This window comes from Streptomyces sp. NPDC006235, assembly GCF_040613735.1.
Classification (GTDB): Bacteria; Actinomycetota; Actinomycetes; order Streptomycetales; family Streptomycetaceae; genus Streptomyces.
On record NZ_JBEXSR010000035.1, the window covers coordinates 1 to 57516 of the forward strand.

47 protein-coding genes and 1 riboswitch (1 of these 48 only partly in view) are annotated in these 57516 nt (G+C 70.7%); of the genes, 25 read left to right on the forward strand and 22 right to left on the reverse strand.

The window, feature by feature from the left end; genetic code table 11:
- Positions 1 to 215 precede the first annotated feature (215 nt).
- Positions 216 to 302: riboswitch (ZMP/ZTP riboswitch) on the forward strand.
- The 3 genes from ABZ192_RS31390 to ABZ192_RS31400 all read left to right on the forward strand — a co-directional run bounded on the left by ABZ192_RS31390 (position 302) and on the right by ABZ192_RS31400 (position 3619).
- Positions 302 to 1783, forward strand: a complete 1482-nt coding sequence (locus ABZ192_RS31390; RefSeq protein ID WP_356927862.1) for a glycine hydroxymethyltransferase — start codon at positions 302 to 304, stop codon at positions 1781 to 1783. Its footprint overlaps the riboswitch before it by 1 nt.
- A 102-nt stretch (positions 1784 to 1885) precedes the next feature.
- Positions 1886 to 2899, forward strand: a complete 1014-nt coding sequence (trpS, locus tag ABZ192_RS31395) for a tryptophan--tRNA ligase (RefSeq protein ID WP_356927863.1) — start codon at positions 1886 to 1888, stop codon at positions 2897 to 2899.
- 141 nt (positions 2900 to 3040) lie between these two features.
- Positions 3041 to 3619, forward strand: a complete 579-nt coding sequence (locus tag ABZ192_RS31400) for a 2'-5' RNA ligase family protein (protein ID WP_356927864.1) — start codon at positions 3041 to 3043, stop codon at positions 3617 to 3619.
- A gap of 12 nt (positions 3620 to 3631) precedes the next feature.
- Here ABZ192_RS31400 and ABZ192_RS31405 read toward each other — a convergent pair whose 3' ends face one another.
- Positions 3632 to 4387: a decaprenylphospho-beta-D-erythro-pentofuranosid-2-ulose 2-reductase gene (locus ABZ192_RS31405; RefSeq protein WP_356927865.1), complete on the reverse strand. Its 756-nt coding sequence runs from the start codon at positions 4385 to 4387 to the stop codon at positions 3632 to 3634.
- 19 nt (positions 4388 to 4406) lie between these two features.
- On the reverse strand, positions 4407 to 5789 hold the full coding sequence (locus tag ABZ192_RS31410) for an FAD-binding oxidoreductase (protein ID WP_356927866.1): 1383 nt from the start codon (positions 5787 to 5789) through the stop codon (positions 4407 to 4409).
- A gap of 133 nt (positions 5790 to 5922) precedes the next feature.
- On the opposite strand from ABZ192_RS31410, the gene ABZ192_RS31415 reads away from it, so the two are divergent.
- Genes ABZ192_RS31415 through ABZ192_RS31430 form a run of 4 tightly spaced genes read left to right on the forward strand, consistent with a single transcriptional unit; the run spans position 5923 to position 8762 of the window.
- Entirely contained in the window at positions 5923 to 6444 is a 522-nt protein-coding gene (locus ABZ192_RS31415) for a phosphatase PAP2 family protein (RefSeq protein ID WP_356927867.1), read from the forward strand.
- Positions 6437 to 7381: a decaprenyl-phosphate phosphoribosyltransferase gene (locus tag ABZ192_RS31420; RefSeq protein ID WP_356927868.1), complete on the forward strand. Its 945-nt coding sequence runs from the start codon at positions 6437 to 6439 to the stop codon at positions 7379 to 7381. Before ABZ192_RS31415 ends, ABZ192_RS31420 begins: the two co-directional genes overlap by 8 nt.
- Entirely contained in the window at positions 7378 to 7830 is a 453-nt protein-coding gene (locus ABZ192_RS31425; RefSeq protein ID WP_356927869.1) for a GtrA family protein, read from the forward strand. Before ABZ192_RS31420 ends, ABZ192_RS31425 begins: the two co-directional genes overlap by 4 nt.
- A complete protein-coding gene (locus ABZ192_RS31430) occupies positions 7818 to 8762 on the forward strand; it encodes a YihY/virulence factor BrkB family protein (protein ID WP_356927870.1) in 945 nt (314 codons plus the stop codon). The genes ABZ192_RS31425 and ABZ192_RS31430 overlap by 13 nt, the downstream gene beginning before the upstream one ends.
- Here the strand turns inward: ABZ192_RS31430 and ABZ192_RS31435 are convergent.
- The gene (locus ABZ192_RS31435; protein WP_356927871.1) at positions 8710 to 10008 is read right to left on the reverse strand and encodes a D-alanyl-D-alanine carboxypeptidase; all 1299 of its coding nucleotides are present in this window, start codon (positions 10006 to 10008) and stop codon (positions 8710 to 8712) included. The two genes, ABZ192_RS31430 and ABZ192_RS31435, sit on opposite strands and share 53 nt — an antisense overlap.
- A gap of 91 nt (positions 10009 to 10099) precedes the next feature.
- Here ABZ192_RS31435 and ABZ192_RS31440 point away from each other — a divergent pair, with 91 nt between their 5' ends.
- The 3 genes from ABZ192_RS31440 (at position 10100) to ABZ192_RS31450 (ending at position 13600) form a co-directional block, all read left to right on the forward strand.
- On the forward strand, positions 10100 to 10339 hold the full coding sequence (locus tag ABZ192_RS31440) for an SCO4848 family membrane protein (protein ID WP_010047056.1): 240 nt from the start codon (positions 10100 to 10102) through the stop codon (positions 10337 to 10339).
- A gap of 23 nt (positions 10340 to 10362) precedes the next feature.
- Positions 10363 to 11865, forward strand: coding sequence for a metallophosphoesterase (locus tag ABZ192_RS31445; protein WP_356927872.1), 1503 nt, complete (start codon positions 10363 to 10365; stop codon positions 11863 to 11865).
- Between the two features lie 178 nt (positions 11866 to 12043).
- Entirely contained in the window at positions 12044 to 13600 is a 1557-nt protein-coding gene (locus tag ABZ192_RS31450) for an ABC transporter substrate-binding protein (RefSeq protein WP_356927873.1), read from the forward strand.
- 66 nt (positions 13601 to 13666) lie between these two features.
- Here ABZ192_RS31450 and ABZ192_RS31455 read toward each other — a convergent pair whose 3' ends face one another.
- From ABZ192_RS31455 to ABZ192_RS31465, 3 genes are read right to left on the reverse strand one after another with little or no spacing between them, the layout of a single operon-like run.
- A complete protein-coding gene (locus ABZ192_RS31455) occupies positions 13667 to 14410 on the reverse strand; it encodes a TetR family transcriptional regulator (protein WP_356927874.1) in 744 nt (247 codons plus the stop codon).
- Between the two features lie 17 nt (positions 14411 to 14427).
- Positions 14428 to 14937, reverse strand: a complete 510-nt coding sequence (locus ABZ192_RS31460) for a DCC1-like thiol-disulfide oxidoreductase family protein (RefSeq protein ID WP_356927875.1) — start codon at positions 14935 to 14937, stop codon at positions 14428 to 14430.
- A gap of 12 nt (positions 14938 to 14949) precedes the next feature.
- Positions 14950 to 15357 (reverse strand): hypothetical protein, encoded by a 408-nt coding sequence (locus ABZ192_RS31465; RefSeq protein ID WP_356927876.1) that lies wholly within the window; start codon positions 15355 to 15357, stop codon positions 14950 to 14952.
- 119 nt (positions 15358 to 15476) lie between these two features.
- On the opposite strand from ABZ192_RS31465, the gene ABZ192_RS31470 reads away from it, so the two are divergent.
- On the forward strand, positions 15477 to 15869 hold the full coding sequence (locus ABZ192_RS31470; RefSeq protein WP_356927877.1) for a hypothetical protein: 393 nt from the start codon (positions 15477 to 15479) through the stop codon (positions 15867 to 15869).
- The gene (locus ABZ192_RS31475; RefSeq protein WP_356927878.1) at positions 15869 to 18340 is read left to right on the forward strand and encodes a DUF4132 domain-containing protein; all 2472 of its coding nucleotides are present in this window, start codon (positions 15869 to 15871) and stop codon (positions 18338 to 18340) included. Before ABZ192_RS31470 ends, ABZ192_RS31475 begins: the two co-directional genes overlap by 1 nt.
- A gap of 52 nt (positions 18341 to 18392) precedes the next feature.
- Here the strand turns inward: ABZ192_RS31475 and ABZ192_RS31480 are convergent, their stop codons facing one another.
- Positions 18393 to 21881: a DNRLRE domain-containing protein gene (locus ABZ192_RS31480; RefSeq protein ID WP_356927879.1), complete on the reverse strand. Its 3489-nt coding sequence runs from the start codon at positions 21879 to 21881 to the stop codon at positions 18393 to 18395.
- Between the two features lie 570 nt (positions 21882 to 22451).
- On the opposite strand from ABZ192_RS31480, the gene ABZ192_RS31485 reads away from it, so the two are divergent.
- Both ABZ192_RS31485 and ABZ192_RS31490 read left to right on the forward strand, forming a co-directional pair.
- Positions 22452 to 29654 (forward strand): polymorphic toxin-type HINT domain-containing protein, encoded by a 7203-nt coding sequence (locus ABZ192_RS31485; protein ID WP_356927939.1) that lies wholly within the window; start codon positions 22452 to 22454, stop codon positions 29652 to 29654.
- A gap of 95 nt (positions 29655 to 29749) precedes the next feature.
- Positions 29750 to 30211 (forward strand): hypothetical protein, encoded by a 462-nt coding sequence (locus tag ABZ192_RS31490; RefSeq protein WP_356927880.1) that lies wholly within the window; start codon positions 29750 to 29752, stop codon positions 30209 to 30211.
- A gap of 351 nt (positions 30212 to 30562) precedes the next feature.
- On the opposite strand, the gene ABZ192_RS31495 is transcribed toward ABZ192_RS31490, so the two are convergent.
- The 7 genes from ABZ192_RS31495 to ABZ192_RS31525 form a co-directional block, all read right to left on the reverse strand.
- Positions 30563 to 31336: a hypothetical protein gene (locus tag ABZ192_RS31495; protein WP_356927881.1), complete on the reverse strand. Its 774-nt coding sequence runs from the start codon at positions 31334 to 31336 to the stop codon at positions 30563 to 30565.
- Positions 31337 to 31422: 86 nt separating this feature from the next.
- Positions 31423 to 32043, reverse strand: a complete 621-nt coding sequence (locus ABZ192_RS31500; RefSeq protein ID WP_356927882.1) for a Uma2 family endonuclease — start codon at positions 32041 to 32043, stop codon at positions 31423 to 31425.
- A gap of 151 nt (positions 32044 to 32194) precedes the next feature.
- Positions 32195 to 32974, reverse strand: a complete 780-nt coding sequence (locus ABZ192_RS31505) for a succinate dehydrogenase iron-sulfur subunit (protein WP_020273766.1) — start codon at positions 32972 to 32974, stop codon at positions 32195 to 32197.
- Entirely contained in the window at positions 32974 to 34728 is a 1755-nt protein-coding gene (gene sdhA, locus ABZ192_RS31510; RefSeq protein ID WP_356927883.1) for a succinate dehydrogenase flavoprotein subunit, read from the reverse strand. Before sdhA ends, ABZ192_RS31505 begins: the two co-directional genes overlap by 1 nt.
- Before the next feature lie 19 nt (positions 34729 to 34747).
- The gene (locus ABZ192_RS31515) at positions 34748 to 35230 is read right to left on the reverse strand and encodes a succinate dehydrogenase hydrophobic membrane anchor subunit (protein WP_020273764.1); all 483 of its coding nucleotides are present in this window, start codon (positions 35228 to 35230) and stop codon (positions 34748 to 34750) included.
- A 5-nt stretch (positions 35231 to 35235) separates the two neighbouring features.
- On the reverse strand, positions 35236 to 35616 hold the full coding sequence (sdhC, locus tag ABZ192_RS31520; RefSeq protein ID WP_010047075.1) for a succinate dehydrogenase, cytochrome b556 subunit: 381 nt from the start codon (positions 35614 to 35616) through the stop codon (positions 35236 to 35238).
- A 193-nt stretch (positions 35617 to 35809) separates the two neighbouring features.
- Positions 35810 to 36304 (reverse strand): 2-oxo-4-hydroxy-4-carboxy-5-ureidoimidazoline decarboxylase, encoded by a 495-nt coding sequence (locus ABZ192_RS31525; RefSeq protein ID WP_356927884.1) that lies wholly within the window; start codon positions 36302 to 36304, stop codon positions 35810 to 35812.
- A 299-nt stretch (positions 36305 to 36603) separates the two neighbouring features.
- Here ABZ192_RS31525 and ABZ192_RS31530 point away from each other — a divergent pair, with 299 nt between their 5' ends.
- The 4 genes from ABZ192_RS31530 to ABZ192_RS31545 all read left to right on the forward strand — a co-directional run bounded on the left by ABZ192_RS31530 (position 36604) and on the right by ABZ192_RS31545 (position 40009).
- Positions 36604 to 38199 (forward strand): glycoside hydrolase family 20 protein, encoded by a 1596-nt coding sequence (locus tag ABZ192_RS31530; RefSeq protein ID WP_356927940.1) that lies wholly within the window; start codon positions 36604 to 36606, stop codon positions 38197 to 38199.
- A gap of 96 nt (positions 38200 to 38295) precedes the next feature.
- The gene (locus ABZ192_RS31535) at positions 38296 to 38802 is read left to right on the forward strand and encodes a hypothetical protein (RefSeq protein ID WP_356927885.1); all 507 of its coding nucleotides are present in this window, start codon (positions 38296 to 38298) and stop codon (positions 38800 to 38802) included.
- A gap of 106 nt (positions 38803 to 38908) precedes the next feature.
- Positions 38909 to 39460: a hypothetical protein gene (locus ABZ192_RS31540; protein WP_356927886.1), complete on the forward strand. Its 552-nt coding sequence runs from the start codon at positions 38909 to 38911 to the stop codon at positions 39458 to 39460.
- A gap of 153 nt (positions 39461 to 39613) precedes the next feature.
- On the forward strand, positions 39614 to 40009 hold the full coding sequence (locus ABZ192_RS31545) for a hypothetical protein (RefSeq protein ID WP_356927887.1): 396 nt from the start codon (positions 39614 to 39616) through the stop codon (positions 40007 to 40009).
- A 2-nt stretch (positions 40010 to 40011) separates the two neighbouring features.
- Here ABZ192_RS31545 and ABZ192_RS31550 read toward each other — a convergent pair whose 3' ends face one another.
- A complete protein-coding gene (locus tag ABZ192_RS31550; protein WP_356927888.1) occupies positions 40012 to 41205 on the reverse strand; it encodes an N-acetylmuramoyl-L-alanine amidase in 1194 nt (397 codons plus the stop codon).
- A gap of 115 nt (positions 41206 to 41320) precedes the next feature.
- Positions 41321 to 44020: an FG-GAP-like repeat-containing protein gene (locus tag ABZ192_RS31555; protein WP_356927889.1), complete on the reverse strand. Its 2700-nt coding sequence runs from the start codon at positions 44018 to 44020 to the stop codon at positions 41321 to 41323.
- Between the two features lie 204 nt (positions 44021 to 44224).
- On the opposite strand from ABZ192_RS31555, the gene ABZ192_RS31560 reads away from it, so the two are divergent.
- The 4 genes from ABZ192_RS31560 (at position 44225) to ABZ192_RS31575 (ending at position 48166) form a co-directional block, all read left to right on the forward strand.
- Complete coding sequence (locus tag ABZ192_RS31560; protein WP_356927890.1) at positions 44225 to 44842, forward strand: RNA polymerase sigma factor; 618 nt, start codon at positions 44225 to 44227, stop codon at positions 44840 to 44842.
- Between the two features lie 171 nt (positions 44843 to 45013).
- Complete coding sequence (locus ABZ192_RS31565) at positions 45014 to 45940, forward strand: hypothetical protein (protein ID WP_356927891.1); 927 nt, start codon at positions 45014 to 45016, stop codon at positions 45938 to 45940.
- Positions 45941 to 46379: 439 nt separating this feature from the next.
- The gene (locus ABZ192_RS31570; RefSeq protein WP_356927892.1) at positions 46380 to 47054 is read left to right on the forward strand and encodes an RNA polymerase sigma factor; all 675 of its coding nucleotides are present in this window, start codon (positions 46380 to 46382) and stop codon (positions 47052 to 47054) included.
- Entirely contained in the window at positions 47054 to 48166 is a 1113-nt protein-coding gene (locus ABZ192_RS31575) for a hypothetical protein (protein WP_356927893.1), read from the forward strand. The genes ABZ192_RS31570 and ABZ192_RS31575 overlap by 1 nt, the downstream gene beginning before the upstream one ends.
- Positions 48167 to 48323: 157 nt before the next feature.
- Here the strand turns inward: ABZ192_RS31575 and ABZ192_RS31580 are convergent, their stop codons facing one another.
- The gene (locus ABZ192_RS31580; protein WP_356927941.1) at positions 48324 to 49205 is read right to left on the reverse strand and encodes a L,D-transpeptidase family protein; all 882 of its coding nucleotides are present in this window, start codon (positions 49203 to 49205) and stop codon (positions 48324 to 48326) included.
- A gap of 146 nt (positions 49206 to 49351) precedes the next feature.
- On the opposite strand from ABZ192_RS31580, the gene ABZ192_RS31585 reads away from it, so the two are divergent.
- Together ABZ192_RS31585 and leuE are read left to right on the forward strand one after the other, a co-directional pair.
- Positions 49352 to 50932, forward strand: a complete 1581-nt coding sequence (locus ABZ192_RS31585) for a methylmalonyl-CoA mutase family protein (protein WP_356927894.1) — start codon at positions 49352 to 49354, stop codon at positions 50930 to 50932.
- Positions 50933 to 50965: 33 nt separating this feature from the next.
- A complete protein-coding gene (gene leuE, locus ABZ192_RS31590) occupies positions 50966 to 51613 on the forward strand; it encodes a leucine efflux protein LeuE (RefSeq protein WP_356927895.1) in 648 nt (215 codons plus the stop codon).
- Here the strand turns inward: leuE and ABZ192_RS31595 are convergent, their stop codons facing one another.
- Positions 51614 to 53011, reverse strand: a complete 1398-nt coding sequence (locus ABZ192_RS31595; RefSeq protein ID WP_356927896.1) for an FAD-dependent oxidoreductase — start codon at positions 53009 to 53011, stop codon at positions 51614 to 51616.
- A gap of 74 nt (positions 53012 to 53085) precedes the next feature.
- On the opposite strand from ABZ192_RS31595, the gene ABZ192_RS31600 reads away from it, so the two are divergent.
- Positions 53086 to 53736 carry a TetR/AcrR family transcriptional regulator C-terminal domain-containing protein gene (locus ABZ192_RS31600; RefSeq protein ID WP_356927897.1) on the forward strand — a complete coding sequence of 217 codons (651 nt, stop codon included), beginning with the start codon at positions 53086 to 53088 and terminating at the stop codon, positions 53734 to 53736.
- Positions 53737 to 53745: 9 nt separating this feature from the next.
- On the opposite strand, the gene ABZ192_RS31605 is transcribed toward ABZ192_RS31600, so the two are convergent.
- The 4 genes from ABZ192_RS31605 to ABZ192_RS31620 all read right to left on the reverse strand — a co-directional run.
- Entirely contained in the window at positions 53746 to 54672 is a 927-nt protein-coding gene (locus tag ABZ192_RS31605) for a class I SAM-dependent methyltransferase (protein WP_356927898.1), read from the reverse strand.
- Positions 54673 to 54735: 63 nt separating this feature from the next.
- The gene (locus ABZ192_RS31610; RefSeq protein WP_356927942.1) at positions 54736 to 55842 is read right to left on the reverse strand and encodes an acyltransferase; all 1107 of its coding nucleotides are present in this window, start codon (positions 55840 to 55842) and stop codon (positions 54736 to 54738) included.
- A 228-nt stretch (positions 55843 to 56070) separates the two neighbouring features.
- Positions 56071 to 57402, reverse strand: a complete 1332-nt coding sequence (locus ABZ192_RS31615; protein ID WP_356927899.1) for an alpha-2,8-polysialyltransferase family protein — start codon at positions 57400 to 57402, stop codon at positions 56071 to 56073.
- Positions 57402 to 57516, reverse strand: partial view of a glycosyltransferase family 2 protein gene (locus ABZ192_RS31620; protein WP_356927900.1) — the end only. It continues 872 nt past the right edge of the window; only the last 115 of its 987 coding nucleotides appear in the window; the start codon falls outside the window, past its right edge; it ends in the stop codon at positions 57402 to 57404. The genes ABZ192_RS31615 and ABZ192_RS31620 overlap by 1 nt, the downstream gene beginning before the upstream one ends.

A 57516-nucleotide genomic window follows, 5' to 3' on the forward strand; every position in this document is an offset into this window, starting at 1 on the left:
GCTACGACAAACAGCCCGACCGCTACCTCGCCGCCATAACCCTGGCCAGCACACTCATCTGGCTCGATGCGTGATCGATAAGACGCTACCTAGGGGCGCGGGGCCGCATCGATGTGCGGCTCCGCCGCGGGGCGCGACAAGCCACAGCGGCACCCGCACCAGGCAACGACGCCCACCCGGCAGATGCTCCCCCACCCCCTCACCCGGTACCCTGATCCACGGGCCGTGACTGGCGCGCTGGGATGGGACGAACCATCGGGGAGCGGCCCGAGCAGAGAGAGCCGTGCGCCTGGGCCGTACCGTGAACGCTGAACGCAACGTCCGGAGGTCCCACATGCCAGCCGAGCCCCTCTCCACCGCTTCCACCGCCTACCGCGCCGCCCTCGACGTCATCCGCGCCGTCGAGCCGCGCGTGGCCGACGCGATCGGCCAGGAGGTCGCCGACCAGCGCGAGATGCTCAAGCTGATCGCCTCGGAGAACTACGCCTCCCCGGCCACCCTGCTGGCGATGGGCAACTGGTTCAGCGACAAGTACGCCGAGGGCACCATCGGCCGCCGCTTCTACGCCGGCTGCCGCAACGTCGACACCGTCGAGTCCCTCGCCGCCGAGCACGCCAAGGAACTCTTCGGCGCCCGCCACGCCTACGTCCAGCCGCACTCCGGCATCGACGCCAACCTCGTCGCCTTCTGGTCGGTCCTCGCCCAGCGCGTCGAGGTCCCGGCCCTGGAGAAGGCCGGCGCCCGCCAGGTCAACGACCTCTCCGAGGCCGACTGGGCGGAGCTGCGCCGCGCCTTCGGCAACCAGCGCATGCTCGGCATGTCACTGGACGCCGGCGGCCACCTCACCCACGGCTTCCGCCCGAACATCTCGGGCAAGATGTTCGACCAGCGCTCCTACGGCACGGACCCGGCCACCGGCCTCATCGACTACGAGGCCCTGCGTACCTCGGCCCGCGAGTTCAAGCCGCTGATCATCGTCGCGGGCTACTCGGCCTACCCCCGCCTGGTGAACTTCCGGATCATGCGCGAGATCGCCGACGAGGTCGGCGCGACCCTCATGGTCGACATGGCGCACTTCGCCGGCCTGGTCGCGGGCAAGGTCCTCACCGGCGACTTCGACCCGGTCCCGCACGCCCAGATCGTGACGACGACCACCCACAAGTCGCTGCGCGGCCCCCGCGGCGGCATGGTCCTGTGCGACGACTCGCTCAAGGACCAGGTCGACCGCGGCTGCCCGATGGTCCTCGGCGGCCCGCTCCCGCACGTCATGGCCGCCAAGGCCGTCGCCCTCGCGGAGGCCCGCCAGGAGTCCTTCCGCGACTACGCCCAGCGCATCGTCGACAACTCCCGCGCCCTGGCCGAGGGCCTGATGCGGCGCGGCGCGACCCTGGTGACCGGCGGCACGGACAACCACCTGAACCTGATCGACGTCGCCTCCTCCTACGGCCTCACCGGCCGCCAGGCGGAGGCCGCGCTGCTCGACTCGGGCATCGTCACCAACCGCAACGCGATCCCCGCCGACCCGAACGGCGCCTGGTACACCTCCGGCATCCGCATCGGTACCCCGGCCCTGACCACCCGCGGCCTCGGCACGGCGGAGATGGACGAGGTCGCGGCCCTGATCGACCGCGTCCTCACCACCACCGAGCCGGGCACCACCAAGTCGGGCGCCCCCTCCAAGGCGGCCCACGTCCTCGACGCGAAGATCGCCGACGAGATCAGCCACCGCGCGACGGACCTCGTGGCGGCCTTCCCGCTGTACCCCGAGATCGACCTCGGCTGAAGCGCCCCGTAAGGGGCGCGGGGAACTGCGCGATCAACCACGAACGGTCCGCAGTTCCCCACCCGCCGAAACCACCCACGGCCCTCTGAGACAATAAGCAACATGGCCTCTGACCGACCCCGCGTGCTCTCCGGAATCCAGCCCACCGCAGGCTCGTTCCACCTCGGCAACTACCTCGGCGCCGTCCGCCAGTGGGTGGCCCTCCAGGAGACCCACGACGCGTTCTACATGGTCGTCGACCTGCACGCGATCACCATCCCGCAGGACCCGAAGGACCTGCGTGCGAACACGCGCCTGGCCGCCGCCCAGCTGCTCGCCGCGGGCCTTGACCCGGACCGCTGCACGCTCTTCGTCCAGAGCCACGTCCCCGAGCACGCCCAGCTCGCCTGGGTCATGAACTGCCTCACCGGCTTCGGCGAGGCGAGCCGGATGACCCAGTTCAAGGACAAGGCCGCCAAGCAGGGCGCCGAGCGCGCCTCCGTCGGCCTGTTCACGTACCCGATCCTCCAGGTCGCGGACATCCTGCTCTACCAGGCGCACGAGGTCCCGGTCGGCGAGGACCAGCGCCAGCACGTCGAGCTCACCCGCGACCTCGCGGAGCGCTTCAACGGCCGTTTCGGCCAGATCTTCACCGTCCCGAAGCCGTACATCCTCCGGGAGACGGCGAAGATCTACGACCTTCAGGACCCGTCGATCAAGATGAGCAAGTCGGCGTCCACGCCGAAGGGCCTCATCAACCTCCTCGACGAGCCGAAGGCCACCGCGAAGAAGGTCAAGAGCGCCGTCACCGACACCGACACGGTGATCCGCTACGACGCCGAGAACAAGCCGGGCATCAGCAACCTCCTCACGATCTACTCGACCCTCACCGGCGAGACCATCGGCGAGCTGGAGGAGAAGTACACCGGCAAGATGTACGGCGCGCTCAAGACGGACCTCGCCGAGATCATGGTCGACTTCGTCACGCCGTTCCGGGAGCGCACCCAGCAGTACCTGGACGACCCGGAGACGCTCGACTCGATCCTGGCCAAGGGCGCCGAGAAGGCCCGCGCCGTCGCCGCCGAGACCCTCGCGCAGGCGTACGACAAGGTCGGCTTCCTGCCCGCCAAGCACTGAACCCGCTCCCGCGCACAGGCGCACCACCGCACAGCGCTGTACATCACTTCCGTTGCGCCTGCCTGGAACCGGGTCGTGGCCGTACAGTCGATAACCGGGTGGTCGTATCAGCGACCCGCAAACTTGACGACAGGAGACGACGTGGGGACCGTAACGATCGGTGTCTCGATCGCGGTCCCGGAGCCTCACGGCAGCGAGCTCCAGCAGCTGCGCGCGGGCTTCGGCGACGCCGCGGCTCACGGCATCCCCACGCATGTCACCCTGCTGCCGCCGACGGAGATCGACGAGTCCGCCCTGTCGGCCGTCGAGGCTCATCTGGCCGAGGTCGCCGCGGCCGGCCGGCCGTTCCCGATGCGGCTGTCGGGGACCGGCACGTTCCGGCCCCTGTCCCCGGTCGTCTTCGTCCGGGTCGTCTCGGGCGCGGAGGCCTGCACCCGGCTCCAGGAGCAGGTCCGCGACCCCGCCGGGCCGGCCGCACGGGAACTGCAGTTCCCGTACCACCCCCACGTCACCGTGGCGCACGGCATCGAGGAAGCGGCGATGGACCGCGCCTTCGAGGAACTCGCCGGCTACGAGGCCGAGTGGCCGTGCACCGGCTTCGCCCTCTACGAGCAGGGCGCCGACGGCGTCTGGCGCAAGCTGCGCGAGTTCCCCTTCGGCGGCTCGGTGGTCCCCCCGCAGACCGGCCGCGTGGAGCGCGGCTCGGTCCCCACCGTCTGATCCGCTCGCGGATCAGACGGGCAGCCGCCGGAACACCCCGCGCGGCAGGTGCCGCAGCGCCGCCATCACCACGCGCAGCGCCCCCGGCACCCACACCGTCTCCGAGCGGCGCCGCAGCCCCACCTCGACGGCCGTCGCCACCGCCTCGGGCGTGGTCGCCAGCGGCGCCTCGGGCAGCCCGGCGGTCATCCGCGTCCGCACGAAGCCGGGGCGGACGACCATGACGTGCACGCCCGTGCCGTGCAGCGCGTCGCCCAGGCCCTGCGCGAAGGCGTCGAGGCCGGCCTTGCTGGAGCCGTAGATGAAGTTGGCGCGGCGGGCCCGCTCGCCCGCGACGGAGGACATCACGACCAGCGAGCCGTGCCCCTGCGACTGGAGCGAGCGGGCGCACACCAGGCCCGCCGAGACCGCGCCGGTGTAGTTGGTCTGCGCGACCCGCACCGCCGCCTCCGGGTCGCGTTCGTCGCGGGCCTGGTCGCCGAGGAGGCCGAAGGCGAGCAGCACCATGTCGATGTCGCCCTCGGCGAAGACCTTGCCGAGCACGGCCTCGTGGGAGGTGGGGTCGAGCGCGTCGAAGGCGACGGTGTGCACGTCCGCCCCCAGCCCGCGCAACTGCCCGGCGGCCTCCTCCAGGGCGGGTGACGGGCGGCCGGCCAGCCAGACCGTGCGGGTGCGGCGGGCGATCAGCCGGCGGGCGGTGGCCAGCGCGATCTCGGACGTACCGCCGAGGACGAGCAGGGACTGGGGGAGACCGAAGGCGTCCTTCATGACAGCTCCTAGGGATCGCTCAGAGATGGAGGCGGCGGGCCAGGTCGGACACGAACACCCCGTGCGGGTCCAGCTCGGCGCGCAGGGCGCGGAAGTCGTCCAGGCGCGGGTACATGGCCGCGAGCAGGTCCGGGCGCAGCCGGGCGTCCTTGGCGAGGTAGACGCGTCCGCCGGCGGCGGCCACCTCCTCGTCGAGTTCGTCGAGGAACGCGCCGAGGCCGGGCAGTCCCGCCGGGATGTCCAGCGCCAGCGTCCAGCCGGGCACCGGGAAGGACAGCCAGCCCGGGTCGGACTCACCGAAGCGCTTGAGGACGGCCAGGAAGGACGGGCAGCGGCGTTCGGAGATCCGGCGCACGATGCGGCGCAGGGCGTCCTCCTGGCCGTAGCCGACGACGAACTGGTACTGCACGAAACCGCCCCGCCCGTAGACGCGGTTCCAGTGCGGCACGCCGTCCAGGGGGTGGAAGAAGGCGGAGATCCGCTGGAGTCGGCCGGTGCGCGCGCGGGGGGCCTTGCGGTACCAGAGCTCGTTGAACAGGCCCACGGTCGTCCGGGTGAGCAGGCCCTCGGGCAGGACGCCGGGGGCGGAGGGGAGGCGCGAGGTGCGAAAGGCGAGCGGATCGCGGCGCAGCCGTGCCGGGAGCGCGTCCAGGGGCGCGTGGTCGCCGCGGGTGAGGACCGCGCGGCCGGTGGCGGCGCCCCGGGCCAGCAGGTCGATCCAGGCGACCGAGTAGCGGTAGCGGTGGTCGGTGGCCGCCAGCCGGGCCATCAGGTCGTCCAAGTCCGCCGCCCGTTCGGTGTCGACCGACATCAGCGAGGACTCGACCGGCTGGAGCCGGATCGTCGCGGTGAGGATGACCCCGGTCAGGCCCATGCCGCCGGCGGTCGCGTCGAAGAGCGACGTGCCGGGGATCACCGTGTGGATCTCGCCGTCCGCGGTGAGCAGTTCGAGGGCGAGCACGTGCCGCGCGAAGGAGCCCGAGACGTGGTGGTTCTTGCCGTGGATGTCGGCGCCGATCGCCCCGCCGACGGTGACGTAGCGGGTGCCGGGGGTGACCGGCACGAACCAGCCGAGCGGCAGCAGCACCTCCATCAGCCGGTGCAGGGAGACGCCCGCGTCGCACAGCACGGTGCCGCCGTCGGCGTCGATCGCGTGCACGCGGTCCAGGCCCGTCATGTCGAGCACGGACCCGCCCGCGTTCTGCGCCGCGTCCCCGTACGCCCGTCCCAGGCCCCGGGGGATCCCGCCGCGGGCCCCGCAGTCGCGGACGGCGGCCGCGGCCTCCTCGTACGTCCGCGGACGGATCAGCCGGGCGGCGGTGGGAGCGGTGCGGCCCCAGCCGGTGACGGTGGTGTGGTCCAGGCCCATGACGTCCGGGTCGGAATCGGTGTCGGCAGACATGTCCGTGACCGTATCGCCCCTGTGTGAGCTATCAGTTCGAGAACATGGCATCCCTCCCCGAAACGGGTGATTAATGGGATGTCGCTCAATATTGCCGGAGTTCAGGCCAGGTGGGCGTGAACAGTGAGTCCACATGGACGACCTCGACGACCTGCACGACATGGATCACCGGATCGTTTCGGCGCTCAGGGCGTGCGGCACCGACCCGCGCGTGGCGGGCGCCGCACGCGCCCTGTCCTGGGCGGGGGAACACGCGGCGCTGTGGCTGGCGGCGGGCCTCGCCGGAGCCGCCGGCGACGGCCCAAGACGCGGCGCCTGGCTGCGCGGCACGGCGCTCACCGCGGGGGCGCACCTCGTCAGCATCGGGGTGAAACGGGTCGTGCGCCGCCCGCGCCCCGCGCACGTCGAGCCCCTGGTGCGCACCGCCGGCCGGCACTCCTTCCCCAGCTCGCACGCCACCTCCGCCGCTGCCGCCGCCGTCGCCTTCGGCGCCCTGGGAGCGCACACCGTCCCGCCGCTCGCCGCCGCCGTGTGCCTCTCACGGCTGGTGGCCGGCGTCCACTACCCCTCGGACGTCGCCGCGGGCGCGGCCCTCGGTGCGCTCACGGCTCGGCTCGGCGCCCGCTGGATGAGGGGAGGGGCCCACCATGGCTGAGACGGCCGTCCTGCGGCAGCGCACCCACGAAGCACCGTCCGCGCCACCGGACAAGGGCGGTGTCCTGGCCGGTCTCCTGCGGACCGCCCGGCCCCGGCAGTGGGTGAAGAACGTCCTCGTGGTCGCCGCCCCGGCGGCCGCCGGCGAGCTCTTCTCCCGGCACGCTCTGCTGCAACTCGCCCTTGTCTTCGTCCTCTTCACCGCCTGCGCCGCCGCCGTCTACCTCGTCAACGACGCCCGCGACGCCGAGGCTGACCGCGCCCACCCCACCAAACGGCACCGCCCGGTCGCCGCCGGACAGGTCCCCGTACCGCTCGCCTACGCCGTCGGCGGCTGCCTCGGCCTGCTCGCCCCCGCCGCCGCGGCCTGGCTCTGCTCCCCGGCCGTCGCCGCCCTGCTGACCGCCTACCTCGCCATGCAACTGGCCTACTGCGTCAGCCTCAAGCACGTCCTCGTCGTCGACCTCGCCGTCGTCACGACCGGCTTCCTCATGCGGGCGATGATCGGCGGGCTCGCGCTCGGCATCCCGCTGTCGCGCTGGTTCCTGATCACGACCGGCTTCGGCGCGCTGTTCATGGTGGCGGCCAAGCGCTACTCCGAAGCCGTGCAGATGGCCGGAAAGGCGGGCGCCACACGCGCGTTGCTCACCGAGTACACCACCGGCTATCTCCGCTTCGTCTGGCAGCTCGCGGCCGGTGCCGCCGTCCTCGGCTACTGCTTGTGGGCCATGGAGGAGGGCGGCGTCCCGCACACCAGCGTGCTGCCCTGGCGGCAGCTGTCCATGGTCGCCTTCATCCTGGCGATCCTCCGGTACGCCGTCTTCGCCGACCGGGGCACGGCCGGCGAACCCGAGGACGTCGTCCTGCGCGACCGGGCGCTCGCCCTGATCGGCCTGGTGTGGGTGGCGATGTACGGCCTGGCGGTGGCCAATTGGTGACCACGCGCGCGTGGTCGGGCCCCCCAGCCCCCGGCCGCCGGGAGCTCCTGGGTTTCGCCGTCGTCGGTCTCCTCGCCTACGCCGTCGACCTGGCCCTGTTCACCTGCCTGCGCGGCCCCGCCGGACTCGGCCCGCTCACCGCCAAGGCCCTGTCCTTCGTCGCGGCCTGCTCGGTCGCCTACGCCGGCAACGCCCTCGGCACCTACCGGGACAGGCGGATCAGCGGCCTGCGCCCGTACGCAGCCTTCTTCCTGGTGAACCTCGCCGGCGCCGCCGTCCAACTGCTCTGCCTCGCCGTCAGCCACTACGGCCTCGGACTCACCTCCCAGCGCGCCGACACCCTCTCCGGCGCGGTCATCGGCATGGTGCTGGCCACGATTCTGCGGTTCTGGGGTACCCGTACATGGGTCTTCCGGGCGGAGGGCAGAGTCGGATCATGGACTGGCTGAAAAGGCTCCCGGTCGTCGGGCCGTGGGCGGAGCGGCTGATGATCACCCACGCGTGGCGGTCGTACGAGCGGCTGGACCGCGTGAAGTGGACGCGGCTGGCCGCCGCGATGACCTTCACGAGTTTCGTGGCGCTGTTCCCGCTGCTGACGGTGTCCGCCACGATCGCCGCCGGCACGCTCAGCACGGAGCAGCAGAACAAGCTCCAGGACAAGCTCGCCGAGCAGGTGCCCGGCATCTCCGACCAGCTGGACATCGCCGGCCTGGTGGACAACGCCGGCGCGATCGGCCTCATCGCGGGCGCGCTGCTGTTCTTCACCGGTGTCAGCTGGGCCGGCTCGATGCGCGAGTGCCTGCGCGCGGTGTGGGAGCTGCCCGACGAGGAGGAGAACCCGGTCCTGCGCTACGTCAAGGACGCGGGCGTCCTGCTCGGCCTCGGCGGCGCGCTCCTCGTCACCATCGCCGCCTCCGCCGTCGCCTCCGCGATGATCGGCTGGATCACCCGGCACCTGGGCATCGACGAGGGCGGCTGGAGCGGCGTCCTGCTGCACATCGCCGCGTTCCTGATCGCCGTGCTCGCCGACTTCCTGCTGCTGCTCTACGTCCTGACGCTGCTGCCCGGCGTCGAGCCCACGCGCCACCGCCTGTTCGTGGCGGCGCTGACCGGCGCGGTCGGCTTCGAACTGCTGAAACTGCTGCTCAGCGGCTACTTGCAGGGCGTGGCCGCGAAGAGCATGTACGGCGCGTTCGGCGTGCCCGTCGCGCTGCTGCTGTGGATCAACTTCACCTCGAAGCTGGTGCTGTTCTGCGCCTCCTGGACGGCGACGCAGAGCAAGCAGGACGAAGTCCAGGACGTGCCGGACGTGCCGGACGTGCCGGACGTCAGGGGCGGGTCCGGCGGCGCACCAGATCCGGCAGCGGCCAACGGCGGTTGACCAGGAACGCGCCGCCCGCGAGCAGCACCAGCACACCGCCGGTGATGCCGAGCGCGATCCCGATGCCGCCGGAGCCGTCCGCGCCCGGGGCGCCGGCCACCGGCTTCCCGGCCGTGCTGCCCGCGCCGCTCCCGGAGCCGCCGGCCTCCCCGGAGGGGTTCGCGCCGGGCTGGGAACCGGCCTGCTCGGCGCTCTTCGGCGGCACCAGCTCACCCACCGGCTGGACCTTCCCGGCCGCCTTGAAGCCCCAGTCGAACAGCCGTGCGGTTTCCTTGTAGACCTCGTTGTGATCCTGCTTCTCCGGATTCATCACGGTCACCAGCAGAACCTTGCCGTCCCGCTCGGCGACACCGGTGAAGGTGGCACCGGCGTTGGTGGTGTTGCCGTTCTTGACACCGGCGATGCCTTGGTAGACGGGCAGGCCCGCGTCACCGCTCAGCAGCCGGTTGGTGTTCTGGATCTCGAAGGACTCGCGGACCGGCTTGCCCTTCTTGTTCTTCTTCGTCTGGCCCGGGAACTTCGCGCGGACCGTCGAGCAGTACTCCCGGAAGTCCTTCTTCTGCAGCCCCGAGCGGGCGATCAGCGTCAGGTCGTAGGCGGACGAGACCTGCTTCTCGGCGTCGTAGCCGTCCGGGCTGACGACGTTCGTGTCGAGGGCCTGGAGCTCCTCGGCGTGCTCGTTCATCTCCTTGACGGTGTTGTCGACGCCCTTGTTCATGGCCGACAGCACGTGCACGGCATCGTTTCCGGAGCGCAGGAAGACGCCGAGCCACAGGTCGTGGACCGTGTAGGTCTCGTCCTCCTTTATCCCGACCAGGCTGGAACCCGAGCCGATGCCCGCCAGGTCGGAGGAGACGACCTTGTGCTTGGCCGTCCTCGGGAACTTCGGCAGCAGCGTGTCCGCGAACAGCATCTTCAGCGTGCTCGCCGGGGCCAGCCGCCAGTGCGCGTTGTGCGCGGCCAGCACGTCACCGGACTCGGCGTCGGCGACGATCCAGGAGCGGGCGCTCACGTCCTTCGGCAGCACCGGCACGCCGCTCGCCAGGTTCACCTGGGTGCCCGGCTTACCGAGCCGGGCGCCGCCCACGGTCGACATCGACGCCGGGGGAGTGGCCGACGGGCTCGCCGACGGACTGCCCGAGGGGCTCGGGGCCGCGACGGCGGCGGGCGCGGCCAGGGCGAGGGACGACAGGACGGCGGAGGTGACCAGCAGGGATCGCCTGGCGGTCTTCTTCGGAGCGGGCACGACCGGAAACGTACATGCAGTACGCAGGGAAGTCCCGCCTCCGCCCCCACCCCGGGAACGGAACCGGACAGGCCTTGGCGATACTGGAGCCATGAAGCTCAGCCGCCCCGTCTCCTGGTTCCTGCTCGCCTTCGGGGTGTGGAGCTGGGTCATCTGGATCACTTTCGTCAAGAACCTTGTCAAGGACAGCAGCGGGCTCGCCTTCGACGACGGTCATCCCACGGCGTACTTCTGGGTGCACCTGCTGCTCGCCGTCGTTTCCTTCGTATTGGGGACGGCCATCGGGGCCATCGGGTTGCGTGGTCTGCGCGCACTGCGCCGGACGTCATAACGGCAATCGGGAGACACGACACCGTGGCCATCGTCTTCGTACTCGTCGCACTGCTCGTCCTGGCCGTCATCGTGACGGCCAACTGGTACGTGTGGCGCCGCCTGTTCCGCGACACCACCCGCGGCCCGGGCCTCACCCGCCGCACGGGCGCGATCCTGATCGCCGGCGGCTGGGTCCTCGCGATCACGGCCCTGGTGGCCGAGCGCGCCGGCGCACCCTTCTGGCTCCAACAGGTCCTCGCCTGGCCCGGCTTCCTGTGGCTGGCCCTGTCGATATACCTGCTGCTGGCGGTCGTCGCGGGCGAGGCCGTACGGCCCGGGCTGCGGTGGTTCCTCGAGCGGCGGGCGAGGGCGAGGGCGACGGGCACGGGCTCCGAGCCCGGTGCCGGGGCGCCCGGCGGGGCGGGTGCGCCCGGCGGCGCCGGTGAGCCCACTGCCGCACCCCAGGCGGACGGGACCGGCGGAGCACCCCTGTCCGCGACGGCGGTCGGCCCGCAGACGGACGACGGGGCCGGTGCGCCCGGCGGTGCCCCCACGTGCGTGGCGGCGACCGCCACGCACGCCGACCCCGGCGGCACGGTGACCGCTCCCCCCACCGCCCCTCACCCCGAAGCCGGCCCCACACCCGCCACCCCCGACAGCTCCCCGCAGCTGCTCACCACCCCGGGCGCCCCCGGCAGCACCGCCTCCGCCCCCGCCGGCCCCTCCCGCCGTCTCTTCGTCTCCCGGGTCGTCGCCGGGGCCGCCGCTGCCGCTGCCGTCGGGACTGTGGGGTACGGGACGTACGGCGTGCTGCGCGGGCCGAAGGTGAAGCGGGTCACCGTGCCCCTGGCCAGACTGCCGCGCGCCGCGCACGGGTACCGGATCGCCGTGGTCAGCGATGTGCACCTCGGCCCGGTCCTGGGCCGCGGCTTCGCGCAGAAGGTCGTCGACACGATCAACGCGACCCAGCCCGACCTGATCGCGGTCGTCGGCGACCTGGTCGACGGCAGCGTCAAGGACCTGGGCCCCGCGGCGGCCCCGCTGGCGCAGCTGAAGGCCCGTCACGGGTCCTACTTCGTCACCGGGAACCACGAGTACTTCTCCGGCGCCGAGCAGTGGGTCGAGGAGGTCCGCCGCCTCGGACTCGTCCCCCTGGAGAACGCCCGCAGGGAGATGCCGTACTTCGACCTGGCCGGAGTCAACGACATCGCCGGCGAGGACGAGGGCCAGGGCCCCGACTACGCCCGGGCCCTCGGTGACCGAGACACGGCACGCGCGTGCGTGCTGCTCGCCCACCAGCCCGTGCAGATCCACGACGCCGTCGAGCACGGCGTCGACCTCCAGCTGTCCGGCCACACCCACGGCGGCCAGCTCTGGCCCGGCAACCTCGTCGCCGCCGCCGCGAACCCGACCCTCGCGGGCCTGGAGCGCTACGGCGACACCCAGCTCTACGTCTCACGCGGCGCGGGCGCCTGGGGCCCGCCCACCCGGGTGGGGGCACCGTCGGACATCACCCTGATCGAGCTGGCGTCACGGCAGGCCTGACCCTGTGAGCACGCTGTGAAACCGGACCGAAACGCCCATCGGTAAGTTCTTTCCCAACTCGGCAGATCTCCCTTCCGCCGGCTCAAACTCCTGTGATTGGGTGAGGCCGCCCCAAAGGGGTGCCCCAATGGGGTGTGGCACTGGCACAAGGGCCCACGGGCCTGGGAGGACAACGCCGATGCGATCGGTTCGCATGCGGATACTCGCGGTACTGCTGGTCCTGGCGGCCGTGGGTGTGGGCGCCTGGCAGCTCGTGCCGTCGAAGAAGGACGGCACGGCCATCACGGTCGGCACGACGGACGCCGTCACGTCCCTCGACCCGGCCGGTGCCTACGACGCCGGGTCCTGGGCGCTGTTCAGCAACGTCTTCCAGTCGCTGCTCACCTTCGCCCCCGGCGGCACCGCACCCGTACCGGACGCGGCCAAAAGCTGCGCGTTCACCGACGGCGACCTGACCACGTACCGCTGCCAACTGCGTTCCGGCCTCACCTTCCCGAGCGGCCGGAAGATGACCGGCGAGGACGTGAAGTACTCCTTCGACCGGATCATGAAGATCAAGTCCCCGGTCGGCCCGGCGTCCCTGCTCGACACCCTCCGTTCCGTGGACGCCGACGGGCTGACCGTCACCTTCCACCTGTCCTCGCCCGACGCCACGTTCCCGTTCAAGGTCGCCACCGGCGCCGGCTCGATCGTCGACCACACCGCGTACCCGGCCGGCAAGCTGCGCACCGGCAGCCGTGTCGACGGCACCGGCCCGTACACCCTCACCAGCTACACGAAGGACACCAGGGCGGTCCTCGCGCCCAGCAGCCACTACCTGGGCGCGGTCAAAGGCGGTGCGAAGAGACCCGTCGAACTGCGCTACTACGCCACCCCCGCCGCCCTGGACACCGCGTGGAAGGACAAGCGCGTCGAGGTCACGACCGACCAGCTGCCGCCCGCGGTCCTCGCCGACCTGAACCCGAGCGATCCTTCGCAGCGCGTCTTCGAGGCGGACGGCTCCGAGACCCGCAACCTGTACTTCAACACCCGCGCGGGCAAACCCCTGCACAATCCGAAGGTCCGGCAGGCCATGGCCTGGCTGATCGACCGCGAGCGGCTGGCCGCCACCGTCTACGACGGCACCGTCGACCCGCTGTACTCGCTGATCCCGGCGGGCCTCACCGGGCACACCGCCTCGTTCTTCGACGACTATCCCGAGCCGGACCGGAAGAAGGCACGGAAACTGCTCACCCAGGCCGGCGTGACCCTGCCCGTCCGCTTCACCTACGGCTACGCCAAGGGTCGCGGCGCCGGTGAGCAGGAGGCCACCGAGATCAAACGGGAGCTGGAGGCGAGCGGCCTGTTCAAGGTCACCCTCAAGGGCTACGAGTGGACCGACTTCCAGAAGCGCTGGGCGAGCGGCGAGCTCGACGCGTACGCCGTCGGCTGGGTCGCCGACTTCCCCGACCCGGACACCTTCCAGGCCGCGCTCGTCGGCACCGGCAGCGCCATGAACACCGGCTACAGCAGCAAGACCGTCGACCGGCTCATCAAGGACAGCCGGCGCTACGCCGACCGCGGCGAGGCCGACCGGGACTTCCAGTCGGTGCAGCAGACCGTCGCCCAGGACGTGCCGGTGCTGCCGCTGTGGCAGGCGAAGGAGTACGTCGTCACCACCGAGGACATCGGCGGCGGCCAGTACCTGTCGGACGGCACGGGCGTGTTCCGGCTCTGGAGCCTCACGCAGCTCTGACGTGCTCCGGGAGTCGGTGCTCTGGGAGCCGTCGCTCTGGGAGACGGCGCTCTGGGAGTGGTCGCTCTAGGAGCCGGTCCGCCGCGTGGCGGGGTCCGGGATCGCCCGGGTCATGCCCGGCAGGAAGTCCGTGAACAGCTCGTGCACCTCGCGCACGAGCGGCCGCAGCACCCGGAAGCGGGCCAGCGCGACGCCCCGCGCGGTGAGCCGGGCCCCGCGCTCGGCGAGCCGGTAGCTGCGCTCCCGGCCCTCGGTCCGGTCGAAGATCCAGTACAGGACGAGCCCCATCTGGGACAGCCACATCAACTCGGGCAGGATGTCCCGCAGTTCCTCGGCCACCTTGGTCTTCGTCGCCCCGGCCAGCACCTCCCGGTGGACGCTGATGGCCTGCTCGCGCGCGTGCTCCGACTCCGGGGAGAAGGGGCTGAGCGGGCTGTCCGGGTCGGCGGCGTTCTTGAAGAACTGCACCGCGAACTCGTGGTAGGGGGCGGCGATGTCCAGCCACGCCCGCAGCACGCCCGCGAGCCGGGCCTCCAGATCGCTCTCCCGGTCCAGGATCTCCCGGACCGCCACCTGGTGCTCGGCGGCGATCCGGTCGTAGAAGCCCTGGATCAGGTGTTCCTTGCCCTCGAAGTAGTAGTACGCGTTGCCGACGGAGACCCCGGCCTCCTTGGCGATGGCCCGCATCGTCGTCTTGTCGTAGCCGCGCTCCTGGAACAGCCGCATGGCCGTCTCCAGGATCAGGGCGCGGGTCTGCTCGGACTTGCTGGGGGTGGCGCCGTCGTCGGGGCCGTCGTTCTTCGCGGACACGGGAAGAGAGCCTAACGTCAGAGCCCCGGTGCCCGGCGAGGGGCGCAGGTGCCGTCGGCGCAGCCCGGCGCGGTGTAGGTCCAGCCGATGTCCGGGTCGTAGGCCCACCCGTCCGCCCGCCGGTACACCCGCCCGCCCCACCGCGCCCCGCTTCCCTGGCCCCGGTTCCCCTGGGCACCGCGCCACTTGGCGGCGGCCAGCACCGCGCCCTTGGCGAGCCGGGCGCCGGACGGGGTGCTGAGCCGGTGGGCGAGCGGCCGGTGCTCGCGCAGCGCCCACAGGGTGACGATCCAGGCGGCAGGGCCCCGGTAGACCTGCCCTGCGTCGCCGACGACGGTGATCTCGTCGAGGGTGGCGCCGTGGTCGAGGCCGGGAAACCGCCGCCGGGCCTCCTCGGAACCGGCCGGGACCAGCTCCAGCGGCACCAGCTGAGGCTGCCGCCGGAGCCAGTCGCGCAGGAACGCGCACAGGGAGCACTCGGCGTCGTAGAGGACGGTGAGCCGGCGGACCGGGGTGGTGGCGTTCACGAAGCGCTCCGCTCAGGCCTGGGTCTGCGGTGCGGCCCAGCCCTGCGGCGGCACCGGCGGCACCTGCTCGCGCTCCATGGCACCGCGCCGCCGGATCCGGTTGAGCACGTAGACGTTGGCCAGGTGCATCACGCCGAGCACCAGCAGCACCACGCCGAGCTTGGTCGACAGGGCCTCGAAGACGCCGCGCGTGTCGGTGATGGTCCCGTCGCCGCTCAGGTACAGCGCGACGAACCCGAGGTTGACGAGGTAGAAGCCGACCACCAGGAGGTGGTTGACGGCGTCGGCGAGCTTCTCGTTGCCGTGCAGCACGTCGGCGAGGAAGATCCTCCCGTTCCGGCTGAGCGTGCGGGCCACCCAGATGGTCAGACCGACGCTGACCAGCAGGTAGATGACGTAGGCGACGACCGTGCGGTCCATTGCCCCACCCTTCTTGAACATGTTCAAAACGCTGTCGAGGATGACCTTAGACCCCTTTTTGAACATGTTCAACATGTGCTCCCGGGTGATTGTCAGTGGTGCCTCGTACTGTCGTCGGCATGGCAATCGTGACGTTCGTCGACGAGACGACAGCGGGGGAGCGGCGGGCGGCCTGGGGGCTGGAGATCGCCGAGGAGCGGCTGACCGCACGGGAGTTGATCCGGCGCCGGGTGTTCCAGGAGGTCGCCGAGTTCAACGCCCGGACACCGGAGGTGTTCCAGGGCCTGGTGCAGCCCGAGGACACCGAGCGCGTGCTGAACGGATACGCGCTGCGCACGCCCCGCCGGATCGACCCCGAGACGCAGACGGCCCTGGCCCTGCGGGCGTTCGCGGGGAACGGGTTCCTGGTGCTGGTGGGGGACCGTCAGGTCACCGACCCGGACGAGGAGATCGAGTTGACGCTCGGCACCGAGGTCACGTTCCTCAAGCTCGTGCCCCTGGTGGGTGGCTGATGAGCGCCTTCCGCACGCCCCGGTCCCACCTGGACCGGCTGCGCAACAGGATCGCCGACGGCGACATGGGCCGGGTCGCCGACGAGGCGCTGCGGGCCCTGGACTCCAGCCGGGGCACCTGGGGCGGCAGTTGGGAGCCGGTGCTGGACCAGCTCCGCGACCTGCCCGCTGAGCGCCGCCGCGAGCTGCTGCACGCCCTGGCCGACCGCTTCGGGCAGGCCGGTGACGACACGGAGGACCGCTGCCGCCATCTCGCCCTGTGCGGCCTGGTCTCCGAGGGTCTCGACGACGACCCGCTGAGCGCCGAACGCCACCGGGCCCTGGCCGACCTGGCCCGGCGTCAGACCTTCTGGCACGCGGCCCGCTTCGACGTCCTGGCCCGCGCCGAACTGGCCGCGGGCCGCCAGCTCCCCGCGCCCGTGGTGGCCGTCGTCCGCCGCGCCGTCCTGGACGCCTACCGCGCGGACGACCTCACGAGCCTGGCCCGGCAGCTCACCGACCCTGTCCTCAACGTCGGTGAGGCATGGTCCGAACAGGCCATGCGCGACGCCGCGGCCCCCGACTGGCAGGCACTCCTCAGGCATGTGCTGACAGCCACCGCCTCCAAGCCCACCGCCAAGTGGGACAAGGGGGCGCGTGCCCTGCTGGAGACGCTGGGCGCGGACGCCGTCCGCGAGAGGCTCCTGTCCTGGCTCGCCCTCGTCGGCCGCCCCCGCACGCTCCCGCTGGAGCGCCGGGCATGGGAGCCCGACATCAACAACGCCTACGACCCGTACAACGCCACGGCCCTGCGCGGACTGGCCTGGCTCCTCTCCCTCCTGCCACCCGACCCCGGCACGGCGCGGGCCCTCGGCGCCCTGGTCGAGACCTCACTCAGGAAGGTCGCGGGCATCGGCCCCCGCAACCCCAAGGTGGCCAACGCGGGCGTCGTCGCGCTCGCCCGCGTCGACTCCGAAGCCGCCCTCGCCGAACTCGCCCGGCTGGCCACGCGGGTGACCTACAAGAACACCGCCAAGCTCCTCGACGCGGCCCTGGAGGCCCGGGCCACCGCGCTCGGCCTCAGCCGCGAGGAGATCGAGGAACTGGCGGTCCCGGCGTACGGCCTGACGGAGGCCGGCCGGGCGACGCACCACTTGGGCGAGGCGACAGCCCTGCTGGAGATCCAGGGCACCCGGGCCGTGCTCGGCTGGCGCAACGCGGCCGGCAAACCGGTCAAGAGTGTCCCGGCCGCGGTGAAGCGCGACCACCCGGACGAACTGAAAGACCTGAAGACCGCGGTCAAGGACATCGACAAGATGCTCTCGGCGCAGAGCGAGCGCCTGGACCGCCAGTTCCTGGCCCGCCGCAGCTGGCCGTACGCCGTCTGGCGCGAGCGCTACCTCGACCACCCGCTCGTCGGCACGCTGGCCCGCCGCCTGCTGTGGACGATCGACGGCACAACGGTCGGCTTCGCGGACGGAGAACTGCGCACCCTGGCCGACGAACCGCTGCGCCAGGGCGCGCTGGTCGAACTCTGGCACCCGGTCGGCCACGAGCCCGCCGAGATCGTCGCGTGGCGCGACTGGCTGGAACGGCACGGCGTCACCCAGCCCTTCAAACAGGCCCACCGCGAGGTCTACCTGCTCACGGACGCCGAGTGCGCGACCCGCACCTACTCCAACCGCTTCGCGGCCCACGTCCTGCGCCAGCACCAGTTCCACTCCCTGGCCGCGCTCCGCGGGTGGCGCAACAAGCTCCGCCTGTGCGTCGACGACTCGGCCCCTCCCGCCACCCGCGAACTGCCCCAGTGGGGCCTGCGCGCCGAGTACTGGATCGAGGGCGACGGCGAGGAGTACGGCGTCGACACCACCGACTCCGGCAGCTACCTGCGCCTGCGCACCGACCAGGTCCGCTTCTACCCGATCGACGCCCCGGAGAACTCGGCCCACTGCTCCGGCGGCGAGTACGCCATGTGGCTCCGCGACGGCCAGGACCCCGTCGCCCCGATCCCCCTGGAGGACATCCCGCCCCTGGTCCTCTCCGAAGTCCTGCGCGACGTCGACCTGTTCGTCGGCGTCGCCAGCATCGGCAACGACCCCACCTGGCAGGACGGCGGCCCCGGCGGCCGCTTCCGGGAGTACTGGACGTCGTACGGCTTCGGAGAACTCAACCAGAGCGCCGAGACACGGCGGCTCCTGCTCGAACGCCTGGTCCCCCGCCTGGCGATAGCGGACCGCTGCACCCTGGAGGGCCGCTTCCTCCACGTCAAGGGCGACCGCCACACGTACAAGATCCACCTGGGCTCGGGCAACATCCTCAGAACCCCGAACGACCAGTACCTCTGCATCGTCCCGAAGTCCGACCCGTCGGCCCCGCGGGCGGGCTACCTCCCCTATGAGGGCGACCGCATGCTGGCGGTGATCCTGAGCAAGGCGATGCTGCTGGCGAACGACACGAAGATCACGGACCCGACGATCCTGAGCCAGTTGTGAGCGGGGCCGGGGCTCGCCTTCCGCGGGACCCCGGCCACACACCCCAGAGACATCACCCGATGGTGATACGGGTCTTCCAGTAGTCGGCCCGACCGATGATCTCCGTACCCGAGCCGCTCAGAACGGTCTTGCCGCCCGGGTGAAAGCGCACGGACCCGTCGGCGAGGACGGCCCAGATATCGGGGACGGTGTCCCCGTCGGCGCTCGGCGTGCCCATCAGATGAGGCTTGCCGCTGCTCGACCAGCCGGAGGCACCGTACTCGTTGTCCTCTCCACCCGACGAGTTAGCCGCCGTCGCCAGCGAGCCGAGAGCGACCCCGCCGCCGGAAGCGGCGATGCCCTTGCGAAGCCACAGCTTCCCCGAGACGTCGGACCGGTAGACGAGGTCGGTCACCCCGTCACCCGAGACGTCCTGGGCGACGACGAGGTCGCGCACCTTCCAGGCGGAGGCGTTGAGGAGCACGGCCTGGTCCACCGTCGCGCCGTGATAGCCGGTCAAGGCCCAGAGTTCGTCGTCGGTTCCGGCGGAGTTCCGCGCCGTGACGAAGAAGTCGGCGCGGCCGTCGCCGGTGGCATCTCCCGCACTGAGGATCTGGGTGAAGTCCGCCGGATCGGGAGACCCTTCCGGCAGCAGGATCTCCTGCCGTTTGTCGATGTTGACGGAGCCGTAGCCGTCTCCGGGGTACACCCAGAGCCTACCTCCGAGACGGACGACGAGGTCCTGAAGGCCGTCACCACCGTAGATGTCACCGTTGTGGGTGATCAGGGCTCCCTTGAAGTGCCCTGACGGCGCGGCGACGTACGGAGGCAGGTCGTCGCCGTTGGGATCCTTGTCGGGGTTGGACCGATAGGCGCCGGCCATCGAGTAGTCCAGGTCGCCGGTGCCCTTGGTGAGATCGTCCTTGTCGGCCTGGGAGGGGTACATGGCCAGGTTGCCGCCCTCGGTGACGACCATGAGGTCGGGCAGCTTGTCGCCGGTGAAGTCACCGGGGCTGTCGGCCTGGTCCCGTGGCGTGACGTAGAAGAAGTACTTCGTGGGATCCGAGGGGTTGCCCGCGCCGTCCACGGTACGGACGTAGAGCACGTTGGGCCCTGCGGTCGGTGGCTTGGCCCCGGTGAGGGAGGCGCTCACGCTCGTGGCCGTGCCGCTCGTGCGGCTGATGCCGCCGATGTAGGTGGCCGAGTTGAAGCCGTACTCGTAGCGCACGACGTCGCTGTTCAGGGCGCGCACGGTGAACGACCCCGGCGTGCCGAACTTCTTGGCCGACCAGTTGGCGTCCTCGGCGTCGTTGCCGAAGCCGTTCTGGTTGCCGTCGGCGTTGGGGAAGTCGGTGGAACTGACCACGGGCGGCCGGGGAGCAGAGGTGTCCAGGACGAACCGGCAGGGTGTCTTGACCGGGTAGTACGACGATGTCGTCCCGGCATCGTCGATCGCCCGAACCCGCCAGGAGTACGTGGTGCCGTTCTTGAGCTTGCTCGTGGAAAAGCCCTTCGTCGTCCTCAGCGCGGTGCCGGTGTCGCCGCCGACGGAGACCTTGCCGGTCGAGTCGAGCAGGTCGCCGGCGGAGTCCCACTGCCCGGTCGGCCAGAGGTCGAAGTCGAGATGGTCCAGGTTCTTGTCCTTGTCCGTGCCCTTGGCGGTGAAGGTCAGGTCACCGGAGCCCATGCGCACGTACGGCTTGGTGGTGGTGCACTTGCCGTCCGGGCCGAGGTCCAGCGAGTTGGACACGATCGAAGGCCGGCGGTTGTAGACCAGTTCGAGGACGGGGGCGTGATCACCGTTGGCCCGGAACTTCTTCCACGCGTACTGGGAGTTCTCGTCGCGGGCACGCAGACCGAAGGTGATGGTGTCGCTCCCCTTGTCGGCTGCCTTCTGCGCGCCCTTCTTCACGTCGAACGTCTCATAGGCGTCCCGGCAGCCGGACTTGTAGCCGTGCGCGAAGCTCTTGCTGGCCAGCTTGTTGCCGTCGTGGAGTTTGGGAGCGTTCTTCCAGTTGGTGTGGGAGTCGACCTCGCCGGTGAGATGCACGCTCATCGAACGCGCGTTGCAGGACCAGGAGTAGGTCTCCAGCAGGCGAAGCTTGGCGCGGGTGATCTTCGTACCCTTCAGATCCTTGTCGAAGGAGATGTTGAAGAAGGACCGCGAAGTGCCCCAGGTGTCGGACTCGAAGCCGACGCGGGCCTCATGGGTGCCGCCCTTGTTGAAGCCCTTGCCGTTGTAGAACGTGGCGTTGGGGTGGCGGTTGTAGGCGGTCGTCCAGTTCTGGGTGTGCTTCTTCACGGACGGGTCGATGAACACCGGGTATGTGGTGGCCGGGTCGTCGAGGAAGTCCTTGTCCGGTGTGAGCATCCACTGCCCTGCGGACAGGTCGGCTTCGACGAGTTCACCCCGTGAGTCGGGAGAAGGACCCTCCAGGGAGGGCAGACCGAGCGTCGCGGCGGCACCGGACTGCGACGACGCCGGAGTCGGCTCCGCCGGCGCCGAGGGCAGCGGTGACTCCGATGGTTCGGGGGCGGATCCGTCGCTCGCCGAGGGCAGCACCTCGACGTCCGTGTCGCTCTGCTCATCGGACTCGACAGCTTCTTCTTCGACGGTCGGGGTCGGGCTGTCGTCGGGAAGGGCTCCGGAGTCCGTCGGGTCGGGGGATTCGGGCTCGGTCGGCTGGGCTGTCGCACCGACGCCGCCGTCGGTGACTGCCGGCTGCCCACTGCTGTCCCACATCAGAGGGGTGGGCGACATCGCGACCTCTTCGTCATCGGCGTTCTCGGCGCTGATGATCCCCGTGACCGGGTCGAGGCGGAAGGTGAGCTCGGCGGAGTGAAGGCCGTACACCAACTGCTGGACGTGCGGGTCGGAGGACGCCTGACGGTTCTTCAGGACCACGAGCTGGCCGAAGCCGTCGTCGTCGGCGGTGAGCACGAGGTCGCCGCCGGGGAAGATCTCCGGGTACAGCGCGCGGTTGCCGTCGATGATCGGTGCCGGGACCGGGCCGGGCCAGGTGAGCTGGATCTTGTACTCGCTGTTGGCGCCGACATAGAGCGTGACCAGTGGATTCTCGGTGGCGTCCGCAGCAGCCTGCCGCACCAGGGACACGCGTCGCACCGTGGAGCGGGAGGCGCGTCGCTCCCCTTGCTCCCCGGATCCGGGCGAGAACACCATGCGGGTGTTGGTGGCCTTCGGCTCCCACCCGGTTCCCGTGCGGCGCAGGCCGGCATCGATCTTCTTCCACTCGCCGCCCACCTTGGCGCGGACGGGCGAGGAGTGAAGCTGCTTGGCCATCCGGCCGTCCGGGCGGGCCCACGTCGTGGAACGGGCGGTGCGCGCGGCCGTCACCTCGACGGGCTCCCCGGTCCGCGCCGCCTGCTTGAAGGCGGCGCCTTCGGTCACGGTGCTTGTACCCGTCTCCTGGTCGCGGCTGCCCTGCGTGGGGCCGCCGTCGAGCCGCAGTCCGGCGTACACGATGCCGGTGGTGGCCACTGCGGTGGCGAGCAGCGCCGCACCGCCTCGACGGCCGGGCCTGCGGCGCCAGTTGCGCGTCATCGGGCGGGTTCCCCTTCCCCCTAGTCCCCCTCGGAACCGGCGCGTGGCAGGGCGCGGCCGGGCCAGCCGATGATGACCTATGAGGGATCTGTCGTCACCCTGTGGAGATTTCGGGGGTGCGGGATGAGAGGCGCGGCGCTCTCGTCCGTACACAGGGGATGAGCGGCCTCCGGTGCGGTGAACGCACAGCGGTGGGCTGTCGGCGATGAGAGTGAAGCATTGCAAATCGGCTGTTTTCTCAGGGTTCTTGATGGCTATTGAGCCTGCTCATGTCGAAGATGCGCAAAGCGCGGGTTGTCTGCCGTGAAGCGCTTTCCGGACTTCCTCCCTCTTCGTCGCACAACAGTCCATTACGTTCCGTGATTATGATCACGGCGGCAGGTTACCCCTGGCTTTCCTTCACGGAGTAATCACAGAATCTCCGCCGTCTGATACGTCATCACGCGTGGTCCGTAGCCGGTCCCGCTTCCAGTGGTTCGGGGGGACCTCGCCGTGTTCGGCCGACTCTCGCATGCCCGCAAGCCTCGTCTGGCGCGTACCGCCGTGCCGGTAACGGCTGCCGCACTGCTGATGGGGCTGTTGCCCGCGCCCGCGCTGGCCCTGCCGCCGGATCCGGCGAAGGAGGAAGTCGGACGCGAATCGCTGACCCTGGAGGAACTCGAGCGTGACGAGCCGGTTCCCGGCCAGGTGTTCAGCCGACACCTCAGCACGCTGAAGGCAGACATTCCCAAGGATCTGCTCGCCGCCCCGACCGGCACGATCAATCCACCCTCCAACCAGACGGGCTCCGTCACCTTCGGCTCGAGCACGACGCCCGCCTCGGCCCGTACCGCCGCCACCACAGCCGAACCAGCGGCATTGAGCCCGGTGGGAACTCTGCCCGTCAGCCTCGGCCAGGCCCCCGATCAGCCGACGCCGACCGGTACATGGCAGGTCACCATCCCGGACCGCTCCTCCTCGGTCGCCCAGGGAGTCGAGGGCGGCCTGCTGCTGGTTCAGGGGCCCGACAGCGGCTCGGTACCCGTATCCGTCAAGCTCGACTACGCCGCGTTCAAGAATCTCTACGGCGCGGACTGGGCCTCCCGACTGCGCTTCGTCGTCTTCCCCGACTGCTACTGGACGACGCCGGACGACGAGGCATGCCAGACGTACGAGGAACTGGAGACGGCCAACGACACGGCGGCCAAGTCCCTGACGGCCACCGTGGATCCGGCGGCCGACGGCACGGTCACACCTGCTGTCGCCTCCTCGTCCACGGCCGGCTCGTCCGGCGTGATGCAGGCGTCCTATCGACGGTCCTCCGCGGCGACTCCCGCGGCCGCCACGGCAAGCACGGCGGTCGTCGGCGTGGTCGACTCCGGCAACAGCGGCGGCGGCACCTTCAAGGCGACGCCGCTCGCCTCTGACGGAAAGTGGGAGGCCGGCGGCTCCTCCGGAGCCTTCACGTGGTCCTACCCATTGACCGTCCCGAAGTCGCCGGCCGGCCCCGCGCCCGAGATCTCCTTCAACTACAGCTCCCAGACCGTGGACGGGCGCACGGCCGTCTCCTCACCGCAGGCATCCTGGATCGGTGAGGGCTGGTCCTATAACCCCGGCCACATCGAGCGTCGCTACCGCTCCTGCCAGGACGACCGAAAGACGCTGAAGGCCGGCTCCCCGAACAACGCCGCCAAGAAGGACAAGACGCCCGACCTGTGCTGGGTGTCGTACAACGCGGTGATGTCGCTCGGCGGCCGGACCACCGAACTGGTGCGGGACGCGGGCTCCGGCAGCGACCCGGAGCAGAGCACGGAGATCTACCGCCCCCAACAGGACGACGGCACCAGGGTCGAACACCGCGTCGGCGGCGGCAACGACGACAACAACGGCGAGTACTGGGTCGTCACCACGGCCGACGGCACCAAGTACTACTACGGACTGAACAGCGTCGGCGGAGGCCACACCGACACCAACTCGGTCTCCGCCGTGCCGGTCTTCGGCAACCACCCCGGAGAGCCGTGCCACGCCGACACCTTCGCTGACTCGCGCTGCGGCTCCGGCAAGCAGCAGGCCTGGCGCTGGGGCCTGGACAAGGTCGTCGACGTCAACGGCAACACCATGATCGTCAACTGGAAGCAGGAGACGAACCACTACGCCGTCCGCAAGAAGTTCAAGTCGCCCGAACAGTACGATCGTTACGCCTACCCCGCATCGATCGAGTACGGCCTGCGCCCGGACACCCTGACCACGCCGGCCGCCGCCGTCACCTTCGGCGTGAAGCAGCGGTGCCTGAGGTCCGAATCGGCCTGTGACCCGGCCAACTTCGCCAAGACCGACGATCCCGGCGCCTACCGGCCCTGGTGGGACACGCCCGGCAACCTCAACTGCAAGTCCACCTCCAAGCTGTGCCCGGCCTTCCCCTCCTTCTGGACGCAGCTGCGCCTGGACACGGTGACCACGAGGGCCGCTCGCCCGGGCCAGACCGGCCTCGGCAAGGTGGACACGTACACCCTGCACCAGTCCTTCCCAGAGGACTGGTACGACACCTCCCCGGGCCTCTGGCTCAACTCGATCACCCGCACCGGCTACGGCCCCGGCGACACGACCGGCACCCTTCAGTCGAAGGACGGCATCAGCTTCGCCCCTTACACGGTCGGCGCCTCGTCCCCGCTGCGCGGCCGGCTCAAGGACCGCCAGCTGCCCAACCTGGTGCTCACGGGCAGGAACGACCAGCGTCCCGTCTTCACCCGCCCCCGCATCGGCACCGTATCCACCGAGTACGGCGGTGACATCGAGGTCGAGTACACCGGCGGGTGCGCGAGCGAGCCCTCGGAGGACAAGGGCAAGAACAACGGCACCTGCTATCCGGTGCGCTGGTCACCCGACGGGGACGAGAAGACCCCGGCGAAGTCCTGGTTCAACAAGTACGTCGTCGCGTCCGTGACCGAGACCGACAAGGTCACTTCGCACGGCAAACCGACCGTCACGATGTACACGTACTCGGGTGCGGCGTGGGCCAAGAGCGACGACGAGTTCACGCGCCCCGCGCTGCGGACGTACAGCGACTGGCGGGGGCACCGCCAGGTCAAGGTCAAGAAGGGCAGCAAGACCAGCTCCGAACCCGGTGTGCCGCAATCCCAGTCCCAGTCGGTGACGCGCTACTTCCTGGGCACCGGCGGCGAGGTCAAGGACTCCGGCGGCGCCTACACCCTGCTGGCGGACGACGAGCCGCAGTACGCGGGCATGACCGCCGAGACCATCACCTACGTGGACTCGGGCGGCGAGGTGCTCAACCGCACCCTGAACCGCCCCTGGTCGAAGCAGACGGCGTCCCGCTCCCGTGAGAACGAGGACGCGACAGCCGCCGACCCACTGCTCGCCCACCGCACGGGTATCGAACGGACGGACGAGATCCAGAAGGTCGGCTCGAGCTGGCGGGCCGTCCGTACTCTCACCACTTCCGACGACACCTACGGTCTCCCGGTCCAGGTGGAGACGGCCGTGGTCAAGCCGAGCGGCTCCTCCGAGACACTCTCGGACCAGACCTGCACCAAGACGTCCTACCTGCACAACACCACCGCTTGGCTCATCGGCCTGCCCAAGGAACAGCGCACCACGGGCACGTCATGCGCCGGATACGCCACCGCTGATCCCGCGACCAAGCTCACATCGGCGAAGCAGTTCACCTACGACAAGCTGACCCACGGTGCGACGCCGACGAAGGGCATGGTCACATCGGTTGCCGAGACGGACGGCACGGGCACCTCGTACTCCGTGGTCACCGAGACCACGTACGACGCACTCGGCCGCGTCCGCACCGTCGCCAAGCCGGGTGCCGGCACCTCGGAGACGCGATACACGCCCGAGACAGGTGGCCCGGTCACCTCGACCAAGACGATCAACGCCAAGGGCCACACCGTCACCACGACCTACGACCCGGGCCGGGGCTTGCCGCTCACGGTCACCGACGCCAACGGACGCGTGACACGCACGGAGTACGACGACCTCGGGCGCCTGGTGAAGGGCTGGTCCGCGTCGCGTTCCTCGGGCGGCAAGTCGCCGAGCGTCATCGTCGGTTACCAGCCGGCCACCGCCACCACCAGCGCGAACAAGCCCGCCGCGGTGTCGGTCAGCACCCTCAGGGACGACGGTTCCTACACCCGCGACGTGACCCTCTACGACGGCTTGTCGCGCGAGGTCCAGAAGCAGGTCGAGGCCCACGGCCCAGGCCGGATCATCGTGGACACCAAGTACAACGACCACGGCCTGGTCGCCGAGAAGACCGGCGCCTACCTCGCCAAGGGCGAACCGGACACGGAACTCTTCAGGCCCAGGTCCACCTCGCTGATCCCGTCCTGGACCCAGTACCGCTACGACGGCCTCGAACGCGAGGCTCGCGCTTCCGTCTACCACGGCGGCGGATACAAGTACGCGACGTTCACCTGGTACGACGCGGTCAGCAAGACGGTTAACCCGCCGGGCTCCACGGCCCCGAGGACCCGCACGTACTTCGACGCCCTCGGCCGGACCACGTCCGTCCGGCACTTCACCCAGGACGCCTCCTCCGCGACCGCGGGACGCACCACCACGTACGAATACGACGCCCGGGGCAACCGCCACAAGGTCACCGACCCGGCGGGCAATGTCTGGTCGTACACCTACGACGCCCGCGGACGCGTCACCTCCGCCACCGATCCCGACACCGGAACCACGGACACGTGGTACGACTCGGCCGACCGCCCGAACCGCGTCCGCAGCGCGCGCGGCCAGGAGACCTTCACCGAGTACGACGTCCTCGGACGGCCCAGGTACGTCCGGCAGGGGTCCGCAAGCGCCACTCCCGTCAAGGAGTACACCTACGACGAGGCGCCCGGAGGCATCGGTCAACCGGCGTCGTCGAAGAGGCACACCGACAAGGGCGACTACATCAACCGCGTCACCGGTTACGACCCCGAGTACCGCGTCACCGGCCGCGAGACGGTCATCCCGGCCAACTCCATGACGACCGGTCTGGCCGGAACCTACGCCTACTCCTACACCCACACACCGACGGGCAAGCCCCAGTCGGTCACCTTGCCGGCCGCAGGCGGCCTGGCGAAGGAGAAGGTCGTCACACGCTACAACGGGGACGGCCTGCCCGAGTCGACCTCCGGCCGGACCTGGTACACGGCCGACGCCACCTACTCGCCCTACGGCGAGGTGCTGCGCACGGTCTCCGGCTCCCAGCCGCACCGCGTCTGGACGACCAACTTCGTGGATCCGCACACCGGCCGACTCCAACGCACGGTGGCGGACCGGGAGACGGCGGGTCCGCACCGCATCACGGACGGCTACTACTCCTACGACGCCACGGGCACCATCACCTCCAACGCCCGCAAGCTCAGCGAGGCGACGGGCAGCACCTGGGACACCCAGTGCTTCACGTACGACGTGATGGGGGAACTGGCCCACGCCTGGACGTCGAAGATCGAGCCGACCGGTGGGGCCACGGGCTGCAAGGCGGCGAACGGCACGACCTGGGGCCCCCGCACCACGTACGCGTTCTCGTCCGGCCCGGTCGCCGACGCCCCGGACGCGGCAGCGGACGCGACGACCCCGGACGACTCCCTCGCCTCCTCGCTCGCGGCGGCGGCCCCGGACACCAGCACACTGGCCACGGGCACGACGGCCTACCACCAGTCGTTCACGTTCGACTGGCTCGGAAACCGCGCCACGCTCACGGAGCACGACCCGGCGGACGCGACGAAGGACGTCACCTACTCGTACGGCTACGGCAAGACGGTCGCAGGAACCGGCACAACGACGTACCAGTCCCAACCCCACACCATGACGTGGATCAGCTCCACGCCATCGGGCAAGGGCAGCGGCTACACCTACGACGCCACGGGCAACACCACGGTCCGGGACCTCCCCGGCACCACTCAGGACCTGGCCTGGACACCGGAGAACAAGCTCGACTCGATCACGGACGACGGCAAAAAGACGACGTACGTCTACGACGCCGAGGGCAACCGCCTGCTGGAGAACTCGGCTTCGGGGTCGACGCTGTACCTGGGCGAGACGGAACTGACGACGGACGCGTCCGGCGCGATCACCCGCGCGTCCCGCTCCTACGGCCATCCGGGCGCCCCCACGGTGGTCCGCACGGCGGCCAACGGCTCGTCCACCGGCCACAAGATCACCACCCTGATCAGCGATCACCTCGGAACGGCGAACACCTCGGTCGAACTCGCGACCGGTCAGCCGGTCACCCGTCGTGCGTTCAAGCCGTACGGCGAGTCCCGCGGCACGAAGCCGGCCACCTGGCCCAACAAACGCGGCTACTTGGGCGTCGGCATCGACGACACGGCCACGGGTCTGACCCACATCGGCGCCCGCGAATACGACCACACGTCGGGCCGCTTCCTCTCCGCAGACCCGATCATCGACATCACGGACCCGCTCCAGATGAACGGGTACGCCTACGCCAACAACAGCCCGGTCTCGCATTCCGACCCAACGGGCTTGTGGATCGATGACGGAACGGGCCACAGCGAACCGCGCCGCGATGGCGGTCCGACGGGCCCGCAGAACCCGAACGGTCCCGGTGTGCCCCGGGGTGGAACCGGCCCGGGTGGCTGTTACTACAGCTGTAAGGCGAAGCCCGGCTGGGTGGAGACACAGACCCCGGTCACGAACAATGCCCAGCGGCTGAGGGACCTCTTCTACGAGTACGGACCGAACGGCCGCTTTCCGGACGGAACCTACTGGCAGACGCCCATTGTCGAGGAAAACGGCACGAACAACGTTTGCTTTGGGCGGGAGGGGTGCCGCCGGGCGTACGTCTTCTTGATGAAGAGCGACGATGTCGCAGAGGCCAAGCGCATAGCCGCCAACTACTGCCTTGAGAACTTCGACAGATGCCTGGACGACGCCGAATCCTATGACCGGGGAAAGCGGTGGGAAACTCTCCCGTACGCCTTCATCCCCGGAGGCGGAAGGGCCGGTAAGGGCGCGGCCAGTGGCTGTAAATGCTTCCTGGCCGGCACCGACGTCCTCATGGCGGACGGCACCACCAAGGACATCGAAGACGTCGAAGTCGGCGACATGGTCCAGGCCACCGATCCCGAAACCGGCGAGGCCGGTCCCCGGAAGGTGACCCGGCTCATCCGGACCGAGGACGACAAGCACTTCAACGAACTGTCCATAGCTACCGAAGACGGCGTCGAGGACCTCACAGCCACCCACGAGCACCCGTTCTGGTCCCCCTCCGAGCGCGACTGGATCGAGGCGGGCGACCTCAAGCCGGGCATGACCCTGCTGACCGACGACGGCGACACCGTCATCGTCACGGGCAACCGGCCGTTCACGAAGCACGCGCGGACGTACAACCTCACGGTCGACGACCTGCATACGTACTATGTGCTGGCAGGGGCCGCGCCGGTCCTCGTTCACAACTCCAATTGCTCCAGTAATGCCAAGATTCTGGGTGAGAACCTGGAGGCGTCCGGGGTCACTCGACCTGCAGAGACTGCCGCGCATCACATCGTGGCCAGTACCTCTCCGAAGGCTGCGGCGGCCCGGCAGCAACTCGCTAAGTTCGGAATTGATATCAACGATGCGAGTAACGGTGTTTTCCTGCCGCGCGGGTCGGCGTCGGTGAACCCGACGGGTGCATCGGTGCATTCGCGCATTCACACGAATGAGTACTATGCCTACGTCAATGACTTGATGGGTGGTGCCAGAAGTGCCAGTGAAGCCCGAGATGTGCTGGCGCATATACAAAGGCAGCTACAAGGCGGGCACTGGCCGTAGTCGAGTGTGTAGCCTTGCCGTGGTGCGGTCCCGCCCCCTGCGGCCGCGCGACGGCAAGGTGATGGGGATCCTGAAGCGAGTGAGGGAGACAGGTGATGGGGCGACCGATCGGCTCTGCACTGAGCGTGGTGCAAGACATTCTTGACCAGGTAGGATCGAGTCGAGAGTTCCCGACTGTCGAGTCGGTTTGGGCGACTGTCCGCAGCTTCGAGCGGATTGGGTTCGACGTTCCCGTCGGCACAGACTCCGACGCCTTCCTCTTTCAATACGGTGAAGTGAACTGGTTCACTGAGCCTACATTCACGGTTGGCTTTGTACGTCAACTGGAAATTGTGGATGCCGAAGGAGAGCACGAAGGGTACTCGCAGGTTCAGCTTGAGTACAGATATCGAATCGATACCGACCTGCGGTCTCTTCAAAGTCACAACTCCTGGTGGTTCCGTGAGGGTGGCGACTCATTCGATGAGTGGATTCAAGCGGTGGAACGAGATCCAGTTTGGGAGATTGTTCGCGACAAGGCACCTGTGAACTTCAACGTCTCGCAGGAGCTATCTTAAATTCCATCATTAAGCTGCCGCGACTGGTGCTGGATGCCGATCAGCACCGGCAGGTCGCGCACCATGTCCGTGTACTGCGCCTGACGGCGCTGCTCCAGAGCCCGCTGGACATCTGTCCCAACGCCTCACGAATCGGCTGGATCAGCGCGTCCATCCGATCCCGGCGCAGTTCGTCGGCATACGGCTGCCCCAGCAACTCGGACGTGGACGCCCAGCGCGCGTGCACACGCCGCGACTAGAGCCGGAGACGCAGGCTTTGCCCGCGCTCGACCTTTTTTGCAGGGTGGCAGAAGATGAAGCGGACGGATCTGCACCCATGCCTGAACGCAAGGCCGAATCCTCGCGGGCCTCTCAAGCCGCGCACCCCCCGATCCTCCGCGTGCTCAGCGCGATGTCGTCCAGCCGGACGTCGTACGAGGAGGGGTTCGGGTCGGCCTGGTACAGCTGCCAGCCCAGCTTGAGTTTGTCGAACGCCGGGAAGACGAACGGGTCCGGCGTACCGCCGTGTTGGTCGGTGGAGACGGTCAGGTCGGGCTGGGGCACGCCGTCGAAGTAGACCGTGACGCGGTTGTCGGTGGCGTCCAGGTGGAACTCGACGCACTGCCACTTCCCGGCCGTCGCCGGCGCGGAGGTCTTCCAGGCGGTCCAGTCCCCGGTCGGTCCGAGGTCGGAGCCGACGCCGTAGAAGTCGTGCTTCTCGGTGGGCACGTACTGGCCGCCGAGCGGGCGGACCAGGGTCGGGGAGTCCGGGCCGGAGGCCTCCGCCAGGGTCCAGTGCGCCCAGTCGGGGGCGGTCGGGAACGCGTCCACCCTCAGCCGCATCCGGGCCCAGAAGCTGTTGCCGGGCGGGGCGAGGTGCGGGAATACCAGGAAGGCGCGGCCGTTGCCCTCGGTGCGGATGCGGAGTTCATGGCCGTGGCCGGTGGTGGCGGGGGTGACGGTCAGCGTGCCGTCGGAGGCGTCCGAGGTCCAGCCGCGGCCTTCGGTGACCGGGCCGAGGGGGAGGCGGTCGAAGCTCTCCCGCGCGAGGACCGGAGAGGCGGTTGCAGAGGCTGTGGGGGATACCGGGAGTAGCACGGAGGCCGTGGCCAGGAGCGCGACGGCGGCCCTTCTGAGGTATGCCATGCGGGCAGTCTGGCCACGACAGTCACACCCGTGACAGGCACCGAGCCTTAAGTGGCCGGACAAGTTCCGTTTCTGTCCGGATCGGGTCACCCGACCTTTTTCGCTTGGCCTGCTTTGAGGATCTCCGCGACGTCCAACGTGACCTTGGCGCCGATGGAGTCGGGAAGGGCGACGATCTCGCCGGGGGCGTGGGGTCGGTGGTTCTCGTACCCGTTCCCGGCGGGGTCGGTGAGGACGTGAAGGCGCTGGTGCTTGCGGTCGACGATGACGTAGACGGGCACCTTGGCCTCGGCGTAGGCGGCGACCTTGGTCTTGAGGTCGTCCTTCCAGTTGCCGGAGGTGACCTCCAGGACGAGACGGAAGCAGGCCGGGTCGTACGCGTTGTTCTCGACGAAGTGGTCGTCGATGTCGGCGTCCACCACCACGAGGTCGGGGATGGCGTAGTCTTCGGCGCCGGTGGGCAGCCAGAGCCCGACGTTCTGGAGGACCTCGGTCTCATCATCGTCCAGTCCCGCCGCGATGAACGGGCGCATGAGCTTGGTCAGAGCACGGGCATGGGGAGCATCCGGGGACGGGGTCACGAGGAGATGGCCTCCGATGATCTCGACGCGGTAGCCCGGATGGCGCTCCATGATCTCGTCGGCGATGGTCGTCAGGGTGACCGGCTCTTCCTCGTGGAAGGGCTGCTCGACGGAAGCTGCGGACATCAGGTGCCTCCTGGGGACTGGTGTCGAGACCATCATCGTAGGACGGACGACACGCGTGGGACCTTCGCAGCCGCGTTCACCCTTTGGTGTGGCATATGCCAGAGGGCCCTGCCTCCAGCGGAAACAGGGCCCTCATGAGCAAGAGACAGTCTCAGTACCGGCGCGTGATCAGCGCCCGCTTCACCTCGGCGATCGCCTTCGTGACCTCGATGCCGCGCGGGCAGGCGTCCGTGCAGTTGAAGGTCGTGCGGCAGCGCCAGACGCCGTCGCGGTCGTTGAGGATCTCCAGGCGCTGCTCGCCCGCCTCGTCACGCGAGTCGAAGATGAAGCGGTGCGCGTTGACGATGGCGGCCGGGCCGAAGTACTGGCCGTCGTTCCAGAAGACCGGGCACGACGTGGTACAGGCCGCGCAGAGGATGCACTTCGTCGTGTCGTCGAAGCGCTCGCGGTCCTCGGCCGTCTGCAGACGCTCGCGCGTGGGCTCGTTCGTGTCCTTCGTGATGAGGAAGGGCATGACGTCCCGGTACGCCTGGAAGAACGGCTCCATGTCCACGACCAGGTCCTTCAGGACCGTCAGGCCCTTGATGGCCTCGACCGTGATCGGCTTCTCGGGGTTGATGTCCTTGATCAGCGTCTTGCAGGCGAGGCGGTTCTTGCCGTTGATCCGCATCGCGTCCGAGCCGCAGATGCCGTGGGCGCAGGAACGGCGGAACGTGAGGGTGCCGTCGAGGTCCCACTTGATCTTGTGGAGGGCGTCGAGGACGCGCTCCTTCGGGTCGATCTCCAGCTGGAAGTCTTCCCAGCTGGCCTCCGCCGCGACCTCCGGGTTGAACCGGCGGATGCGGAAGGTGACCGTGATGTAGGGGGAGTCGGCGAAGCCGGGCTCGGGCTTTCCGGCCGCGTCCGACTTGTCCAGAACGGGGGTAGCCATCAGTACTTACGCTCCATCGGCTGGTAGCGGGTCTGCACGACCGGCTTGTAGTCGAGACGGACGGTTTCGGAGCCGTCGGCGCCGACCTCGCGGTACGCCATGGTGTGCCGCATGAAGTTGACGTCGTCGCGGTTGGGGTAGTCCTCGCGGTAGTGACCGCCGCGGGACTCCTTGCGGGCGAGCGCGGAGACCGCCATGACCTCGGCGAGGTCGAGCAGGTTGCCCAGCTCGATGGCCTCCAGCAGGTCCGTGTTGAACCGCTTGCCCTTGTCCTGGATGGACACGTTCTTGTAGCGCTCGCGCAGCTCCGCGATCTTCTCGACCGCCGTCTTGATCGTCTGCTCGGTGCGGAACACCATGACGTTGGCGTCCATGGTCTCCTGCAGCTCCTTGCGCAGCGTCGTCACGCGCTCGGTGCCGGTGGAGTCGCGCAGCATCTCCACCTGCTTGAGCACGAACTCGGCCGGGTTCTCCGGCAGCTCGACGAAGTCCGCCGTCCGGGAGTACTCGGCCGCGGCGATGCCGGCCCGCTTGCCGAAGACGTTGATGTCCAGGAGCGAGTTCGTGCCGAGGCGGTTCGCGCCGTGCACCGACACGCAGGCGACCTCGCCGGCCGCGTACAGGCCCGGGACGACCGTGGTGTTGTCCGCCAGAACCTCACCCTCGACGTTCGTCGGGATGCCGCCCATCGCGTAGTGGGCCGTGGGCTGGATCGGGATCGGGTCCGTGTACGGCTCGATGCCGAGGTACGTACGGGCGAACTCCGTGATGTCGGGCAGCTTGGCGTCCAGCTGCTCCGGCGGGAGGTGGGTGAGGTCCAGGTAGACGTGGTCGCCCTCGGGGCCGCAGCCGCGGCCCTCGCGGATCTCCGTGTAGATGGAGCGCGAGACGACGTCACGCGAGGCGAGGTCCTTCATGACCGGCGCGTACTTCTCCATGAAGCGCTCGCCGTCCTTGTTGCGGAGGATGCCGCCCTCACCGCGGGCACCCTCCGTCAGCAGGATGCCCATGCGCCAGATGCCGGTCGGGTGGAACTGGAAGAACTCCATGTCCTCCAGCGGGATGCCCCGGCGGTAGACCGCCGCCTGGCCGTCACCCGTCAGCGTGTGCGCGTTCGACGTCACCTTGAAGAACTTGCCGCAGCCGCCGGAGGCGTAGATCACGGCCTTCGCCTGGAAGATGTGGATCTCGCCGGTGGCCAGCTCGTACGCCACCACACCGGCCGAGCGCTTGACGCCGTCGACCTCGGTGATCAGCTGGTCCAGGACGTAGAACTCGTTGAAGAACTCCACGCCCTCCTTGACGCAGTTCTGGTACAGCGTCTGGAGGATCATGTGGCCGGTGCGGTCGGCCGCGTAGCAGGAGCGCCGGACCGGGGCCTCGCCGTGGTTGCGGCTGTGACCGCCGAAGCGGCGCTGGTCGATGGTGCCGTTCGGCGTGCGGTTGAACGGCAGACCCATCTTCTCCAGGTCGAGGACGGAGTCGATGGCCTCCTTCGCCAGGATCTCGGCGGCGTCCTGGTCGACCAGGTAGTCACCGCCCTTGACCGTGTCGAAGGTGTGCCACTCCCAGTTGTCCTCCTCCACGTTGGCCAGCGCGGCGGCCATGCCGCCCTGCGCGGCGCCCGTGTGGGAGCGGGTGGGGTAGAGCTTGGTGAGCACGGCGGTGCGGCTGCGCTTCGTCGACTCGATGGCGGCGCGCATACCGGCGCCACCGGCGCCGACGATGACGGTGTCGTACTTGTGGATCTTCATGATTCTCGCAGCCCCGTGCCTAGCGGATGTTCGGGTCGAAGGTGAAGATCACCAGCGTGCCCAGCAGGATGGTGAACACCGTGGCGGTGTAGAGCAGGCCCTTGAGCCACAGCCGGGTGTTCGCGCGCTCCGCGTAGTCGTTGATGACCGTGCGCAGGCCGTTGGCGCCGTGCAGCATCGCGAGCCACAGCATCAGCAGGTCCCAGACCTGCCAGAAGGGGCTCGCCCAGCGGCCCGCCACGAAGGCGAAGCCGATCTTGGAGACACCGCCGTCCAGCACCAGCTGGATCAGCAGGTGGCCGAGGACCAGCACGACCAGCACCACGCCCGACAGGCGCATGAACAGCCACGCGGCCAGCTCGAAGTTGCCGCGGGTGGACTTGGGGGTCTTCTTGGTGCGCTTGCGCGGGGCCTCGATGAAGGGCGCCGGGTTGTCGACGGTGTAGACGGCGCCACCCTCGACGGGGCCGACGCCGGCGGCGGTCTTCTCAGACGTGGACATTGGCGTCAGCTCCCGAACAGTTCACGAGCGGCGTGGCCGAGGACGGGGTAGATCGCCCCGAGCATCAGCACGACCCACAGGGCGACGACGGTCCAGAGCATCTGCTTCTGGTAGCGGGCGCCCTTGATCCAGAAGTCGACGGCGATGACGCGCAGGCCGTTGAGCGCGTGGAAGAGGATGGCGGCGACGAGGCCGTACTCCAGCAGCGCGACGATCGGCGTCTTGTACGTGGCCACGACGTTGTCGTAGGCCTCGGGCGACACACGGACGAGTGCGGTGTCCAGCACGTGAACGAACAGGAAGAAGAAGATGAGGACGCCGGTGACTCGGTGAGCCACCCAGGACCACATTCCTTCCCGGCCGCGGTACAGCGTTCCAGCCGGCACGGAAGTTTCCTCCGGGAGCGGGGATTGGGGCCGCGCCGGCTTGGTGTGTCGGTCGGGCCCGGCCGGGTACGGTCCACCGGCCCCCAGCATCGTAGCGAGGCGCTGCCGCTGGGCTGAGCCGGGGTCTGGCTGTGTGATCAAACTGGCATGCGTACGGGCTAGCTTTCGGCTGCTTCTGAGGTGGGGTGTCCTGTTATCTGCCGGGTGCGGCGCCGTCGTGGCCGGTCGCGCAGTTCCCCGCGCCCCTAAGGGTGTCTACCAGCCGTTGCCTTGCCATGCGGCGGAGTTCGTCCGCCACCACCGTCCGCTCTTCCTCCGGATCGTTGGTCAATCGTGACCGGATTCCTTCGAGGATGTGGTCCAGGCATTCACCCCTGGGTACCCCCTCCAGGCAAATGACGAACACATGTCCGAAGCGGGCCTCGTAGGCGGCGTGGGCCGCGCTGAGGGCCGTGTGGGCCGCGGAGTACGTGCCGGGCGGGAGGGCCGGCAGGGACTCGGCCGCCAGGGCCTCGGTCAGGTCGGGCCAGGTCAGGTCGTAGGCCGCCTCGTCCGCGGCGGCGAGCAGGGAGTCCAGGTCCGGATAGGGGCGGTGTTCCGCGACGCGCCGGGACCAGCGGGGGCTGCGCAGGCAGGAGAGGAGCGTCTGCTCCAGGGCCTCGGCCGAGGCCGCGTTGAAGTGCTCCACCGGTATGGCGAGTCGGCCGGGGAGGTCTGGGAGACGGTGCGCAGGCAGCGTGGGTCCTCGTGGGAGTCACGTGTGTCGGCAGGGCATGTTGTGAGAGATGTGACGTCACGCTATCGAGTGCGACCACGACGTGTCCGACGGATGCCCGAATTTCACCCGGGAGAGAGAGATTCCGAACGCGTGGTGGACGGGCGTGAGGAGGCAGGGGGTCTTAGGTTGGCGATGTGAGTCAGCACAGGCGCCGAGGTTCGGCGAAGCAGACGAAGCAGGGCAAGCAGCGGCAGGTGCTGGTCGTGGTCATGGCCGTCGCCCTGGTCGTGATCGCGGCCGGGGTGAGTCTGGGGCTCTGGGTGGCCTCGGGCGGCGACGGCGGGACCGGCGGGCCGGAGGCCAGATCATCCCAGGGCCGGTCCGCGGCCGCCCCGCAGGGCACCTCGCCGGAGGACACCCCGAGTCCGAGCCGCTCCTACGCCCTGTCCGAGGCGCCGCGGACGATCCCCGCCGTGCGCGAGCACACCGCGGCGCGCGGCCCGGGCTGGCGCCCCGCGAGCGGGAACCGCGTCGTCGTGGACGACCCGGCGCTGGCCGACGAGGGCCGGCTGATCGCCGGTGAGCTCGGCCTGAAGTACGAGGGCGAGAAGGGCGACCGACGCGCCGGGGACCTGCGGCTGACGCTGAACGAGGACAAGGGCGCGAACCCGGAGTCGTACGTCATGACCGTGCGCGACGGGCGGGTGGAGATCGACGGGCCCGCCGACGCGGGCGTCTTCTACGGCACCCGGACCCTCAAGCAGGAGGTGCACGACGGCGGTACCGCGCCCGAGGGCGTGGTGCGGGACGAGCCGGCCAAGCCGGAGCGCGGGTTCATGCTGGACATCGCGCGCAAGAACTACACGGCCGGCTGGATCGAGGACCGGATCCGCGAACTGGGCGATCTGAAGTTCAACCAGCTCGGGCTGCACTTCTCCGACGACCAGGGGTTCCGGATCGAGTCCGACTCGCACCCGGAGATCGTGTCCCGGCAGCATCTGACCAAGGCGCAGGTGCGCAAGATCGTCGACCTCGCGAAGAGCCGGCACATCACCGTCGTGCCCGAGATCGACTCGCCCGGGCACCTCGGCGCGGTCCTCGACGCCCACCCCGACCTGCAGCTGCGCACCGCGCAGGGGTCGCCGGTGCAGGGGGCCATCGACATCTCCAAGAGCGAGAGCGCCCAGATCGTCGACGACCTGCTGAACGAGTACGCGGAGCTGTTCCCGGGCGGGCCGTGGCACCTCGGCGGCGACGAGTACCAGGCGCTGGTGCGCTCCGACCCCGAGGCGTCGTTCCCACAGCTGGCCGCAGCCGCGCGGGAGAAGTACGGCTCCGGTGCGACGGTCGCCGACCTCACCACCGGCTGGCTCAACGACCGGGCCGCCACCGTCCGCAAGCACCAGCGCGTCCCGCGCGCCTGGAACGACGGCTTCTTCGCGGACACCTCCGTCGACGCCGACAAGGACATCCAGGTCGGCTACTGGACCGGCAAGGAGATCGGGGCGCGGCCGCCGGCGGTGTACCTGGGCGAGGGCCGGAAGGTGATCAACTACAACGACGAGTTCCTGTACTACGTGCTCGGCCAGCCGCAGACCTTCGTCTACCCGACGGGGCAGCGGATCTACGAGCAGTGGACGCCGCGGGTGCTGCGCGGCACGCAGGCCGTGCCGGAGCGCTACGACGGACAGATCCTCGGCGGGGTCTTCGCCGTCTGGGGCGACATCCCGAACGCGCAGACGCAGGACCAGGTGGCGGCCGGGATCCGGATGCCGCTGCGGGCGACCGTCCAGAAGCTGTGGGACCCGGGCCGGCCCGAGCTGTCCTGGGCGGAGTTCCGGGCGCTTGCGGACAGGCTCGGCTGACCGCACACGAATTGGCCCGTACGGCTGCGAACTGCCGTACGGGTGTGGTGGTCTTCTGACGCGAGCCGAATCGAATATGCCGGGGGGAACCGGAGCATGGGGTACTGGGGGTACTTCGTCGTGGGCCGTGGGGAGCGGCCGCTGGCGGAGCTGGACGCGCTGGCGGGGGCGGCGGACGGGATGGTGCGGCGCACCTCCGCGCCGGGCGGGTGGCAGGTATGGGAGTACCCGAGCAGCGACGGCGACGTGGGGAACATGAACGCCCTCGCCACTGAGACCGGGGCGCCCGCGCTGTTCGGATACGTCATGAACAGCGAGTGCGTGGTGCTGGAGGCCGCCGCGCCGGAGAGCGGGACGTGGACGACCTGCCTGGGCCGGGCGGCCATGGCCGGGTACCTGGGGGCCGGCCGGGAGGGCCTCAGCCTGGAGGACTATTTCCTGGAGCCCCGCGACGCCGCCGAGCACGCCGTCCGCTGGGCCGCCGAGGCCGGGCACGAAGTGAACGCCGACGCCCTTGTGGACGTACTCACATCAGACCCTGAGCCTCTGGCCGAAAATCTCCTCTTCCGCTTCCTCGACCGACTGGGCGTCGTGCCCCTGTGACGTTCCGGGGCCGTTGCGCGCAGTAAGGGGAAGTGCGGGTTCCGTGAGGGGTGAGGGCTGGAAGCGGCCTGGTAGGGCCCTGCAAGGCCCGCGGAGGGAGGCGTGGATGAGCCTGGTGGAGTTGATCGCACAGGCCGACGAACGCGGGCTGGCCGCGAGCGGGCTGGCTTGTCTGGATCGGTGCGTGCCCCTGCTGGGCGGCGACGACGAGACCCTGCGGCCGCTGTGGGCGAGCCTCAGCGACGGCGCCGGCAGCGGCGACTGGGGTGAGGGGCTGGAGCAGGCGCGCAAGAAGCTGGACGCCGCCGGCACCGGGGACGAGGCGGCCGTGCTCGCCTACCGGATGCTGGAGGCCGCTCCCGCCGAGCGGTCCCCCGCCGGGGTGCGGGTGTGGGCCGACGCCTGCTCCGTCGCCGCCCTCCAGATCCACCGCCTCCTCGACACCGCCGACGACGCCGCGTCGGTCGCCGTGCGCCGCGAGGGCCGTACGGAGGGCATGTCGCCGCTCGTCGCCGCGGAACTGCGCCGCCAGATCACCGTCCTGGAGGTCCTGGCCGGTCACGGCCCGGCCGGGCTGCGGCGGGCGCTGGAGGTGTCGACCGAGGGGCGCCGGGTGCTGCGCGCGGTCGTCTCGCGCCGGAGCCGGCAACGCGGCTGAGGACTGGGCCGCCGAGCCTCCGACCGGCCTAAACCCCTGTTCCTGGAAGGGTCCTGTGACCGTCGTAGGGCCGAGGTGGGGCGGTCCTGCGCGACTTCCGGGAAGTCGCCGATTCCGTGTGACGAAACGTCACGTCGCAGCGCTTTCCCGGGTGTGACGACTCAAGCGGAAACCAGGCCCTCGGCCGCGGCGAAGCCGCTGCGGTGGGCGGCGGACACGGTGGCGACGATGCGCGAAGGGGCACGGCTGCACCTCGACTACTCGGCGCAGAGCCTGTGGAGCATCGACCGGATGATCGAGGGGATACGGCGGGAGGGAGCCCCGTACGCCGCCGTGAAGGACGTGCTGCGCGGATTCGGCGCCTACGCCGGTGAGGTGATGGCGCGCCAGACCGGTGCCGAGTGGTGGGCGACGGGCGGCGACCACTGGATCCGCACCCCCGACGGACGCCTCTGGGACCCGATCGACGAGGCCCGCCGCTGTTACGCCGGGCACGGCTCGCTGCGGCTGCTGTGCCGGGACGCGACGGCCGCCGCACCCCGGCGGTAGCGTCAGCGCGCGAGCGCCACCGTGACGTCGTCCTCGATGACGGGACCGGCCGGCTCCGGGGACGGCTCGTCGGGCTTGGCGGCCTTCCCGGCGAGGGTGCGGATCTCGGGCAGGTCGTCGTAGAGGTGCTGGCCGGGGCACTCGGTCGGGTAGCCGTCGCGGTGGCCGGAGATGCGGTGCAGCGTCGCCTTCTGGCCCGCCTTGTACTTGCCGTTGTCGGCACCGGCGGTCAGCACCACCGTCCCGGTCGGGTCGATGCCGTACAGGCCGAGCTTCCAGGCCGCGACCTTGGCGACCGACTCGCGCACGGCGGTGTTCGCGGTCGTCCTGCCGTAGTCGCCGAGCACCGAGATGCTGCTGGTGGCGGTGTTGAAGCCGTAGGTGTGGGCGCCGAGGACGGGCTTGTCGATGCCGCCCGCACGGCCCTCGAAGACCGTGCCGCACTTGTCGACGAGGAAGTGGTAGCCGATGTCGTTCCAGCCGTTGCTGCGCACGTGGTAGAGGAACACGCCGCGCACGATCGACGCCGACTCGGCGCACGTGTAGTCGTTGGTGCCCGCCGTGTGGTGGACGAACAGCGCCTGGGTGCCGGTGGTGTAGGTGGGCGGGTCCTTCACCAGGGACTCGTCGGCGCCCCAGCCGGCGCGTGACGTCACGGCGGGACGCTCGGCGGCGGGCGCGCCCGCCGCCGGTCCGGCTACGTCCGGTTCGACGACCGTGGTGTGCACGGCGTCCCACCCGCCGTCCGGGTCGACCAGTTCGACCCGCAGCCCCTCGGGCAGCCGCCCGCCCGACACCCGCACCTGGACACCGTCCGAAGGCCCGGTCCACAGCGGCTGGGTGCCGCCGCGGCCCCCGGCACGGTCGCGGTCGGGGCCGGTCTCGGGCGTCCGGACGTCGGTGTCGAGCGCACGCCACGCGCTCCACTCGCCGCTCTCCCGGGAGCGGGTGCGCACCTGGGCGGTGCCGTCCAGGGCCGCTTCCGGGTCGTCCCAGGTGACACCGATCATGCTGAACGGCTCGGTGGTGCGCGGGTCGAGGGACCGCTCGTGCGGGTCGCCGTCCGGCACCCGGACGGTGTGCACACCGTCCGAGGAGGAGGCGGTGTCGGAGGAGGTCCGGGCGGGCTGGGACAGGCCGAGCGTGCCGGCGGCCAGGGCGGTGGCGACGGCGGTGTGGAGCAGAAGGCGTGTCATTCGCGGCTCGATTCCGGTCCTCTGGGCGGGCGATGAGGGAGCCTTTCCCCCTCGTCCGCCCGCCCGTTCGGTCTGCCGGAGAAATCCGGCAAACGGCCGAGGACCGGTCGAGTCGTCACGGCGTCAGCGTCTGGCCCAGGCGGGCGTCCGTCGGGGTGCCCAGCGTGGTCTTGCCGAAGACGACGGAGTCGGCGTAACCGAGGCCGGTGCTGTTGCTCGGCAGGTGCAGCAGGACGCCGTCGCCCCCGTCCTCGCCGTCGGCGCCGAAGGTGAGGTCCGCCCGGCCGTAGCCGGACAGGTCCGTCAGCGACACCGACGAGCCGAAGCGGTCGCCGCTCTCCGTGGAGCCCGGCACGCCGGAGGTGTCCTGCGAGATCCCCACCGAGCCGGAGCCGGTCAGACCGGACGCGGTGCCCTTGACGAGGATCGCGTCGCCCGCGTCGGCGCGGTTGACGCCGTCCCGGGTCAGGTCCTCGCCCGGGGCGCCCGCGAGCACGTCCGCGTAACCGTCGGCGTTGTAGTCGCCGACCGACACGGACGTGCCGAGGGCGTCACCGGACTCGTTGCCGCCCGGCACGTAGGCCGTGTCCTGGTGGATCACGGTCATGCCGGTGGTCGTGAAGCCCGTGGCCGTGCCCGGGACCATGGTGATCTGGCCGCCGGACTTGCCGCCGGACTCGGACGCGACCGGCTGGCCGATGACGATGTCGTCGTAGCCGTTGCCGTTGACGTCACCGGCGGCGAGGGAGCGGCCGCCCTTGACGGAGATGACACCCACCTTGGTCAGACCGGTCGCGGAGCCCGCGAAGCGGACGACCCGGCCGATGCCGCCGGTGTCGCGGTAGTTGAGGGCGATGTCCGCGTAGCCGTCCCGGTTGAAGTCGCCGGTTGCGGCGTCGAGGTAGGAGACGGCGCCCGTGGCCGTGGTGAGGATGCCGTACGTGGTGGCGCCACCGGTCAGCCGGGCGTTCCAGTTTCCGCCCTTGCCGGTGCCGGCGGAGAAGACGTCCGCCTTGCCGTCGCCGTTGAAGTCGCCGACGGCGACCGTGGAGCCGAGCCTGGCGCCCGTCGAGGTGACTCCTGACGTGGTGTACGAGAAGCCGGTGTCGAGGGCGGGCCCGTACATCACCGTGACCGCGCCGCGGTCGGCGTGGCCGCTGGTGTCGTCCTCTCCGGGCGCACCGATCGCGAGGTCGGCGTAGCCGTCGCCGTTGACGTCGCCCCACGCGGCGGACGTGCCGAAGCCGTCACCGGACTCGTGGGAGCCGGGCACGCCCGGGCTGCTCTGGGAGAGCGTCACCTTGGCGGCGGTGACCGGGCCGTCGATGCCGCCCGGGACGACGGTGAGGGTGCCGCCGCCGCTCAGTGCCTTGGGCGTGCCCGCGACCAGGTCGGTGACGCCGTCCCGGTTGTAGTCGGAGGTGGCGAGGGCGTGCGAGATGCCCGGGGTCTTGGCGACCTGGGCGATCCGGGAGAGCTGGGAGTAGAGGTTGGCGCCGGGGCAGGCGGTGGCGTTGGTGTCCCGGTGGCCGAAGACCCGGGGCAGGGTGATCGAGGTGCCCTTGGCGACCTTGTTGCCGTCCTGGCCGGCCGGGCTGCCGGAGGTGAGCGTCACCTTGCCGGTCGGATCGATGCCGTACATGCCGAACTTCCAGGCCACGAGCCGGGAGATGGCGTCGAGCGCGGCGCGGCTCGGCCGGGCCTTCTCGAAGTTGCCGATGTAGGAGATACCGACGGTGTCGGTGTTGAAGCCGACGTCGTGGGCTCCGGTGACCGGCAGGTCCATGCCGCCGCTGCGGCCCTCGAAGATCTGGCCGCACTTGTCGACGACGAAGTTGTAGCCGATGTCGTAGTAGCCGCGGGCGAAGTGCTCCTGCTGGATGGAGCGCATCCGGGCCCGGGACTGCGCGCAGGACAGGGTGTTGTCGCTGTCCATGCCGGTGTGGTGGACGACGGCGGCCTTGATCTCGGTGCCGTAGGCCGGGGTGCCGTCGTAGTCCGTGGAGGCGCCCCACTCGGCCTGCGTGATGATCGGCGGCTTGACGACCGTGGAGGGGCGGGGCGCGGGGACCGTGGGGGTCGGGGAGGGGGAGGCCGTCTCAGACGCGGACGTGCTCGGGGACGCCGGGTCGGTGGGGGTCCCGGTCGGCGTGGCCGTTTCGGTGGGGGTGGCCGTTTCGGTGGGGGCGTCGGTAGGGGCGGTCGGGGTCTCGGCGGGGGCCGTCGGCTCCGTCGTCGTCGGGGCGGGGGTCTCCTCGGCGTAGGCCGCGGGCCGCATGGCGCCCTTCGGGTCGGTGCCCGGGTCGAGGAGCTTCACGTCCATGCCGGCGGGCTGGCCGCCCGCCTCCGTACCATCCGCGTTCACGACCCGCACCTCGACGCCGTCCGCGTCGCCGGTCCAGAGGGACTCGGTACCGCCGCGCAGCGCGGCCCGCTCGGCCTCCGCGCCGTCGGCCTGGGTCGGCTCGGCGGACAGCTTCTGCCAGCCGGACCAGCGCCGGCTCTCCAGATCCCGGGTCCGCACCTCGGCCGTGCCCCGGACCCGGGCGTCCGGGTCGTTCCAGGTCACCAGTACCGCGCTGAACCGGTCCGTGTCCTGCTTGGCCAGGCCCTTGCGCCCGGAGCCCTTGTCCTGGAGCCCCACGGTGTGGACGGCCGGCTTGCGGCTCTGGGACGCGCCACCGGAACCGCCGGGCGGGTCGGCCACCGCGTACGTGACGACCCCTGCTCCGCTCAGGACGACGGCGCCGATGGTCAGCCATGCCCGTCTCTTCAGACTGAGCGGCTTGTACGCGCGCGTGCTGCGACGACTCAACTACCCCACCCCTAGAACTGGTCACATTTGCACCGGCTGTCACACAGGTGCCACTCACCCAGCGCACATCCCTGACCAAACGTCACCCGGTTGTGCCGATGTCGCGGCCCGTACCGGGCGGGAGCCTTCCGGTTGCTGTGACATTTCTCCGGGGCGCGGCGCTGATGATCGTGGAGGGCAACCCGGTACGGACGAGGACGGTTTTTGGGCCAGCGAGAGGAACCCCGGCGCACGCAGGCACGCGACGGGGAACTGGGCGAGGCCGTCGAGCGGGCCCAGGACGGTGACGAGGCGGCCTTCGCGGTCGCCTACCGGATCGTGCAGCCCGGGCTGCTCGGCTATCTGCGCGGACTGGTCGGGGACGACGCGGAGGACGTGGCCTCCGACGCCTGGCTGGAAATCGCCCGGGATCTGGGGCGGTTCAAGGGCGACGGAGCCGGCTTCCGCGGCTGGACGGCGACCATCGCCCGGCACCGGGCGCTGGACCATCTGCGCCGCCAGCGCGTACGGCCGAGGTCGTCCGCGCTGGAGCAGGACGTCCTGGACCTGCCCGGGCCGCACAGCACCCACGACCAGGCGCTGGAGGCCATGTCCACCGAGCAGGCGCTGCGGCTGGTCGGGGGCCTGCCGCAGGACCAGGCCGAGGCGGTGCTGCTGCGGGTCGTGGTGGGGCTGGACGGGCCGGCCGCCGCCCGGGTCCTCGGCAAGCGGCCGGGTGCCGTACGGACGGCCGCGTACCGGGGTTTGAAACGCCTGGCCACCCGGCTGGGCGCCGAAGGTGTGACGGATGAGGCTCCCCGGACGCTGGGGGAGTCGAAATGAACGATGTCGGCGGGCCGGGCGGAGTCGCCGGGTCCGGTGCCCTGAACAGGGCGGACGAGCACAACGTATGGATCGGCCCCGGAGCGCCGGGACGGTCGGCCGGGCCGGCCGGGTCGCACGGACCCGGCGGGCACCGCAGGACGCGTGGATCGAGCAGGGACGGAACAGGACATGGGTGAACAGCAGAGCGGCGGGGTTCCGGGCCGTCGGCGTGTCCACCCTGAGGGTTCCGCCCGCGACCACCGGGCTGGGCGGCACGCCGACGGCCGGCGCGGGACGGCCGGCCTCGGCGGCCCCGGCCTCGGTACCCGGCCCGCCTTCGACGAAGCCGAGCTGGAAGCACTGCTCGTGGCCGCCCTCGTCCGGGACCGGATCGACGCGGAGGCGGAGCAGCGGGCTGTGGCCGCGTTCGTGGCCGCCCGGGACGCCGGCGTGCACGGGGCCCGCACCCGCCGCCGCGACGACTGGCGGCCCCGGGAGCGGTGGCATCCGGGCCGCTCGCTGAAGGCCACGCTCTCCGTGCTGCTCGCCAGTCTCACGCTGGGCGGGGTCGCGGTCGCGGCGATCGGCTCGGTGGGATCCACGGACGGCGCCGACGACCGCGGTCGTCCCGCCTCCACCAGCGCCCCCGGCGCCCCGGCGGGCGAGCCCGCCGGCATCCCGTCCGGTTCGGCGACAGGCTCCGCGTCCGCGCGCCCGGACCGACCCGCCCCCTCCCGGGACACCGAGGCCCACTGCCGTGCCTACGAGCAGGTGGACGGCCGGGGCAAGGCCATGGACGCGACGGCCTGGAAGCGCCTCGTCCGGGCCGCGGGCGGTGAGAGGAACGTCACGGCGTTCTGCGCGGAGCAACTCGCCCCGGCCGGGGCGAAGCCCGGCAGCACCGCCCGGCCGGAGAAGAGCGCGGGTGCCCGAGGTTCCGCCGGCGCCGGCACCGGCTCGGGCAACGCGGACACCGGGGCGGGTAACGCGGACAGCGGCGCGGGCAACGCGGAGAACGGGCCGGGGGCCGCGCGCAGCGGCGGGGACGGCGCCGCCGACGGCACCTCGTCCGGGGCCAAGGGCAAGCCCGCCCAGCCCAACGACGGCCGTCCGTAGCGGATTTCGGCGACAGGAGCCGGAGAGCCGTGTGTCCACGCCCGGCGGCACCGTCAGGGTGCCATGCCGTATCGCTCAGATGCCCGACCGCGTCACCAGGTGGCCGATCGGGTCCGCCATGGCAACGGCCGGGGCCGCCACCCCCCACAGGAGAGGCCCCGGCCGTCGCGCGGTACGGGCCGCGCGGCGGCCCGTACTACCTACAGCGCCCAGGGTGCGTTTTCTGTCACACCCCAGCGTGTCACGGCTTAGTTGCATCCTGGACGGACATGGACGGGGAGTGGTTTCAGGTCGTAACGTGCCTTTCGCGCCAACGCGGAGGCACCAAGACCACCGCAACCACCTGCGGTGATCACACCGCAACCATCAATTGAGGAACCACGACGGCGAGAACCCGGTCCGCGAAAGCGGCGCCGGTTTAGGCGCAATAAGGGGTGCGGTGCTGGGGGACGACGCGGAGCTGACCGCCGCGGTGCGCGCGGCACAGGACGGAGACGAAAACGCCTTCCGGACTGTGTACCGGGCCGTGCACCCGCGGTTGCTCGGGTACGTACGGACGCTGGTCGGCGACCCCGACGCCGAGGACGTGGCGTCCGAGGCCTGGTTGCAGATAGCCCGTGACATCGAGCGGTTCACCGGCGACGCGGACCGCTTCCGCGGCTGGGCCGCCCGTATCGCCCGCAACCGCGCGCTGGACCACATACGCATGCGCGGGCGCCGGCCCGCGATCGGCGGCGACGAGACGGAACTGACCGGCCGGGCCGCCGAGTCCGACACCGCCGACGAGGCCATCGAGGCGCTCGCCACCGACGGCACGTTCTCCCTGATCTCCCGGTTGCCGCAGGACCAGGCCGAGGCGGTCGTGCTGCGTGTGGTGGTGGGGCTCGACGCGAAGACCGCCGCCGAGACCCTCGGCAAGCGTCCGGGCGCCGTCCGTACGGCGGCCCACCGGGGCCTGAAGCGGCTCGCCGAACTGCTCGGCGACGATCCGGAGGCCGATCCGGAATCGGCCGGGGTGCTCGACGCGCTGCCGCCCCAGCGAGAACCGCGCGGTGGTGCCATGGCGTCCGCACGTGTGACGCAAAGCGTCGCACGGACGCAGAAGGATGTGTGATGGCCGACGAGCAGCACAGGTGGCTGGACCGCGAAACGGCGGAGCGTTTGCTGAGCGGAGAGCCACCGGAAGCTGTCGACGGCGCCGCCCGGGGCGAGGCCGAACGGCTCGCCGCAGCGCTCCGCGCGCTCGCCGCCGCACCCCCGCCCACCAGCGATGAACTCCCCGGTGAGGCCGCGGCGATGGCCGCCTTCCGCAAGGCACGCGCGGAACGCGCCGACAGTGCGGCGGCGCCCGCGGCCGGCGGCGGACGGGCCGGTGCAGAGGTCGCCGACGCCGGGCTGGTCCGGATCGGAAGCCCGCGCGGCAGCGGCTCCGGCGGTGTCCGGCGGTCTCGCCGGGCCCGTCCCGCACGCCTCGCGCTGGCCGCCGTGCTGGCTGTCGGCATGGCCGGCGGTGCCGCCCTCGCGGCCGGAACCGGAGCCCTGAACGCACCGTTCGGCAACGACGAGCCCCAGCCCGGTTCCTCCGTCTCGGCCGCCGTCTCTCCGCCCGAGCGCCCGCTGGTGTCGCCCTCGCCGAGCGATGCCGTGCAGGGCGGGTCGACGCCCGAAGGCAAGCCGAGCAGCGGCGATTCCGGACGGGACGTGGCAGGCGACGACCCGTCCCGCAAGCCCGGCTCCGGTGACCGGGGCGAGCGGGAGGACGGCAACGGCGACAGCCGCGGGGACGGCAACGGTGACAACCGCAGGGAGATCGCTGCCGCTTGCCGCGACCTCCGCGACGGCAAGCGGCTGGACGCCGACCGCAGGCGCGCCCTGCGCGACGCGGCGGGCGGCTCCCGGGTCTGGAAGTACTGCAAGGGCGTCCTGTCCGGGTCCGGCGGCCGTGCGGAAACGCGGCACGACGAGGACAGGGACCGGCGCGACCACAACGACAGGTCCGGCCAGCACGACCGCAAGCAGGACGAAGACCGGAACAAGGGCCGGGAGAAGGACCGGGAGAAGGCCGGGCGGAATGCCGGGGAGCAGGCCGGGCAGCGGGCCGGGAAGCTCGCCGAGCGGCAGGGCGGCGACGCCGGGGCCGCGGACCGCGGTCGGTCCGCACGGTCTCTCGCACCGCTGCGACCTGCGGTTTCGTACTCGGTGAAAATCTCCTCGCCGAGGGTGTGACGTTTTCGGCCGCCCAGGCGCAGTAATGAGTGAGCCGACTGGTCATCGGCCGTCGCACGGAGCCGGGGTTCCCCCCGTACCTACGGCTCGTGCACCTGAGCGCGGGCGGGACACGTTCCCCCGGTCCCGCCCGCGCCCCAATCCCCCTTCCGCGTCCTCACCAGGACACGACGACCTTGTCGCCGTCGCGGACCTGCGCGTAGAGCTCCGCGATCGCCCCCTCGTCCCGTACGTTGACGCAGCCGTGCGAGGCGCCCGCGTAGCCCCGGGCCGCGAAGTCGGGGGAGTAGTGCACGGCCTGGCCGCCGCTGAAGAACATCGCGTAGGGCATGGGCGAGTCGTAGAGCGTCGACACGTGGTCGCGGGACTTCCAGTAGACGGAGAACACACCTTCCCGGGTCGGTGTGCCGCGTGAGCCGAAGCGGACGGCCATCGTCGACACGGTCCGGCCGTCGATCATCCAGCGCAGCGTCCTGCTGGTCTTGTCGATGCACATCACCCGTCCGGCCCTGCAGCGCGGATCCGGTGGATCGGCCGGCTGGCCGCCCATCAGGTACAGGTCCCAGGTGCCCGGCTCGCGGGTCATCCGCAGCAGCCGCTGCCACGTGACCGTGTCGGTCTTCCCGGTGCGCGGCAGCCCGCGCTTGCCCTGGAAGCCGCTGACCGCCCGCTCCGTCGACTCGTCGTACGTCCCGGTCGGCCCGTCGAAGAGCCAGGCGACCTGCCGCAGCCGGGCCTGGAGCTCACGGACGTCCCGGCCGGTGTCGCCGCGGGACCACAGCACGCGGGCCGGGGCGGGGGCGGCGCTGGGTTTGTCGTCGCCGGGCGGGGCGGCCGGAGCGGTGCCCGGTCCGCCGTCGTCGGGAGCGGTGCCCGGTCCGCCGCCGTCGTCGGGGGTCCGGGCCGGGGACGGGGTGTCGCCGGGTAACTCGATGTGCACCGGTGAGCGGCTCTTCCCGCCGCCGTCGGGGGCCTGCACGGTACAGCCGGCCAGTACGGCCGCCCCGGCGACTGCCACTGCGATCGCTGCTCTCCCCATGCCCGTGGTACGCACGCGGCCCTCCGTCGTCTCACCCGTGTGCCCGGATGTCACCTGAGATGTTCCCCGGGGGTGACCGGTCGCGAACCACGGGGCATGGTGGTGAGCGAGGTCACTACCGTCCGTCCTGCGGGAGGCATCAGACCATGGCGCGCGAGTCGGAGTCCGGGCTGCCCATCGAACCGGTCTACGGGCCGGACGACCTGCGGGACTGGGACCCGGCGCGGAAGCTCGGGGAGCCGGGGGCGTACCCCTTCACCCGTGGCGTGTACCCGACCATGTACACCGGCCGGCCCTGGACGATGCGCCAGTACGCGGGCTTCGGCACGGCCGCCGAGTCCAACGTCCGCTACCGGCAGCTGATCGCCCACGGCACGACGGGCCTGTCGGTCGCCTTCGACCTGCCCACCCAGATGGGCCACGACTCCGACGCCCCGCTCGCGCACGGTGAGGTCGGCAGGGTGGGCGTCGCCGTCGACTCGATCGACGACATGCGGGTGCTGTTCGGCGGCATCCCGCTGGACCAGGTCTCGACGTCGATGACGATCAACGCCCCCGCGGCCCTGCTGCTGCTCCTCTACCAGCTGGTCGCCGAGGAGCAGGGCGTCAGCGCCGACAAGCTCACCGGCACGGTCCAGAACGACGTGCTGAAGGAGTACATCGCCCGCGGGACGTACATCTTCCCGCCGAAGCCCTCGCTGCGCCTGACCGCCGACATCTTCAAGTACTGCCAGGCCGAGATCCCGAAGTGGAACACGATCTCGATCTCCGGCTACCACATGGCCGAGGCGGGGGCGAGCCCCGTGCAGGAGATCGCCTTCACCCTCGCCGACGGCGTCGAGTACGTCCGCACGGCCGTGGCGGCCGGCATGGACGTCGACGACTTCGCGCCCCGCCTGTCCTTCTTCTTCGTCGCCCGTACGACGCTCCTGGAGGAGGTCGCCAAGTTCCGTGCCGCGCGCCGGATCTGGGCGCGGGTGATGAAGGAGGAGTTCGGCGCGCAGAACCCCAAGTCGCTGATGTTGCGCTTCCACACGCAGACGGCGGGCGTCCAGCTGACGGCCCAGCAGCCGGAGGTCAACCTGGTCCGCGTCTCGGTCCAGGCCCTGGCGGCGGTGCTGGGCGGCACCCAGTCGCTGCACACCAACTCCTTCGACGAGGCGCTCGCGCTGCCCACGGACAAGTCCGCGCGCCTCGCCCTGCGCACCCAGCAGGTCCTCGCCCACGAGACGGACGTGACGGCGACCGTCGACCCGTTCGCGGGCTCCTACGTCGTCGAGAGGATGACGGACGACGTCGAGGCCGCGGCCGTCGAGCTGATGGCCCGGGTGGAGGAGCTGGGCGGCGCGGTCGAGGCGATCGAACGCGGCTTCCAGAAGGACGAGATCGAGCGCAGCGCCTACCGCATCGCCCAGCAGACCGACTCGGGCGAGCGGGTCGTGGTCGGCGTCAACCGCTTCCAGCTCGACGAGGAGGAGCCGTACGAGCCCCTGCGCGTCGACCCCGCCCTCGAGGCCCAGCAGGCGGAGCGCCTGGCCAGGCTCCGCGCGGAGCGCGACCAGCCGGCGGTGGACACGGCCCTGGCCGCCCTGAAGAAGGCCGCCGAGGGAGACGACAACGTCCTGTACCCGATGAAGGACGCCCTGAAGGCCCGGGCGACGGTGGGCGAGGTGTGCAACGCCCTGCGAGAGGTGTGGGGGACGTACGTCCCGAGCGACGCGTTCTGATCCTCCTGCCGCGCCCGTGCGACACTCCCTTCCATGTTCGGTGTCATCGATCTGCCCACCTACCTGGCGGGCCTCGTCCTGATCGTTCTGCTGCCCGGTCCCAACTCCCTGTACGTCCTGTCCGTCGCCGCCCGGCGCGGTGTGCGCGCCGGGTACACCGCCGCGGCCGGGGTGTGGTGCGGGGACACCGTGCTGATGACGCTGTCGGCGGCCGGGGTCGCGTCCCTGCTGCAGGCCAACGCCGTGCTGTTCGGGATCGTGAAGTACGCGGGGGCCGGCTATCTGGCGTGGCTGGCCGTGGGCATGCTGCGGGCCGCGTGGGGCATGTGGCGGACGCGTGGGGAGCGGTCCGCCGGGGCGGAGTCCTCCGTGCCCGCCGGGGAGCGGCCCTTCCGCCGTGCCTTCGTGGTCAGTCTGCTGAACCCCAAGGCGATCCTCTTCTTCGTCGCCTTCTTCGTGCAGTTCGTCGACCCCGGGTACGCCTATCCCGCCCTGTCCTTCGTCGTCCTCGGCGCTTTCGCCCAGCTCGCCAGCGTGCTCTACCTCAGCGCGCTGATATTCGGCGGCACCAGGCTGGCCGCCTCCTTCCGCCGCCGGAGGCGTCTGTCGGCGGGGGCGACCTCGGCGGCGGGCGCGCTGTTCCTCGGGTTCGCGGTGAAGCTGTCCCTCGCGAGTACATGATCAGAACCCGGCGCACCCCAGGTACTGCCGCAGTCCGTCGCCCGTTTCGCCCGCCCAGCCCACATAGCCGTCCGGGCGTACCAGGAACAGGCCCTTTCCGTACGTCGTCTGCTGTGCGCCGCTGACCGTGCGCACCTGCTCCGGTAGCGCCGGTGCCGCCGTCCCCACCGCCACCAGCGTCCAGTGCGGTCCCCGGAAGGCGTCGAAGAGCCGTACGCCGTTCAGCGTGCCGTCGGGTGCGCGGTCGCCGGCCCGGAGGGCGCCCGGGGCCGTGCGGGTCTCCTGGGTGAGGGAGGATTCCCGGTAGCCCAGCCCGAGTTGGCGGGTCGCCTCGCCGCGCCGCACCTCCCCGCGGTGGACGCGCGTCGACAGGCCGAGCATGTCCGCGGCGATCGGGCGCCGTTCCTCCTCGTAGGTGTCGAGGAGTGACGCCGGCGCACCGCCCCTCAGCACCGCGCCCAGCTTCCACCCCAGGTTGTAGGCGTCCTGGACGCTGGTGTTGAGGCCCTGGCCGCCGGCCGGCGAGTGCACGTGGGCCGCGTCGCCGGCGAGGAAGACCCGCCCGGAGCGGAAGCGGTCCGCCAGGGCCGCCCGGGGGCGGAAGTCCGAGGCCCAGCGCACCTCGGTGACGGCCTCGGGCGCGAGGTGCGAGCGGGCGGCGACGACCTTCCGTATGCCCTCCAGGGAGGCGTCCGGGGCCGTCCCGTCCGGGAACTGTGCCATCAGCTGGAAGTCCTCCGTGCCCGGCAGCGGGCAGATCGCGAGGAAGCCGTCGCCGTCCCCGCGCGGCGGGAAGATGTGCCAGTTGTCCCGGTCCAGGCCGCTGATCCGGACGTCCGCCACCAGCGTCGGGTGCGGGTCGACGGTCTCGCCCGTCATGCCGATGCCGAGCAGCCGGCGCACCGTCGAGCGGCCGCCGTCCGCCGCGACGGCGTACCGGGCGGTGACGGGCGCACCGGAGGCGAACTCCGCGCGGATCCCGTCCGCGTCCTGCGTCAGGCCGACGAGCTCCCGGCCGAAGGCCACGGTCCCGCCCAGCGCCGCCAGCCGTGCCCCGAGGATCTCCTGCGTGCGCCACTGCGGCACCATCCACGGCCCGTTGTACGGCGAGTCCTCGGTCTCCTCGGCCGGGTCGAACATCCGGTGCTCGCCGGCCCGCCTGCCGTTCTGCCAGATCATCCCCACCGGGTAGGGGCCGCCCGCCGAGCGGATCGCGTCGAGCACGCCCAGGTCGTCGAAGACCTCCATCGTGCGCGGCTGGATGCCCTTGCCGCGCGAACCGGGGAACAGCCCCTCCGCCCGCTCGGCCACCAGCGCGGCGACGCCCCGCCGGGCGAGGTCGACGCCGAGCGCCAGACCGGTCGGACCCGCGCCCACCACCAGTACGTCCGTGTCCATGAGCCACCGTCTCCTTAACGCTGTTAAGTTCTGTCGATTCCGAGCGTGGCCTTAACGGTGTTAAGTTGTCAAGCGTGAGTACGGAACGACGCGCGCCCCTGGACCGCCGACGGGTCGCGGACACCGCGCTGCGGCTGCTGAACGAGGTGGGCCTGGACGGCCTGACCCTGCGCGCCATCGCCCGGGAACTGGACGTGAAGGCGCCCGCCCTCTACTGGCACTTCAAGGACAAGCAGGCGCTGCTCGACGAGATGGCGACGGAGATGTACCGCCGGATGGTCGCCGGGGCCTCGCTCGACCCGGCCGACACCTGGCGGGAACGGCTGCTGAAGGCCAACCGGGGGCTGCGTGCCGCCCTGCTGGACTACCGGGACGGCGCCAAGGTGTTCAGCGGTTCACGCTTCACCGGCATCGAGCACGCCGGGCAGATGGAGGACAACCTGCGCCTGCTGACGGCGGCCGGCTTCACCCTCGCCCAGGCGGTCCGCGCGCTCACCACGACCTATCTGTACACGCTCGGCTTCGTCACTGAGGAACAGGGCGTCCAGCCGCTGCCGGGCGAGCGGCGCGAGGGCTACGACCTGCACGAACGCGCCCGCCTGATGGCCGACTTTCCCTTGTCGGCCCAGGCGGGCGCGGAGATCTTCGAGGACTTCGACGGGCACTTCGAGGAGGGACTCGCCCTCGTGATCGACGGGATCGGGGCGCGATACGGGGTCTCATGACACCCCGCGTCAGGACCGCTGCGCGCGTGCCCGCCGTACGGCCCGGGTGACCACGGGAGGCAGCAGGTCCTTGGCGAGCCGGCGGGCCCGGGACGGGGCGGGCCGGGCCGGGCGTGCCGCGCGGGACTCGGCGACGGGCGCGGCCGGGGCACTGGCCGGCGCCGGTACCGGTGCCACGTAGTGCCGGGAGGGCGGGAAGGCCGGCGGTTTCATGCCCCTGGACCGGGCGCGGATCAGCCGGTGCCCGGCCGCCTCCTGCACGCTCAGCCCGACGTCCGTGCGCTGCCGCAGCATGTCGAGCAGCTCCTCCTGGACCGGCTCCGGGTCGCCCCAGGTGCCGTACAGCTTCTGCGTGCTGAGGCAGACCGGGCGCAGGCCGCGGTTGAGGACGGCCTCCCAGGCGGCGACCGAGACACCCGGCGTGTGCTCGGAACGGAAGTCGTCGAGGACGACGATGCCCTCGGGCTTCAGGATGTCGTGGGCGGCGCCGATGTCGCCGTACACGTGCTCGTACAGGTGCGAGGCGTCGACGTGGACGAAGCGGCAGGTGTCCGGGGCCACCTTCTCGGACACCACCGAGCTGGGGGCCGCGATCACCGTCGGCAGCGTGTCGTGGAAGGACAGGTAGTTCCGCTCGAAGGCCTGCTGGGTGAGCGAGGCGTACGACTTCGTGGACTCCGCCTTGTTGGCCTCGTCCGGGGCGTCGCCCTCGAACAGGTCGCAGACGGTGAACTGCTCGCCGTCCTGGAGGTGGTGGCCGAGGAGGATCGCGCTCTTGCCCATGTAGACGCCGAGCTCCAGCAGGTCTCCGCTCATGCCCTGCTTCTGCTGCCGCTTTAGGAACCAGGTGAACAGCATCTGGTCCAGCGGAGGGAACCAGCCCGGGACGTCGGCGAGTTCGCCGGGGTACGTGTCGGTCGCTTGTGCGTTGGTCATGAGACGAGCCTTCTCCCTGAGCGGTGCTGAAACCGACGGCTGGTTGAACGTCCCGTGAACAGCTCAGCGGGCCTTGGCCAGCAGTGCCCGCAGCCGTGGCGTCAGCGGCTTCTCCACATAGTGGTTCAGCAACCACGCCAGCCCCAGCATTGAGCCCATGGTCGAAGCGAATGTCGCCGCGGACGGCAGACCCAGGCCGCGGTGCAGGGCGTGGATCACCACCCAGCCGAGGTGCTCGTGGACGAGATAGAACGGGTACGTCAGCGCCCCCGCCACCGTCAGCCAGCGCCAGTTCGCCCAGCGCAGCCAGCCCAGCGCGATCGCCGCGACCGCGACGAAACCGAAGGTGACGACGAGCATGATGCCCAAGGAGGAGCGGTACGAGAAGCCGCCCGCGTCGGGCGCGTGCCACAGGCTCTGCACCGCGAAGTGCTGACCGATCAGCCAGCTCACCGCGACGATGCCCCACCCGTAGGCGTCCCGCCGGTCCAGGTGGACGAGGTAGAGGCCGACACCGCCGATGAAGAACGGGGCGTACTCCGGCATCACGACGATGTCGAGCAGCGGCATGTTCGCGTTCTGCGCGATCACCGTCGCCAGCATCCAGCCGGCGCAGAACATGATCACCCGGCGGCGGTTCGCCCCGGGGAGCACGACGCACAGCGCGAACAGCGCGTAGAAGCGGACCTCCGCCCACAGCGTCCAGCACACCCCGAGCACCCGGTCCACGCCCAGCGGCATCTGCAGCATGGTCAGGTTCACCAGCGCGTCGCTCGGCGAGACCGCCTTGTACGCCACCACGGGCAGCGCGAACACCGCCGTCACGAGCACGACCGCCACCCAGTAGGCGGGCAGCAGCCGGGAGGCGCGGGAGGCGAAGAACGACTTCAGCGGCCTGCCCCAGCCGCTCATGCAGATCACGAACCCGCTGATCACGAAGAAGACCTGGACGCCGAGGCAGCCGTAGGCGAAGTACTCGTGCAGCGTGGGGAACTGCTCCTTGGGCGAGCTGCCCCAGGCCTCGGAGACCTCACCGTCGCGTCCGCCGTAGTGGTACGCCGCCACCATCAGCGCGGCCACCAGCCGCAGCCCGTCCAGGGCCCGCAGCCGGCCGCCGGAGTCCTTCCGGCGCGGTGGGACGGTCGTGGCGCCCGGTGGTTCGACCAGCACGGTGACTTCGGGCCGGGGCTTGGGGGTGCTGACGACCGTCTCGGTCACGCTGAAAACCTCTGTAGTAGCTCGTATGTCCTTCACCTGAGCCGCCAGGGGCGGGCAGGGCGCCGATGTCACCCTAGGGCGGAGGTTGACGCTAAAACGTTCGACGGAGTCAGCCTTCGTCCGCCGGTCCCCATGGGTTCATCTGGATGTCGCCGAGCCCGGCCACAGGACGGGACCGCCTCAGCGGCGCACCGCCTTGCGCAGCGCCCGCGCCCGCCGGACCACCCGGCGTGCCGTGGAATTGCGGGGCAGGAACGCCAGCCGCTGCGGAATACCGCCGGGCAGCCCGAGCGAGGTGAGACGGCGCTTCTTGAAGTAGCGCCGGGTGCGCGGACCGAGATGCCGGGACAGGAACGCCTCCGCCCGCGGGCGCAGGTCCGGATAGATCTGCGGCTGCATGGTGAACCCGACCGCGGTCACCAGGTCCGACAGCAGCTCGGCCCGCAGCAGGTCGCCGTCCTCGCCGCCGTCCAGGTCGGGCAGCAGAGCGTCCGCCAGGGTGGTGGGGATCCGGTTGCTGTTCTGGTACGGCGTCAGCCGCTCCAGCAGCAGCTCGGTGCCGATGCGCGCGACCGGCAGCTCGTAGAGCACCGAGGCCGTGAACAGCGCCGTGGAGAAGCAGCCGATGACGAGCGCGGGCCGGGCCCGCTCGAACAGCACCTCGGCGAGCACGGGCGTGTCCAGCACGGTGAGGTCCACGCCGAGCTTCTCGGCCTCGGTCTCCAGGGCACGGCTGTAGCGGGCCGGTGCGGTCGGGTGCGGCTTGAAGACCACCGTGCGGTGGCCGCGGGCGACCGCACCCCGCATCATCCGCACGTGCAGGCCCTCTTCCTCCTCCGGGGAGAGGATGTTCAGCGCCGACAGGTACTGGCCGAGGAGCAGCGCCGCGTCGCCCGGCAGGTCGGGCAGCTCGGGCACGGTCTCGGTGACCTCGCCCAGCACCTTCAGGAACGCGGGCGTCGGCACCAGCCGCGCCGGCACCTCGAACTCGGTCAGCAGCATCGGCGTGAGCCCCGGCACCAGGTCCAGGTGCAGCAGCCGCCGCACGCGCGTGCCGACCAACGGGTCGAGCTTGTTGCGCGTGGGGCCGTAGCTCATCAGCCCGTCGGCGTAGACGTCGACGGGGGCGTCGGTGAACAGCTGCGCCACCGTGAGCGCGGGCGCGACCTGGATGGACTCCAGCACCAGGCTCACCCGGTCGTCGCCGAGGCCCCACAGCATCCGCAGATAGCGCTCGAACAGCGGGATGTCGTCGGAGCGCGGCGTCCACGCCCCGGGGTGGAACGGGCGGATGGCGTCGTTCCAGGACAGCACGTCGTCGAAGTGCTCGCGCAGCGGCGCGAAGCCCGGCATCTCGTCGAGGGCCGGCGTCGTCTCCGGGGTCGCGGAGTTGTTGAACACCAGCAGCACCCGGCGGTCCGGCTCCTCGAAGAGGTCGGCGTCGATCGCGGCGGCCAGGGTGGCGACGCCGTACAGCGTCGAGGCGCAGAAGATCTGTGTGGTCCCGGGCATCAGGCGGCCGCTCCCGCCGGCGTGACCCTGCGCCGCAGCCGCCGCAGCTTGGACGAGCGGTCCATGTCCATGGCCTCCAGTGCGTCACCGAGCGCGTCCTGCGGCATGCGCTTG

Excerpts from the sequence above, each read along its gene's own strand:
- trpS (WP_356927863.1), top strand. The coding sequence starts at position 1,886 with ATGGCCTCTGACCGACCCCGCGTGCTCTCCGGAATCCAGCCCACCGCA.
- ABZ192_RS31405 (WP_356927865.1), bottom strand. The coding sequence starts at position 4,387 with ATGAAGGACGCCTTCGGTCTCCCCCAGTCCCTGCTCGTCCTCGGCGGT.
- ABZ192_RS31410 (WP_356927866.1), bottom strand. The coding sequence starts at position 5,789 with ATGTCTGCCGACACCGATTCCGACCCGGACGTCATGGGCCTGGACCAC.
- ABZ192_RS31415 (WP_356927867.1), top strand. The coding sequence starts at position 5,923 with ATGGACGACCTCGACGACCTGCACGACATGGATCACCGGATCGTTTCG.
- ABZ192_RS31420 (WP_356927868.1), top strand. The coding sequence starts at position 6,437 with ATGGCTGAGACGGCCGTCCTGCGGCAGCGCACCCACGAAGCACCGTCC.
- ABZ192_RS31430 (WP_356927870.1), top strand. The coding sequence starts at position 7,818 with ATGGACTGGCTGAAAAGGCTCCCGGTCGTCGGGCCGTGGGCGGAGCGG.
- ABZ192_RS31440 (WP_010047056.1), top strand. The coding sequence starts at position 10,100 with ATGAAGCTCAGCCGCCCCGTCTCCTGGTTCCTGCTCGCCTTCGGGGTG.
- ABZ192_RS31450 (WP_356927873.1), top strand. The coding sequence starts at position 12,044 with ATGCGATCGGTTCGCATGCGGATACTCGCGGTACTGCTGGTCCTGGCG.
- ABZ192_RS31465 (WP_356927876.1), bottom strand. The coding sequence starts at position 15,357 with ATGGACCGCACGGTCGTCGCCTACGTCATCTACCTGCTGGTCAGCGTC.
- ABZ192_RS31470 (WP_356927877.1), top strand. The coding sequence starts at position 15,477 with ATGGCAATCGTGACGTTCGTCGACGAGACGACAGCGGGGGAGCGGCGG.
- ABZ192_RS31475 (WP_356927878.1), top strand. The coding sequence starts at position 15,869 with ATGAGCGCCTTCCGCACGCCCCGGTCCCACCTGGACCGGCTGCGCAAC.
- ABZ192_RS31480 (WP_356927879.1), bottom strand. The coding sequence starts at position 21,881 with ATGACGCGCAACTGGCGCCGCAGGCCCGGCCGTCGAGGCGGTGCGGCG.
- ABZ192_RS31485 (WP_356927939.1), top strand. The coding sequence starts at position 22,452 with ATGGGGCTGTTGCCCGCGCCCGCGCTGGCCCTGCCGCCGGATCCGGCG.
- ABZ192_RS31490 (WP_356927880.1), top strand. The coding sequence starts at position 29,750 with ATGGGGCGACCGATCGGCTCTGCACTGAGCGTGGTGCAAGACATTCTT.
- ABZ192_RS31495 (WP_356927881.1), bottom strand. The coding sequence starts at position 31,336 with ATGGCATACCTCAGAAGGGCCGCCGTCGCGCTCCTGGCCACGGCCTCC.
- ABZ192_RS31500 (WP_356927882.1), bottom strand. The coding sequence starts at position 32,043 with ATGTCCGCAGCTTCCGTCGAGCAGCCCTTCCACGAGGAAGAGCCGGTC.
- ABZ192_RS31505 (WP_020273766.1), bottom strand. The coding sequence starts at position 32,974 with ATGGCTACCCCCGTTCTGGACAAGTCGGACGCGGCCGGAAAGCCCGAG.
- sdhA (WP_356927883.1), bottom strand. The coding sequence starts at position 34,728 with ATGAAGATCCACAAGTACGACACCGTCATCGTCGGCGCCGGTGGCGCC.
- ABZ192_RS31515 (WP_020273764.1), bottom strand. The coding sequence starts at position 35,230 with ATGTCCACGTCTGAGAAGACCGCCGCCGGCGTCGGCCCCGTCGAGGGT.
- ABZ192_RS31530 (WP_356927940.1), top strand. The coding sequence starts at position 36,604 with ATGGCCGTCGCCCTGGTCGTGATCGCGGCCGGGGTGAGTCTGGGGCTC.
- ABZ192_RS31535 (WP_356927885.1), top strand. The coding sequence starts at position 38,296 with ATGGGGTACTGGGGGTACTTCGTCGTGGGCCGTGGGGAGCGGCCGCTG.
- ABZ192_RS31540 (WP_356927886.1), top strand. The coding sequence starts at position 38,909 with ATGAGCCTGGTGGAGTTGATCGCACAGGCCGACGAACGCGGGCTGGCC.
- ABZ192_RS31550 (WP_356927888.1), bottom strand. The coding sequence starts at position 41,205 with ATGACACGCCTTCTGCTCCACACCGCCGTCGCCACCGCCCTGGCCGCC.
- ABZ192_RS31565 (WP_356927891.1), top strand. The coding sequence starts at position 45,014 with ATGGGTGAACAGCAGAGCGGCGGGGTTCCGGGCCGTCGGCGTGTCCAC.
- ABZ192_RS31575 (WP_356927893.1), top strand. The coding sequence starts at position 47,054 with ATGGCCGACGAGCAGCACAGGTGGCTGGACCGCGAAACGGCGGAGCGT.
- ABZ192_RS31580 (WP_356927941.1), bottom strand. The coding sequence starts at position 49,205 with ATGGGGAGAGCAGCGATCGCAGTGGCAGTCGCCGGGGCGGCCGTACTG.
- ABZ192_RS31585 (WP_356927894.1), top strand. The coding sequence starts at position 49,352 with ATGGCGCGCGAGTCGGAGTCCGGGCTGCCCATCGAACCGGTCTACGGG.
- leuE (WP_356927895.1), top strand. The coding sequence starts at position 50,966 with ATGTTCGGTGTCATCGATCTGCCCACCTACCTGGCGGGCCTCGTCCTG.
- ABZ192_RS31595 (WP_356927896.1), bottom strand. The coding sequence starts at position 53,011 with ATGGACACGGACGTACTGGTGGTGGGCGCGGGTCCGACCGGTCTGGCG.
- ABZ192_RS31605 (WP_356927898.1), bottom strand. The coding sequence starts at position 54,672 with ATGACCAACGCACAAGCGACCGACACGTACCCCGGCGAACTCGCCGAC.
- ABZ192_RS31615 (WP_356927899.1), bottom strand. The coding sequence starts at position 57,402 with ATGCCCGGGACCACACAGATCTTCTGCGCCTCGACGCTGTACGGCGTC.